This window comes from Lysinibacillus sp. GW823-FHT06C08, assembly GCF_058795135.1.
In genome coordinates, this window is sequence record NZ_JBXAHN010000005.1 from 230,686 (window position 1) to 283,814 (window position 53,129).

The window sequence follows — 53,129 nt, forward strand, 5'->3', positions numbered from 1 at the left end:
AGGGTATGGGTTTGGGTATGGACATGGTTTCATGGATGGCTTCTTTTGCTTGCATGAAGAATTATCAGTTGCCGATTCCACTCGATTACAGCCTTTTGGTGGCCCAATATAAGTAGATGGAACAATGGGTGCAATGGTTTTCTTCCATTGTTCCTCATCTAAACAATAGGTATGCGCCATAATATTGGCAGGTGTAAATTTCAATATATCGGAGCCTAAAATAACCTCTGGTGTTGGAGCGTCAAAGATAGCAAGCAAATGGGTGTTATCTTCTGTGGCAACCTCATAATGCCACCAGCCCTGTGGGATATTAGCTACTTGCCCAGGCTTAATTGGGTAGTTTTGAAGTTTTTTTGTAAAGGGATTTAATAGGGAAACCGTTGCTGCACCAGAAATACAATAGACAAGCTCAGCTGCATTTTGGTGATAGTGTGGCTCAATGACATTATCTTTGCTTAAAAAAATATCCAGTAAAGATGTATTTTCTAATGTATTTAATTGTTCTACGCCAAGGATATTAATGTAATTTCGTGCATCTTTTTTAAAAAGCGTACTTTTGTTGACATCAAAGGTAAACTCTGCAGAAGGCGATGTATAATCGACATTTGTGTTAATATTTACATCCTTTCTCACTAAAATTGTGATATTCATCATCATCACAGATTATGATTGAAATGTTTATAGACTTATACAAATGCCTAGCGTTTGTCTAGAACTCTTAGCAAGCATATGCTAGAGGAATTGTATTAAATTACCACTGCTATTAAAGAACGTATGTGCGTATAATAAAAAGAACGTATGTTTTGTTTTGAGGGCGGCGTGGAAATCTTAGCAAAGCAGTCATGACTTTCAACGTTTTAGTTTTCTCGCAAGCGTCCCCCGTAACTGAGCTGAAAGGGTGAGATAATATGATTAAAGATCGAGGAGCTATGAAATGGACATCGATGATGCTTCCAGAGCATTTACTGCTTTTGAAAAAGTGGAAGCAAGAGGTGCAGACAGAACCGCCACGGGAACGTGCAGAATGGGAACTGGAGGAATTACAGCAAACCATCACACGTGCATTAGCAGAACGTAACTATATTATGTTAACTATTTGGGAAGAGGCTAATTTTGTTCAATATGGTGGCATTATTAAAGAGATGAATGAGATGGAACTTCTGCTAGAAACGATTACAACAACGAAACATATCGCATTGAAATATATTTATGCTGGTTATATAGAGGTGGATGGCAATAGCGGTATTGAATGCACAATCGAGTGAGTGAATTTAGTGCCTAATAATGAATGGTACGAATGACAGCGGATAACAAAGTCACTCATTTGAACATCGAAAATGAGTGACTGTCTCCTTAAAGGTGCAATTGCATCACTATTTGCTCACCAATTGGTCCCATTCGTCTTTCACCATTATCTTCAAAACCTACGTTGAGATACAAATTCTGCGCAGCGATATTTTTGTGATTTACCACTAACACTACTTCGTTAAATTCTTTAAATTCATGCTTGACAAAGTCAGCCAGTAAAAGCATTGCTTTTTTTGCATAACCCTTACCTTGCTGTTTATGATCCATAGATAAAGCGGTAAGTAACATCGCCTGTGGATTGCTAGAATATTCCTGTACTCTTTCAGTTGTATGAAGTACGAAAAAACCAACAGGTATTTTATTACTTAAAATCACAATAGGGTACTGTCCCACTTTTTCGATAGTAATCTCTTTTGGTAAGGCAGTAAATTGGTGCTGTTCTACGGGCAATTCAAACTCATTTAACTGGTCTGCATAGTCTTCTGAAAAATGTACTAATTCAATGTTAATTGTGTCTTGCATAAACAAGCCTCCTTTTTTATTATTGTATACATAGAACAAATGTTCGTCAAGAAGGCTTGTTTAATAATCAGGCAAGCTGGCGTTCTTTTACTTTATAAATTACCAAAAAATAAAATAAAAGAAATACTCACAATTAAAATCAGTGTTAAAGCCATTGTCACAATGCCTCTCAGCAAGGTCGCTAAATTTCTGACATCTTTCATTCCTACAACACTTAGATAGAAGCATACGATTGACAATAGCATTGTCAGTGTCAATGGGTGAAGATGGACATAGGTGACAAAAAAGTCTTTTAAGGAACCGGACAGAAAAAATAATAGGATGCAACCTAAAGATAAAATAAAGGACCAAAAATTTAAATTAATGCCCATTTGTTTTCCTCCTCTCTACTAAAACGATAGTTCTAGAAAATCTATAATAGAGTAAAAGGATGCAAAAAGAGGCCACTTGGATGAAAGTGACCCCTAGAACCAATAAAGGAGTGTCATGTAAAGTAGAAAGAACTTTACAATACTATTATTATGTTAAGTTATCATTTGGAGATAGTTATCTATCTTCAATGGCGTAAGAAATATATTTTTATTATCTCATAACAGGTTAGAATTGGGTGAAGGGGAAATAAAAAAGGCTTTAAGCTTTTTCATCATTAGAAATAAACAGAAGCTAAAGCCTTCATATGACCATTAGCAAATGAAGCTTGCACCAACAATATTGAGAAGAATGAATAGGACAACGATGAGCACGAAAGTTGAACTGTTACCACTGCCATCATTTCCGCCACAAATAATTATTGAAATTGCCTACATTTCCACAGTATCCCACAAAGGTCTCCATATCAATTGTATGTATAAGATTCAAATGGAGGAGCGATCATCATCTAAGTAACTAATATTAAATGGTGCCATCAAAAAAACATCCTACACGGATGTTTTTAATATAACGGCTGCCGCGTTTGACAAGGCGGAAAACCATTGACATCTTGAATCATATGAAAATCATACTGCTTTAAAGCAAATTGACTTTGATACAAATATTCGAGGACAAGAAGCTTCCCACCTGAAACGCCACAAAGAACACCAGATGTTCCTTGCCCATTCGTCAATGAAACACCGACCGGTTGCCCGATTAAATAGTAAATTTTATGTTGCCAAGGCACTATGCCACTCCCTTCAATCTAATTATATGAATGTAATGGTCAAAGGTGCATAGGGGAATGCCTAAGGTGGGATCACTTTAAAGTGGACTATTAATTACACCATTCATATATTGGTTTATATTCTATAATATGGATATAAAAAGGCGTGAATGAAGGGGTGATAATTGCGTGAGGAAATATATGATGTTTGCATAGCAATGGCTATGGCAAAAAAATATTGAGCATAGCCGTTGCTTTTCCTAAAAAAATCTACACATTTAGGAGTGCAACATGAGCTATAAAAAAGCAAAGCATATTTTACCTGAAGAGTTGTTAGCGGCCATTCAGGAATATATGGATGGCGAATATATTTATATCCCGCGGAAAGAACAACATAAAATGAGCTGGGGATCTCGTACCACTATAAAAGCTGAATTGGATTTGAGAAATGCCAATATTTATAATGATTTTTTATCTGGAATGGTTAGAGAAACGCTAGCTGAAAAATATTATTTATCACTAAAGAGCATCCAGAGAATCATTTTAAATGAAAAAAGAAAAGCAGCAAATCAACAGTCATTGCGTTTTTAAATCGCGATGGCTTTTTTTCTTTTATGAAGGAATATTGAGGTTTTATCAAAATTAATAATCAGCTATATTACAGGTATAACAAGAATTACCAAAGGGGAGAGAGCGATGAATTTTACTGAATTATTGGGCATGTCATTTCAGACCATCCAAACAGAACAAATTCGATTAAGAAAATTAAAACGAGACGATGCGCCATCATTATACAATTATTATTCTAATGAAAACATCTATAGTTATTTGGATTGGAATGGTCCAGAAGCCATTGAAAGAAGTATTGAGGTCATTCATATTTGGAATGAGGGCTTTGAAAAGGGGTGGATAATTCGTTTTGCTATTGCTGATAAAATGTCAGATGAGGTGATAGGCACTATATTTTTAAGTGAATTTGAGGGTAAACGGGCTGAAATAGGTTATGAGTTATCAGAAAAATATTGGCATAAGGGTATTATGTCAGAAGCTATGAATGAAGTATTGGCAATTGGATTTAATCAGTTAGGGTTAGTGAGGATACAAGCCATTGTTGCTGAAGAAAACATAGCATCAAGGAAGTTATTAACGAAATTCAATTTTAAAGAAGAGGGCTATTTAAGACAATATGAATGTCATAGTGTGACTGGCGAATGTAGAGATATGTTGATTTATTCTTTACTACGGAAGGGATAACAACGTAGAGAAAGCCGATAGGAGAGAATTATGATCGCCAAAAACCACGATGTAAAGCTGGGATAGCGTTGTACAAAAACATCTTGGGGGCGATGTTAAAGTTGCTATCCCGCAATTAATGTATGTTGTTGTAGTTATGAACATAACCACTGTCAATAAATTGAAAAGTAAATGAAATAAAGAGGCAAAGTTGAATCGTTAACATCTTTTTTGAACCATCTATAAAAAATTGAAAAGAAAAATTAAAAAAACTCAGCATACAATTACGTGTTGCCTGAGTTTTCTTTACGTAGCTACGAATTGGTGGATTTTCCGCCATCCACATGTAAAACCTGTCCCATTACATGTCTAGAATCATCTGATGCTAAATAAACGAATGTCGGGGCCACTTCAAAGGGCTGTGCCATTCGGTTAAAAAGATTCCCTCCGTGCAATGCGTTTTCGTCAGAGGAAAAACTGGAGGGGATTAATGGTGTCCAAATTCGACCGGGGCAATTGCATTGACGCGAATCTGCTTTTTAGCCATGCTCTTTGCTAAAGAAGGAGTCCAGCCGACGACAGTTGCTTTTGTGGCAGAGTAATCGATTAATAAAGGCTCACCAGCATAAGCTACTACAGATGCGGTACCAATTATGTAGCTACCAGCCTGTAAATAAGGGAGGGCCGCTCTTGTCGTATAAAAATGTGAATAAATATTAAGCTTAAACGTTTCATCGAATTGTTCATCTGTAATGTCAGTCAGGTCATTTTGTTGAAACTGAATGCCAACATGGTTACATAATATATCTAAGCGTCCAAACGTATTAATGGTTTCATAAACAATATTTGCACAATGTTTTTTTTCACGGAGATCCCCAGGAAGGAGTAAACATTTTTCTCCTAGTTCCTCAATTCAATTTTTAGTTCGAGTAGCGTCCTATGCTCATCTAAATAAGCAATTGCTACGTCGGCCTCCTCTTTCCGCAAAGGCAATCGCAGCAGCTGCACCCATCCCACTATCACCCCCAGTAATAAGGGCTACTTTCCCTTTTAATTTTCCACTACCTTTATAATGAGGGTTTTCAATGATAGGCTTCGGCACCATTAAGCTTTCGAGCCCTGGTTGACGAAGCTGCCTTTGTTCAGGTTGGGTAAGAGGTACTTCTTTATATTGCGTAATCTTTCCATAGACAGGATATTGAGGGTATGGATCTTCTTTTTTACTGTCCTCAAACCATTTTTGATAAAAACGAATTTGTTCCATTAAATCTTGGTTATCTTGAGCTGGCCCGTCACTTGGATTGTTAATAACCAATCCCTCCTTTTCAACATATACTATGATTGATTACCTTCGTATGTTAAAGCAAGAAAAAGACCATCATCGCAGGGGATGGTTAGAATGGAGATTGAATTTTTCCCAGAAGTGACACGGTTACTAGAAAATAACGTATATTAATTAAACATTCATTATTTAAATTACAGCTGGTTTACACCGAGTATTGGTGTTAGACCCCCATATTATTGGCATCCCATTTACGAACCTTATTATCCATTAGTTTAAAGAAGTCTATGAGCTCACGTTTTGATCGAGCTCATTTTTATTTTGTTATAAATGAGGAATTTGACATAATAGCATCGATGGCACAAGAGTGTAGGGGGATCAATATAATAAGTATGCGATTGTTGAATCTTGATGTTTAGGAGTGACACTAGGAAATGTTCATGACCGCTGTATGGGTAACGTTCATTTTTGGCAGTTTTTCATATATAATGTTGAAATATCCTCATGATGTTTTAAAGGTGAGCCCCTTTTCAAGAGGATTTGCGGAAAGCCCATTATTAAAAATCTACATCCAGTTGGTAGGATGGGTATTTGTATTACTGATTATTGGTGTTTGGACCGATGTCTTCATTCAATGGCAGTTTCTATAAAGTTTTTAAAAGATGAAAAATGCAGAATATTATTCCAATTTGGTGATTTTTTGCTTATTATTAAATTGGAGGTGGTTAGTAGATGTATAGTAATACTGCAAATATGATAAAACAAACAACAAATCTTATAAATTCATTGAATAAATTAAAACAAAATCTGACCTTTGTAAAATCATACGTCACTAGTGATAAAATATTGGCTATCTATTTTTTAAGTAATGCATATAGTGACTTTAATTTATTCAAAACTATTTATCTATCTGTAACACCTGGCGATCAAAAAATTGATGAATTCTTACAAGAGTTTGAAAAATTCTTTGTAGAAGTAAATAAATACTTACAGTTTATTTCTGAAGATAGTATGGAGGATCAACTGCATAAAGAAATAATGCTTTCGATTAATGAAACAGAAATGTACTTATTAAATTTATTAGATATTTATAGATAAATGTTTAGACATTCCTATGAAGGAGTGTCTTTTTATTACTAATACAGTATAACCAAGCTGAAAAATCGTATTAAAGAAGCTAGGATAAAATTGCAAACATTGCAAATATTTTATTTTTCAGAATTCGCCACCACAGAATCTTTGTACAGGGCCAAAGAGAAAGCTTTTAGCTAGTGGTGAATTATGTCCAACTAAAAAGCCGGATCTCGATAACTTGATTTAAAACATTAAGGGTGAGTGCAATAAAATCATTTGGAATGATGATTCACAAATAGTTGAGATGAATGTACGGAAGTTTTATTCAGAGCAGTCTAGAGCAGAGGTGACGATTAAATGAAAAATACATTTTGTTTACTGGTGATGCTCATGAAACGGTTAAGTTTGATTTTACAGCAAAGCATATTGCACTTTTGAAACTAGGGCTTTTAATCAACAAGATAGCTCAAAGGTTTTTAATCAGTAACGCTAATGTAGCTTTAATTGTTATGGACCTTGTGTTGGCGGGACGGATTGGGCCAAGAGCTGGTGGGTTGTTAGGTAAGAAGAAGGTGGTAGTTAAAAGAAGATGTTCAGCAAGGAAGGAGGAATCTTGCTGAACATTATTTTAAATATGATGATAATAATTTTACTGAAGGTTGGATTATTTATTAATTAATGAAATCTTGAGGAACGCATTCACGAACACCAGAATTTCTTAATGAGTTAAATAAAGCTGCACTAATTCTTAATAAAACATTGTTATCAGTGCCATTTTCTAAATCATAGATGACAAAATAAGAATTATCGACTGTAAAAATACATTTTCGTTCTAATTTAAATCCAGGTGGTACAGGAGGAAGGTTAAAACGTGGTACAACTACAGGTGTATCTCCTTCCTCTCTGATAAAATTGAAAGTTTGCTGGTCAATCTCATAGATATTAACTGGATCAATCTCCACACCTTTTTCTGGAATTGTAATTTCATCTTCAACTAATAGGAAAAAGCGCTCGTTTCGAAAATTAAAAAGACTTCTCGCTCCAATTTCAAATGATGCCAATTTATATTCACCTCCTCTTCTATACAATATTTTATTCATATCGAATACAGTTGTTTGGACCAAAAGGAAGGTGGAGTGAAGAATAGTTTCTGGACTGAAGTCATTAAAAGATAATAGTAAAGGTGAGATTGGTTTATTAATTTCAAATATGCATGGAGATTGACTGAACAATATGAAAAAATGTGCAATAAAAAGATCAGCTAACAATAAAGTTAACTGTTCAATGGGCTCTTTAAAAGTGTTTTACTTGGTAATTTTCTTCAGAAGTATCTACAACAGCTGATTTTTTCTTATTCTCATTACCAACAACATGACCTTCTATATATACTTCATTGTCGCATATTCACCTGAAGAACTAACTTCATTTATTGTAACATTGATATTGTTTTCCTTTTTAAAATGCTCAACTGTAACTTGTATTGCTTATTCTTTTGTATCTGACCATGCTTTTTCACTAAATTCCTTATTCATACCTTGGTCGATAAGGAAAAGCCGCTAGAGCTAAAGCGATAATTGTAGTACCACCAAAAATAGATAAATATTTAATTAGTTTGTCATTCATAAAAAATTCTTCCTTAAATCATGTTTTCTAATAGTTTTTTAACAATAGTAATCCTATAACACGATTTTAGTTTTAACAATTAAATTTGGGTTACATGAAACTTATAGTAAGTATTAAGATCAATAAATGTACACGAGTGTTACTGAAAACTTTGAGGAAATGATTCATATTTAAAACACTCAGCATTACAGCTTGTGGCCGATGATGAATAAAAGATCAGTCCAAAATAGAAAAGCCGCAGCGTTTGCAGACGCTACAGCTCGAATTGGATTATGCCCTTTGATGGTGTTCACGAAGATTTACTTCAGTGGATTGAGAATTATCGTTGGATGGTGGAAACAATCGAGGAAGCAAGGCAGCGAGTAGCCTAAATCGATAACAACAGCTATATTCGAACTAAAATAGCTATGTATGGTATTGAAGCTACACTACCAAAGGTAAGTGGTGGGACGAGTGATCCAGTGTTTACAGAGGTACAACGACGTGTTTATTCGCTAAATTATCGGATTAAGGAATACGAGCAAAAGATTGCAGAGGTGCAAAAACGTATTTTGTTAGTACAAGGTGACAGAGAGGTTGAAGTGCTTCATAGATTGCTAGACGGGGATAGAATGAGGGTAATTGGTAAACATATGGGGTTATCTAGTACAACAATATTTAGGGTCAGAAAACAACATATTGAAACAAATGTTGAAGTAGCCGAAAGGCTGCTTCTTTTTAGTTTTTATAAAAGACTTGATCCTTAAACTAATAGCGCAGGTTTGTTCTATAACCAAAATAGGTTTATATCCAATTTTATATTTCTTTTTAACATATTCTAAAAATAATAGTGGGGTGAAACTCTCAGCTTATGGACTTATCACAAAGAATTACCAGTTGAATTTTTTAACGATTTTCTTTTTAGGGTTAGTAATGTTAATTTGGGGAATTAGAGAATTTCAACAAGAGCGAAAAGTTTATGGTTGGCTACTAATTGCGATATTTTTATTTTCAGTATTTGTGTCAATTCAGAGTTTCATATTGCTCTAAATATGGCTTGGTTTTTATGTGAACTTCGTCCACTTACCTTTTAGTCAAACTAACTGAGCAACAAAGTGCGCGGATACGCACTATAAATAAAAACACAATTCGCTTTACAAATATAACGTGGTGCAGCTCTACCACGAGTCGCAAATGAGCTAACTCGACAAAAACAATAGCAAAGCTTTCATCTTAGGATGGAGGCTTTTTCTTTTGCTTTGAAAACTACATCAACAGCCAAAACGCTATGAGTAGAGAGGGCGGAGTTTGGTGTGGTTTTAAGAGCAAAAAGGTATTACATATATTTCATTCTCAGGTTTAAGACTGGTTGGGAGGTGGAGATTGAAAAGAAATTATAAATTATTGTTGCAAACAAAGGGTATTGAAAAATATTTTAAACCCTATTCTAAACTTGATATTTATGATAGTGATACTATGAAGTCTCACTTACAAGTGAAATGGAAAGAATTTAGACAAAATACATAAATCTTGCTATCACTTTCAGGGTGGTAGCATTTTTTGTTGGAGGTGGTGATGTATGAGATATGAGAAAGCAGTTTATCTTTAATTAAAAAAAGCCACTATTACTGTGGCAAAATAAAAAAATACTTTTTAATATTGATCTCTATCTTTTAGTAATCACATATCCAAGCTTTCCCTACCCAGTAACACTGAGCAGCAGATGCAGTAGGGGCTGTAGAAGCAGCAGCAGCTCCGAAAAGTGCAGCAACTAATAAAATCATACCTAATTTCTTTTTCATTTTACTATCACCTCCTTATTTAATTATATTCTGCGAATTGGAAAAATATTACCTGGTTATATATTAAAATCTATTTTTTTATATTAAGTAGACTCTGAGAAAGAATGTAACTAGTTTTAGGTGGTTTAAAAACAAATGATGGAGGTGGGGTATATGAGAGATGGCTAGAGCAAGAGATACAAATCGAGCAATTGCAAAAATGTTTGGTGTTCCAGAAAAAACAAATGGTTCATGGAAATCAAAGGATAATTGGAATGAGAAACTTAATGGAGTACCCCGAATAAAGCAGGAGCTCCGAAAGGTAATGTATGGGGATGGATGACGAAGATGCGAAGAAAGTTGCTCAAACTGGCATCTTTGAATTGATGGGGTGAAGATGATGACATTAAATATCTAACAAAAGATGTTAATGATCAAATGATCGAGAAACACCTGAATCGCTTAGAAGCGAACATCATGCGTATAGCCAAAAGCGTGAACTTCAGTGATGAATCGTTTGCAGGTAATTCTACAGGTGTGGCAATAAAGTATAAGCTTATGCGGCTCGAGAACAATTGCAAAACAATGGAGCGAAAGTTCATTACTGCTCTTGATCCTAAAGAAGTTGATGAGTCATGAATAAACAGGAAATCAATCAAATCTTAGATGAACTGGGAGCTAAAGCAGAGAGGGATATTGAAGTTGTATTTGCAAGAAGTTTAAAGTCTATTCTCGCTCATATGTTAGAGGGGCATCGTAAGTTTGGTAAGAACGGCCAAGCTACCTGGATTGACGTTAACAAGTACAATCGCTTTAATCAAGAGATGAAGTTAATTGCTCAACAGTTAAATGCTGTTTATAAAGAAGTTATTAAGCTCATACAAGCGTCACTGGAGCGTCTTTACATCGAGAGATACTTATTGATAGCTTACCTCTTACAACAGTCTACTGGCGAGGAAATGGTTATATAGACATGGCAATACGAATTGAGCAAGCTATGGGATGAACGAGGAAGAAAGCTATCCTTGTTGCTCGTACAGAGGGTGGTCGAGTTAGATCACAAGTAGATTTGGCTATTGAGGAACAGGCTAGCAAGACAGCACGGCTAACCAAGGTGTGGATGTCATCACTTGATACTACAGTTCGCAAGTCTCATAGATAGCTAGACGGGCAAAGAGCTGATAAAGACGGCTATTATCATTATGGCAAGTGGAAATCAAAAGCTCCACGGCTTTGGGGCATAGCATCGATGGATATTCAGTGTCGCTGCCATACAATTTTACATGATCAATGGCAAACTCCCTGAGTACAGACGAGGCAGAGATTACATGGATGATACTTACCAAAAGAAATTAGCTACTCTAATTGAAGCTTACATGTCTGCTTAAGGATTGACCTACAAACAAGCTTTAAATAAGGCTTACAAAGAGGTGAAACCGCCTAGGGTCACAGTGCCATTCATAAGCTTTGAGGAATGGAGACAACAGTTTAGTGGTGAAGGGTGATTGAATAAACAAGTGTGCTTTAAGTTTTCTGAAAATTATGGGAGGATATAAAAAATGTGAACAATGTTTAATTTTAAATGAATTGCTTCTATAATAAAAAGAGCGCGCGCTGTATTTAATTGGAAGGAGCAACGAAATGATTGCAGATCAACAATTAGTTATAAACAATCTTGAAGAAAAAATAAGAATATTCACTCACACAGTTAATGGAAAGCTTATCAATGAAGAGGACTTCATTTTTACGAATACAGAAATACCCACGGATACATTTAATATACTTTTGCCGAAATCTTCACAGATAAAAAATGAATTTAACATTAGAAGTAGCATTGAAAGTATGACTCTTAAAGAATATCCCTTTAGTACGTGGATTGACTCTCGGTATTTGAACGCAAGCTGGCAAGACCTGATGGAAGAATATGACCTAAAAGAAGCAGAACGTAATGTAATGATGAAACTTGAAAATACTCTTAATATAGGTCAAAGAATTTCCCATCAACTTATGATTACTAGTGTGAAAAATAATGAAGATCTTTTAAAATATATAGAGGTATTTAAGAGCTTATTTGAAGGTACACCAGAAGAAGAGGCACTAAAAAGTTATTTTAACGAGTTTTCACTAAAAAAATTAGGTTCAGAAGTTCAAATGTTTATTGGTTGTATAGACGAAATGGCTGTAACTACCGGTTTATTAATAGAAAGCAAAGATAGTTATGGTATTTATGATGTGATGACAAAAGAAACATCTAGAGGTAAAGGACATGGCAGTGAAATGTTTCAATTTCTTCTAAATCAAACAAAGGATAAACAAAAACCGGTTGTATTACAGGCTTCCAATGATGGGAAAAATATTTATAAGCGATTTGGTTTTATAGAAATCGGAGAAATGGTTGTTTTTGAATAAATAGTTTTCTTGTTAAGCAAAAGGGCACTTTTATGCAACAAAGATTTTAAACTTCTTCATTTTATAATAGGGTAATTTGGACAATCTTACATTTCAAAAACATGCTTTGTAGATTTGTTATCTTATTAAGTTTATACGGTTAATCTAATCCAAGTTTTTTACAAATTTATCGTATGTGAAGTTAATGATAAATTTGTGATTAAGCCATTCATTTTGAGTGGCTTTTTTTATTTTTGTCTTTTTTCTCGTAGACGCTATAAAGAACGAGTACAAAAATATTTTCGAACAATTTAGTCAATCGAATAACTAAATTGGGCAAGAAGGAAAACATGAAACCCAATCCATTTAACCTAAAAACTTTTATACCTTAAGATATTCAGATGCTTGTAGGAGAAGGTAATCCTAATCCAGAGCCCGCTTGAACCTACATCGGAGCCAGCACCAGGAGGAAACGGTCAAGGGGCTATGTTGACACTTGAATCGGTTCAATCATTTTTAAACACAAAAACCAACAGAAAAGGATGATGGCACAATGAATTCACTAACGATACAACTAAAGCAAACAAGCAGTAGATAAAAAAATTATTGATAAGTCACACCTAGATAAATTTGACACTGGCACATTAACAGGTGGAGATTTTGAAGGTTTGAAGATCAGCATTGTACAGCATAGCGCTTAACATTACGGGCCCGTTACCTTAATTGGTAATGGGCTTTAATTATTAAAAAATATTTAATTCTAGAAAGTCATCAGTTTCCATAAAACCAAACTTCTTATACACTGGTCTACCCATTTTTGAAGCCCCAAGCCAGATTTGTGAAATACCTGAAATCTTAGCTTCATCAACTAATTTAGTTAACAGCTTTGTTGCGATTCCTTGCCCACGATAATTTTCATTAGTATACATATTTGTGATATAAGCCTTTTTTCCAGTCTTATTGGTGTAACAAGGTGGAAATTCATAAAAAATTACTGCACCACAAGCTATAATTTCTTCATTATCTTCCACTAGCCATTGAATTAAAGTACCATCACTTAGTTTATTTTTAAAGAAAACAAATAGTTCTCTATCAATATCTAAATTAGGTTCTATCCCCTCATCAACTAATTGCTTTTTTCTTAACTCGACCAATTTATCAATATCATCGACATTTGCTTTACGATATTTCAACTTCTCACAACTCCTTTATAAAATTATAACTGACCAGCTCTATAGCATAATTAATTCTAATCATTTTCGTTCTTATTAAACTAAACTGCATTAAGTTATTTACTAACCTGCACCGTTACTTTAATAAAACAACTCCCTAGTAAAGAAAACTCATAGTAAAAATACAAAAGCAAAAAGAATAAGACTTATTTATCTCACCTCCTACCCAAATTATACCATTGTCTATAGCGGAAAATAACACCTTCTTTCACTAACCTGCTCCGTCAGTTGAAGAAGAATCCGTTCCTCAACTCTTGAGGTTTGATTCTGTGCTTTTTTTACTTCTATAAATTAACACTCGTAAAAATACGAACGTTTGTTATGTAATTACACAAACGAATGTTCTTATCGAGGGGATGGAGTTGTATGTCGAATCCTGAGCAACGGCGACTATTTCATGAATTTTTAATTCTAGAAATGGCAGTTCAATCATTGCAACGTGATTTCTCAGTAATAGAAAATTTAAAAATGAGTAAAGGTTATTTACCAATCCTCGATAAGTTATTAAAAGACATAGGCCAAGATTATTACGTTTCAAAAAGGTTGTTGGCAAAAGAGAAAATAAGATTATTCAAAGTAGAAAAGATTGACGAGTATTTTAGTGATGTGTATGTAGCTACAGCAGAATTCCTCCTTCCAAATGCAATACAATAAAATTGTATCAATACTGGGTAGGTGTTGTTAGTATAGAATTCAACTGGTGCCCAAATAAATATAAAAGTAGATAAATAGAGAGAAAGATTTAGTGAGCCTGTAGGATAGGGTTCTATAGAAATGTATCAAAACTAGAAAATCTATAAACAGCTTTCTAAGCCGTTGGCAGGGTAATAAATATATAAAGAAATTAAAATATTTAGTCATTCAGGAAAACTAAGTGACTATTATTATCGTTTTCTAGTTATCTGTCCATTTATTTTTCTGTACCCCAAGTACCCCAGTAAAAAATCTTCTGTACCCCATTTGTACCCCACATAAGAATACAATTAACGGCATATAAATAAAGGTAGTTCAAAAATAAAATTTTCAGAACGTTGATTTAATGATAGTTCACTAACTTAAAATACTAGTAAATAAAACTAAATCTTAAGAAATTCTTCAGGTTCTACTAAGAAAATATTTAAGTTTATAGTATATACTTATAAAAAAAGGAAATTCACGAAACCATTTGAAGTTTTAAAACGTATTGGTAGTTGTAGAAAGAATATTGGAGTAGGTGAAGAAGTGGCACATACGATTTACATAGTATTAACTAAAACAGGGACATTATTATCGAAAGCGATAGGTATGTATACTGGTAAAGAGATGAATCATGCGTCAATCGCATTTGATGAGAGGCTATACGAAATGTTTAGCTTTGGACGTAGGCAATTAAACAATCCTTTAAGTGGTGGCTTTTTGCGAGAGGATGCGGAAAGAGGGCTATTTGAGTCAGCGGATTGTGTCATTTATCGTTGTAGAATTTCTCATTATCAATATTTAGAAATGGCTAAAATCGTGCGTTATATGTATTGGAATCGAGATCGTTATAAATACAACTTTATCGGGCTTTTTGGCGTGATGATGCAAAAGGAGGTAAGAAGAGAACGCGCTTATTTTTGTTCCCAGTTTGTAGCGACGCTATTAAAGGTGGGAGGTTTAAAGATTTATCAAAATCCAGCATTAATGACGCCTCACTGCCTAGGACAATTACCATATTTAGAGCAAGTATTTGTAGGGAAGCTGGCAGATTATTTACATGTTGTGCGTGAGCCAGCTATGATGTATGGCTAACCTATTCCGATTGATAGAACGTATAAATTTAAATGGCAGAATAGAAGGCTATTCAGGCAATCTTTTTGGAATCCAGAAGATGGCCTGATTTTTTTGCGTTAGTAATATTTTCCTCATGTAGAATGAAAATAAACCTAGTTGCACGATAAGTGAAAATGAGTCCTAATGCTGTTAATGAGCTACCATAAAATTGGTATCATAATGAATAGGTTAGTAGAGTCGATAGCGACAATTGCAAGGAGGAAACGTAAATGAGTGAAGAGGTTATGGCGGTAGGCTGGGATGCGATTGATGAAGCTGTATCACAGGTACATGGGGAGCAGGAGCCAAAGCATTACGGCACCATGATTCCTTATTCATTAGGTGGACAAGACCCTTTGGATGGTATAAGTGCCTATAAAAGTGAAACTCCAGTTCCCCATTGGCATTTTGTCACATATGGGTTCTCGGAACTATATGAAAAAGAGCTTGAAAATAAAGACTATAGTGGTTATGGATTTGAATTGACGTTTCGCTTAGTGCGCTCCGAAGAGGAGGATGAACCACCAGCGTGGGCGTTGAATCTATTACAAAATATGGGTAGATATGTTTTTAATAGTGGGAATGTTTTTAGAGCGGGTGATTATTTAGATGCAAATGGTCCGATCTGTCTGGATGCTGATACGCAATTAACAGCGCTAGCCTTTACGCATGATCCTGAGCTTGCTGAAATGGATACGCCGAATGGCAAGGTGGAGTTTATCCAAATGGTCGGCATTACAGAGGATGAACTAGAAGCAATGCAGACATGGAAAACTCTTGGTGTACTACAGGCTGGTATTAACCAAATTCCAAGCTATATAACGGACTTAACACGCCCCTCACTATTACAAAGCCCTGAGATTGTAGAGGCGGTAGAGCGAGGAATGATGGAAGATGGTTCAAGTACAGGCTTTTTATTTGTCGATCAGCTGGCTTGGCAGGTAGGGAAAAAGGGCTGGTTTAACAAACAATCCCATGTTATTCAATTAGGGGCGAAGCAGGCCGATGTCATCGGCAAATTATTACGTGGGCGAATAGTAAAGGAAAGAAATCTTAGCTTAGTCGGTCAAGATTTAACTATAGTATTTAAACCAGATCATCAAGTGGGTTATCAGGAAAATGAACAGGAAATTACCATTACATTGAACAAAGAGGCAGCTGAGGAGTTAAGTCAAAATTTAGTGCCGCAAGAAAAGCGGTTTGCCCTATCTTCATTAGAAGGTATAAGTTTCCAAATTATGAAAACACATATAAAGAATCAAGAAGGAGCGGTTGTGAAAACAATCGGATAAGGTAATCTCTCGCTAAATATTTTTTGGCGAGAGATTTTTCTCTAAGAAAGGATGGAGCAGATGCAGCAGTCTATACAATATTTTTTAGCGGATGTGTGGGATCAACTTACCAAAGTCTATCAGCAAGAAAGTAAACGTCTTGATGGTATTCAACATCAAAGCCGACTACAAGCAGGTATCTTTAACTATTTAAAAATCACATGGAAAAAAGGCAAAAGTCAATACGGGACTATTTGTATAGATGTCTATGAACCATTTAGCTGGAGTGATAGTGCTTATAAGGTGGATGCAGGGACATACATACAGGAAATTATAGAACAAAACTATGTGGAGGATCTTTTTTCGGCTTTATGTACGAAGATGGAGCAAATGTTTCAGGCACAGTCATATGGTCCTCGATTTTTTGATTATCATTTTCAGGTGTTGCTTGAATTTGAGTATGGTGAGACGATGTGGGCATTTCAAAAGGAGCTGCTTAATGTTCAGAAGCTAGCGTTCATGAAACAGGAATTAGCGTCTTTTATGGAAACGAAAGTTATGGCAGAGCTTCCTGTGCTTCCAAGCGACAATGATGAGTTTTTCTTAGCACAGCATTTAGTCAATCCACATTTTTTCCAACAAACAGCAGAGGAGATCGAACCGATTATTCGTCAGCTACAGGAAAAACATCTGGCGAATAAAGAGCGTTTAAATCAGTGGAGCTATTATTTTACAAATGCTTTTAAACATTGGGCAGAAGACCACTTTTTAAAGAGCTATTTTGAGCAAACAGATGATTACACCAATGAGTGGTTACTTAAAAACGAAGACATAGAACCTTCTATGGAGCAGGAAAAGTTAGATTTCTTTCTCTATGTGGCGGTCAAAATCGGTTATAAAGAACCAGCTACTCGTTTACAATACCTTACTCTAGCTAAAGAGCTTGGCTCACAGCAGGCAACAGAGTATTTACGAAATGGGAGTGGTCGTTTTGAAAGTAAGTGCAAAAGTGCTTTTATTGAGGGGAGAGCAAATGATATTTTGCAAACGATTGATATACAAATAAAAAAGGAAGAGGAAGCGGCTTATCGTGAAGCGCTTCATTATATCATTCATCTTTTACAGGAAGGCTTTCCGAAGGGCTATAAAATGACTTTAAAGACGAAAGTGAAAAATTTCCTTCCGCTTAAAAAGCTAGCCAAATCGAAGCTTCATCAGTTTTTTGCTAATTGCCTAGCTTATCCTAGCCTTTTTCCTTTATTAGCAGACTATGCTCAGGTGGCAATGAAGGAATATGCATGGTACCAGGATGTAGAGCCAAGTGAAAAATCAGCCATGCCTGGAACCTATGCGGTTTTGGGCTTAGGGCTATATAGTAAGGATTATTTTCCGCTTGTGCAAAGCTACATGACCCTGGTCGATTCTGAGCATCAGTCTGTACAGGATTCCTATGGGGAGGCTTTTATTGAAGCTCACGGCTTATCGGTAGAGCTTATTCCTGTGTTTGTAGGCATTCTTCTTGGTGCTAATGAATCAGCAAAGCCGCTAAAAGGGATTGAAAATATGGAAGTAGAACTACTAAAGGCACTTGTTCAGGAGTTAGAAACGAAAGAAAGCTATGAGCGTGAATTTGTTTTGTACCGAATATTTGGCGGTGCTAAGAAGCTTGCACAGCGTATAAAACAAGAAACCTCAGAAAGGAAGGAAGTGCTAGAAAAATTACAACAATGGGTCAATTAGGAGGGGAAGCCAAATGGAATGGGCAGAGGTTAGCAAATCTAAAAATCTGGAGACGGTGCGAAAAGCTGTGAGCAAGCTGGATGTAAATGAACGCGATGCGCGAGGAAGAACACCGTTAATGCTTTTCATCACAAATCGAATTTCAATGGAAGGGATTGAGCTTCTGCTTCCGCAAAATATAGACTTGGAGGTGCGAGATAAGCTGGGTGATACAGCACTTAAAAAAGCCGTGAAATTTAAGCGAAAAGAAGTTATTTCATTACTCCTTGCTAGAGGCATTTCTTTACAGGCTACAGAAGGAATGACAGCCACTGCCTGGTATGCCGCAAGAGCGCAAAGCGAAATAGCCGATTTATTGTTGGATACACCAGGCGCCATCAGATTGACCTTGAATTCGGAAGAACAGCGACAAGTGGATACCATCCTTTATGAAGAAAATCTCGAGAAGATGTGTCAACAAATTAGCAAGGTTTCCTCGTCTATTATTTTGCATGCCATTGTCAATCATTACAACTGGGATGATGGGCCAGAGCCGATGATAGAGGCATTAAACAATCCAGTATGTGCGGTGATAACCTTTATGGACATGTTTGAGTTAATGGAGGGTGATTATTGGCTCGCGCAAACAGAAGAGGAACTGGATGGCTTGCCTTGGAAGCAGCAGTGGAGAGAGATGGCGGAGAAACTACAGGTCAAGTTAGAACTTTAGTAGGAGGAAATTTTTAATGGATCAAAAGGCAAAGAAAATTTTAATGCAAACATTTTGGCAATCTGGTAGATGGAGAGATGGGGAGTATACGTATACAGAGGAGGATTTTCAGTATGCGAAAAGGATGGGCTTGATGTTTGATCGTTTAACGATTTCCCATGATGAATGTATACAAAGACTGCGACAGCTTCATGATGACAGGCTAACTAAGGATCTTGTGGTGAAGGCTTTTTTGCACAGCCTCTCGACCCGTAAAGTATATTTACGGAGTGCGTTATCAAGCTGGGCTCTTACTGCACAACTACCGATCCATACGTATCATGAGCGACCTGAAGAGTTAGTATCCTACAGTGCCTGTGGCTATTGTAATGAACATAAAATAATGTCGAATGAAAACTATATAAACGAAGATCTAAATGTCCTTAATTTTGAACGAGTGAAGTGGGGAGGTGTTCGCTTAAACTGGCTAGTGTATTGTTTGCTCGATCTTGAATGTTTAATACAAGAACAAGAGTCATTAATCGTTTGTGAGGCAGATATAGAGATTTTCAAACAGATGCTAGAGGCTATAAAGTCCTGTAAAGATATGGATGCTGCTAGACAATTAGAAAAGCGTTGGAAGGATGTTTTCAAGTCCAATCAATATGAGCGAGATGCCGTTATGGAAATATGGGGGTATGCTCGCCTACTAGAATCGACAAACGATTATCGCAAGGAACGCGGGCGGGGAACTGATTTTATGTCTATGGCAACTTGGAGAGGTCAGGACGGCTATTCAGAAGAAAAAGTGAATTTCTACTTTGGCTCTTATTTATAAAAAGAAGCTTTTTTGCAATGAATATAGAATGGTTCGTGCAATGGCGTCAGCAGAGCTGTAATACCTTTTACATATGACTCAAAAGTTCACGTCATTACAATTAAAGAGGGGCTATATGAAAAAAATCAAAATTATTTTGTCTTTACTTATAATCGTCATCGCTATTGGCTTTTTGATTGCAAAGTAAGACGAAGGATACTCTGCAACAGACGTATTTAGAGAACGCTAATTTTACTGTTGAAAATCCATCTATAACCATTCATACCGTAGATACAGACAAAGAAGATATATATACCCGAATTAAAATTCCAGAAGAAACGCAAAAAAGGCTTTTACAAGCTTTTCAGAATGCAAAATTTGATAAAGCAACTATAAATCCAGTTGATTACGATTACCGAATCACCATTTCATTAAATACAGGTTATACTATGTACCTTGTTTCAGAAAAAAGGTCATTGACCGTTAATAGGACGGAAGAAAATTATACCATGGTAAACGATAACGATTTTTTTAGCATATTAGAAAAGGTAACTAAATAAAGAGTCCACCATTTACTATTGTAAAGTGAGATTCTAAAAGCTTTGTGATTCTGTTTTTATACAAGTCCTAAAACAGCGCCACTACAGGAAGCGTATGTGTTTCTTACGTTATTATTGTCTGCAATTGGTGTCACTAGTTTATTTTGTGCAGCAAAACACTGCATTGTTTTTTAATACTCATTACGCAGTCTTTTTATTAAACGTATTATTTTAGCCATCTACTGTTGTTATTACGAATTCAATATTGCATCTCTCTATAAAGGGAGATTTAAAAGCAAAACAACAACCTAAATTTTAAAAAAAGGTGAGAACATGAGAAGAAGTTTAATTTCTAATCTATTACTTTTGTTTGGCACGTTTATTTTACTAGGGGCTTTCGCTTATCGGTTATTGATTACTTCTGATATACCCGTTTCATATGCAATAGATGAAGCCGTTACTCTACATGTACTCATATTTATTTCTACAATGTTATATATTTGTGGCTCAATGATTATCTCTCGAAATACCATTCGATACACTGTAATAGCTGTATTAACGGTATTTATGGTGCTGAATATTTATCTTTTCAATACGGATAGCTGTATTAACGGTATTTATGGTGCTGAATATTTATCTTTTCAATACGGATGCTGAATATTTTGATGCCTCATATGCTCAAATAGCCATAGTCTTTATTCTGCATCCATTATTAGTTATTTTAATAAATGTTTTAGTGCAATTAAGAACAAGCCAACGCATTAAGACCGTTTTTGAGGATAAAACAGCTACAAGGTCGTATAAGGCTGCTGAATAAGCCCAAAATTAAATAGTGAATGACCGATAACAAACGCCATTTACTTGAGATAAAAAAATCTAGAAGTCCTGGCTATAAACACAATGAAAGGATTCAAATACGTAAATGTATTGAATCCTTTCAACAGTTTAGACAAAGAAAAAGCTGAATAGAGCTAATAAGATGGTCATAATAATGATGGGGGCAATCAGTTTCATATGTCGTTTCCGTTCTAAAACAACAATCGCTACATATTCACGAATCATGGCATTAGGCCAATAGTAAAAGGCCGTTTTCGAACCAATGCCCTGACTGTTTAAGCCAGCAAGTCTGGCATAAATTCCTGCACGAAATAAGTGGAAATTATTAGTTGTAAAGATACTGTTATATGCCTCGCCTTGTTTAATATCGTCCATTATTTGTTTCGAAAATAACATGTTTTGATACGTATTGACAGAACGATTTTCTTGTAGCGTATGCTCAATGGGAATCCCCTTTTCAATCGCATACCTTTGCATGGCTTCTGCTTCAGGTAGATTCTCATCAGATCCTTGACCACCAGACAAGATGATCGTTGGAGGGGTACTTACTGCAGCTTGTCTATGATAGAAATCGATCGCTTTTTGAATGCGGCTAGCTAACAGGGGCGGTACCTTATCATTAATTAAGCCACTTCCCAGTACAATGATAAAATCTTGATTATACTTGGGACGATTAAATTGATAGAGAAAATAAGCTGATAAGAAATTAGATAAATGGATAAAGAAATAAAATGTAATAAGGGATACCCCTGCAAATATCGGTTGGAGATGGCTTGAAAACAAGCTAGCTGGATTGATTATCGGTAACAGCATAAATAATAAAATGCCAATGGCTACTAGCAAGGTTAATGAATTAGCCAAGCGTCTACCTTCCCGTTTCATTAAAACTCTAGCATTTAAAAATAGGCCAAACATTAAAGCAATAATTGCAAAGGGAATAAGGAGAAAAAGGGCAATTAGTGGAATAACGACAGCCATTCTTAAAAAGTAAAGATCCGATGAAAAGGAAACAATGAAGCAGAATAACAGAAATGAACAGACAAACATATTAAATAGTAGTCCGTTAATCATCTTTCTTGGGTCTTTCCAATAAGAAAAGAGAAAAATGAACAATAAAATTAGTGGAATAATGCCAAAATACATAAAAAATACACCTCTAGTGATGTTGTGGATGGTATCTTTCTATTATAAGGAATTATTAGCTGAAATCAACTAACTTCCAGCATGAGGAATGCCTTAGACCTTCAATGAAGGAATGGCATAGCATTGATTTCTAGTAAAGTATATCCACAACAAACGATTCTTGCTCTCGCTCTGTTTGTTCAAGTATCACGAAGGTAAAGTATTTCTGTTATACTATCAAACAGATAGAGGTGATGAACATGTATATTGTGACGATAGAAGGTCTACCCTATGATTGGCTCGGCTCATTGCAAGAACTACATGCCCATGTCTTTGATGGTGCTAAGCTAACGGTTGAAAAGCTAGCCAAGAAAGAGGGCCTCCTTTGCCTCTTGGCGGTGGAGGATGCAAATGTCATTGGCTTTAAACTAGGATATCCACATCCAGATGGTGTATTTTATAGTTGGTTGGGTGGTGTTCATGTCACGAAGCGAGGTCAGGGGATTGCTAGCCAATTAATGAAAAAACAGCATGAACATATTAAAACACTAGGCTTTGACAAAGTTCGTACATATGGCAGAAATACATTCAAAACCATGCTCATCACCAATCTCAAGCATGGTTTTGATATTGCTTCCACATTTGTGGATGAAATGGGAAGACATAAAATCATTTTTGAAAAATCGATAGATTGAGGAGTTCAACATGAAAGCATATTTAGCAAATGGATTATTTTCTTTAGGGGATCGTTTAGTAAATGAACAACTAGCCGCAGCAATTCGTGAAGCAGTACCAGGCATTGCCTTATATGTTCCGCAGGAGAATGATGCTATCAATGATAAATCAGCTTATGCGGATAGTTTAGCGATTGCTCAGGCAGACTTAGAAATGCTACAAAATAGTGATGTATTAATTGCCGTATTAGATGGGGTTGAGATTGATTCTGGTGTAGCCGCTGAAATTGGGGCGTTTTCTATGCTGAATCGTCCTATTATTGGTGTACTGACAGATGTTCGTCAACAAGGGCGAGACAATATGCAAAAAATAGAGGCATTGGTACGAGATGGGCTGGAGAATCAATTTGTCTACCGTAATTTATTTGTAATTGGCTTAATTAAACGTAATGGGGTTATTACAGCTTCTATTGAAGAGGCTGTGGAAGCTATTCAAAAATTGTAATACGAGGAGGAAAAACGATGCTATTAGCAACATCCGATGTGGTGGCAGGAAAAGAAGTGGTTGAAACATTAGGTTTAGTGAAGGGGAATTCTGTACAGTCAAGAAACATTGGGCGTGATATGATGGCTGGACTTCGAAATATTGTGGGCGGAGAGATGAAAGAGTATGCTGAAATGCTAGTGCGCTCCCGTGAAATTGCCACACAGGCAATGGAGGAAGAGGCCAAACAACTAGGCGCAGATGCAGTGGTTGGCGTACGCTATGCAACGTCTTCCGTGATGGATGGCACATCAGAAGTATTAGTATATGGCACTGCTGTCAGATTAAAATAAATAGTAAGAGGACTTTAATCGAATGGATTAAAGTCCTTTTTTATTCCGCATTTCTGTCATTTAATGTGAAATTTTGTTATTTATGTCAAAAATTCAACCTATTTCGTTTATGGAATGAAGTTTTCGGATAGAAGGCGTATAGTACCAATTATACCAATTAACTAGAAATTTTATGGTGAAATAGGCTAAATATGTAAAGATTATTTAAAGTTTGGTCGTGAAAGAAAGAGTGGGATATATGGTGGATTCACTTGCTTAGTCAAGGAGCTCATATAGAAGTAATGGAGCCTCTTAAGCTTAGAGTAGAACTGATTGAGATCATTCTGTCTATGCAGCAAAATTATCGTTGTATGGAATATAAGTAGATAAAACAAAAAAGAGGAATCGGACCGCGATTTCTCTTTTTCTTGTTTTGTGCCTACCTGTTAAAGGTATCGATTCTGTTGTCATAAGTAACCTCAAATTGTACGTACCCGTTTTCATTTTCATCTGAAAAAGTCAAAGCCTTTGGTTTACAACCTGATAAGAACAACATACAAGGTGAAATAGTAAAAAGTTTACACCTTATCTTATACATCCTTCAAATGGTATTTGAACGTATATCATGGACATGAAACATCATTAGCATGGAGTGGTGTCTATGTTTATTTTATTGAAAAAGCTGTTCAATGAATGACGTATCGAAATCACTAGTAAGCTTGTAATCCTTCATGTAATTTTCTTCATATAAATAAACGAATAAATGCTCGGCATCATCTAAACGTAAGCCAACTTCTCGTTCGCCATTAATCGCTAAAGTGATCCAATAAGCCTCTTTAAAATTAGATTTAGTAAACCATACCTTTTTTAATGGTTGCTCGTTTAATTGCTGCATGATTTGATTCATTTCAGCTTCATCTGTTATCGTTATTGTTTTTTCATCTGAGGCACGAATAATTTCAATCGACTTAATTGCCTCTACATCAAGACGTTCCGTAACCTCCTTTGAAAAATCCGTGTCACGCGTTAACAGCATTGTAGAGATATACAGAATAAGTAGAGGTAGTAAAATGCCTAGAAGTATTTTATATCTTTTTTTCATGCTCTTCTCCTTAAATTCTAAAAATTCGCACATATGTATTCTTATCCACGCTATAATTGAGCATATACTGAAATGATAAAGGAAGGCAATAAAATGACACATAATCATGCAGAAAAAGAACTTTTTTACCCAGACGGAACGATCATGTATCAAGGTGGTGTCAAAAAAAATGATTTCGGCCACGATATTTATGACGGCAAGGGCATATTATTTGACCAAGATGGTGAACGATTATTCGAGGGTGAATTCGTCAATCATATGAAACAAGGAAATGGCATTATGTATTTAAAAGGGCAGCTTATTTATCAGGGCGAATTTATTCAAAATAAAAAACAAGGTCATGGCATTTTATATAAGGACGGTGCCATTCATTATGAAGGTTATTTCCGGAATGATTTAATGGATGGTTACGGCATTTTATATTATGAAGAGGATCTTATTGCCCCTTATCAAGCTTTGCGCGAACAATATCCCCATTTAAATCAGCCTCAATACGAGGGTGATTTTGTTCATGGCATGAAAAAGGGCAAAGGCAAACAATACTATCCAAATGGTTTTTTACAATACGAGGGTGATTTTATTTGGCATCATATGCAGGGGGCAGGGAAGCTCTATTATCCTACTGAATCACCGACAGCCGAGGAGCTTTCCATTGGTGTGACAGCGCTCCGATATGATGGCTACTTTTTTGAAGATACGAAGCATGGTAAAGGGAAAATCTATTCTCGGCAAGGGGTTCTAGAAGCGGAGGGGCAATTTAAAGAGGATGCGATGACCGGACAAGGGGTACTTTATTATGCAAATGGACAAGCCTCTTATATAGGAGAGCTCGTGCATGGCAAAAAGCATGGACGTGGGGACTTTTATAATGAAAAAGGAAAGATCATTTACAGTGGCGAATTTATCGATGATAAACGGCTGCGGATTACACCTGAAATCGAGCAGGAGATAGAGAAACTACAAATGCAGCTAAATAGCCTTGTAGGTCTACCAAATGCCAAAAAGGAACTACATAATTTAATCAATTTTATTAAAATTCAAAGTTTGCGGGTGGATCATGGCTTAACAAGTTTTCCTATTACCTATCATCTTGTTTTCTCTGGTAATCCGGGCACAGGTAAAACAACAGTTGCACGTATTATTGGTCAAATTTATAAGCATCTGGGTGTCCTATCAAGCGGTCATTTTGTGGAAACAGATCGTGCAGGGCTTGTGGCAGGATATGTGGGACAAACAGCGTTAAAGGTTCAAGAAGTGGTCCATAAAGCAAAAGGAGGTGTTCTTTTTATTGATGAAGCCTATTCCTTGATCAATGATAAACAAGATGCGTTTGGCAAGGAAGCCATTGATAGTTTATTAAAAGCTATGGAAGATTTACGAGATGACTTAGTAATCATCGTTGCCGGTTATACAGAGCTTATGGAGGAATTTTTACAATCCAACCCAGGCTTTAAATCACGTTTTAATCATTTTGTACAATTTGATAATTTTAGTACACAGGAACTCTATGAGATTTTTGCTATGCTTTGTCATAATAATGACTATCAATATGGTGAATCCTTTGCACATCATATGAAAAGGCAGCTAGATCAAATACCAATTGAAAGCATCACTAACTTCTCGAACGGTCGTTATATTCGAAACTTGTTTGAAAAACTGGTAACCATTCAATCAAACCGACTAATTCAACAGGCATCGATAACAAAAGAACAGCTGATGACATTTGAGGAGCATGATATCTTATTGGGCATGGCAGAAAATTTATTTGATAATACTTTTTAAAGATAGTATGGTTGTACGTCTGCTCTAGAGCAAGTCGGCTAGCGGATAATCAAATTAAAAGCCTTAGCTAGTGTAAAGTGTGATGAGCAAAAGCAAACAAATATTCATAGTCACTTATACTAAACACCAAATGGGAGGGAAAAGAAAATGGATGTGAAGACACTTTTATTGCAACAATGGACAAGCTGCTTAGATCAAGAAGACTGGTTTCCACCGCTTGAAAAAGTGCTAGAGGATATTACGCTTGAACAGGCGACTTGGAAACCAACTAAGGGGACAACGAATTCCATTTGGGAAATAGTTTGTCATTTACTTTTCTATAAAAAGCGACTTCTCGTGCGATATCTTGATGAAACAGAGAATGAACCGCAGGCAGAAAATAATGATGCTACTTTCCGTTTACCAACTTTGACGTTGCAAAATTGGAAGGAAACGAAAGAGGAATATTTATATGTACACCGCGAACTTGAAAAAATACTAGCAAAATCAGCACAAGAGGATTTAGATAGAGAGGTTCGTGGAGAACGAACATTAGTGCTTGAGCTGAAAAGTATAGCCATGCATGACGCCTATCATATTGGGCAAATCGTCTTTCTAAGTAAAATGCAGGATGTTTGGCCAGGGCAACACGACTGTTAAAAAGGATTCTGTAGAGAATAGGAATGTCCAAATCGGATGTTCCTATATTTTATACCAGAGCAATAACAATGCCGAAAAAAAGGGGGAAATGAATGAAAAAGCTCATAGCTATTATGCTAGTATGTGCTATCTTACCACGTGTAATCACCATCAACTTTACAGTGAATAATCATATCAATGTTCATCATAAAGGAGAGAAAAGTTGAAGAATTAAAAATAAGGTGGTAATATAAGACAAAACATACGCCATCGTATTTTTAAGGAGAATGATCATGCAAGTAACGAGAGATGATTGGATAAAAGCAGGCCTACAACAATTAGGGGAAGACGGCATACATAAAGTACGTATCGAGGCACTAGCTCGATCCTTAAACATTAGTAAAGGTAGCTTTTATCATTATTTTCGTGATCATCAAGAACTATTAGATGCCATCCTTGATTATTGGGAAACACATGCGACAAAAGCCATTATTGAAAGTATAGAGCAGGAAGGGGCTACTTTAGAGCAGCTCTTACGCATAAGCTTTCATAAAGATAAAAAAATAGAAATGGGTATCTATGCTTGGTCTAAGTATGATGCGCATGTCGCTACTCGAATTGTTCAAATTGAAGAACAACGAATTGACTGTGTCGCCAAGCTTTATCAAAAAAAAGGGATGGATGGAGAACAATCAATCGATCGAGCAAGGCTAGCTTATTTAACCTATGTTGGCTGGATGACTCGATATGAAGCCAACCCCCATTTTGATTTAGAGAAAATGGTGAAGCTGCTGTTATAGAAATTTATATGTCTCTAAGAGGGTGAAACAAATCTCTAGGGACCCTATTTATCCCCTAAACATACGGTGGCGTATGTTATTGATGGAAAAGGAGGAACTGATTATGTTTATTTTATCATTAGTTTCAGTGTGTCTATTATGGTTGATTAGTATCATTCATGTGTATTGGGCATTCGGTGGGCAATGGGGGACTGGAGCAGTTATACCCATTAAAGATGGCAGTCAACAAAAAGTTTTCAGTCCTAGGAAATGGGGGACATTCTGTGTGGCTTTGCTACTTCTATCAGCGAGTGTTATCATTCTTGTCCAAGGGGGTTATATGACAGCTTTACCTGCCTCTACCTATTCTAAAGTAGGATGTATCGCCTGTGCCATTGTTTTTAGTATACGAGCAATGGGCGATTTTAAATATGTTGGGTTTTTTAAAACAATCAAGCATTCTCAATTTGCTAGAAATGATACGAAGCTATACAGCCCCTTATGTTTGTTTTTGGGCTTAGTCTATATCATGTTATTGCTTTAAAAGAATGAATCCTCTAACATGATGAGAGTAAGCTAATGAATAGGGGGAACCAATTAATGCAGCAAATGATTTACTTACTTCGTCATGGCGAGACTGAATATAATACGCAGGGAAGATATCAAGGACAACTAGATTCGCCACTAACGGAGCTTGGTCGTGAGCAAGTGCAACAAAATGCTCGAATGCTGAAAACCTTCATTGATCATGCTCATGATTGGAAAATTATATCAAGCCCACTCGGAAGAGCCGTGGAGAGCACAGAAATACTTTGTGAAACGATCGGCTACAATTACAATAAGGTGGAGTTTGATCGACGATTAACAGAAGTGGCAGTTGGGCAATGGGCTGGTTTAAAAATGTCAGACATTCAGCAAACGTGGCCAGATTTATTGACGAACACAGATGCTTTTAATTGGTATTTCCATGCGCCAGATGGGGAAAGTTATGAAGCAGTAGTGAGCAGACTGTCCTCTTGGCTTAAAGAAATCCAACATCATCCAAAGGTGATCGTTGTCTCACACGGTCTAACGGGTCGTATTTTACGGGGGATTTATGCAGGGCTTCATAAAGAAGATGCACTTAAATTAGAGGTTTCTCAAGATGTGTTTTTTAAATTAGCTAATCAAGAAGTGACAAGAATTTGTTCTAATTTCGAAGATATCTATTAACGGGTTAAAGCGTATGGAGCCTTACCTTCTTTGCTTTTATTCAAACTTAAGGAATATTCAAAATTGCCGCCTATTATAATTGTGTAGGAGGCGTTTTTTTATGAAAAAATGGGTCTTATTTTGCTGTTTGGTTATCGTGATTTTCGTTTTATATGATACAAACAAAACACAAGAGTTTGCACATCTTGAGCTGCCGTCCTTACATAGTCAAAATGCTTTGCTACTTAATGAACAGGGCGACGTATTATATGAAAAAAATGCGGATGCCATCATATATCCTGCTTCATTAACAAAAATTATGACCGCTATTGTGGCAATTGAAATGACGGATGATTTACAAATGCAAACGATCGTCAAACCTCAAACAATCGCCAAATATACTGCTCAAAATGCCTCTATGGCAGGCTTTCATGCAGGAGATTTTGTCACGATTGAAGATTTGTTATACGGCACATTGCTAGCATCAGGTGCAGATGCAACGGCTACACTGGCTGAAGCCATTGCTGGCAGCGAGGATGAATTCGTCACTTACATGAACAATAAGGCACAGGAACTTGGCATGGACGCTACGCATTTTATCAATACAAGCGGCCTACATGATGAGGCACATGTATCAAGCTTACAGGATATGAGTAAGCTTCTCCGTTATGCATTAGAAAACCCGACCTTTTATCAAATTTTTACTTCGAAAGCTTACACGACACATGTTCCAACAGAATTGCTAATAGCAAATTCATTATTTACGAGAATGCCTAGCATGGATGGAACTATTTTGGGTGGAAAAACGGGATATACGCCAGAAGCAGGGTTATGTCTAGCATCATTAATGGAAAAAGATGGACGTAAATTTCTATTCATTACGACAAATGCTCCAGGTTATGCTTGGACACCACCCCCACATATCGAAGATGCTTTGACAGCCTACGATGCTCTTTAATAGGGCTTAACTCACGAATGATTGGCTATTTATGTTAAGCTATACTTGTTTGCAAGGAATGGAAGAAATTATCTAGCAGTGACCAAATGCCATGGAGGTAGAGTCGTAGTGAACCAACACCCATTTAAAATCATCCCATATGATCCCACATATGCGGAACAAACAGTGGTGATGTGGCGAGACAGCAAGAAACAGGCTATTGGGCAGGAAGAGCGGCATAGCATGGAAAGCCACATTTATTTTTTAAACCATATATTACTTGAAGAATTTCAAATCGATTTAGCGTTCATGGATAATCAAGTAATCGGAATGATTGCTTATAATGAGAAGGAGATTAGTCAGCTATATATTCATATTGATTATCAAGGATTAGGAGTAGGCCAAACATTATTAGACAATGTAAAAAAACAATCAAGTGGAAGATTAACGCTATTTACGTTCGAAGTAAATAAAAACGCACAGCGGTTTTATGAAAAGAATGGATTTACCATCATTGGAAAAGGACATGAAAATGAAGAGAATTTACCAGATATTCAATATGAATGGATAGATAAATGAATATTTAGCAGTTCAAAACTTTGTTGAAAAGGAGATTATCCATTTGTCACAAGGACTTATTCACCATATAGAAATAAATGTTTCTAATCTGAAAAACACCATACATTTTTGGGGATGGTTTTTAGAGGAATTAGGTTATCAACCTTATCAGGAATGGGAAAGTGGTCGGAGCTGGAAAATAGACGACACCTATATTGTTTTTGTCCAAACGAACGAAAAGTTTATGGATATCACCTATCATCGAAGTCGTGTAGGTTTAAATCATTTGGCATTCCACGCAAATTCGAGGCAACAGGTTGATGGTATAACAAAGCAATTAGAAGAAAAGGGCGTTCCTATTCTTTATGCTAATAAGCATCCATTTGGAGGGGGAGAAGAGCATTACGCTGTTTATTTTGAGGACCCTGATAGAATAAAGGTTGAATTAGTAGCACCGTAATTGTTGTGCGCAAGACAGGCGATCGTTTGTTCGAATTGTTAAAGCGCAACTATAATAGGCAATCACTATCCTTTATCGAAGCAACACACATGGTACTGAAATCAACTTGATTGATGACTAGTTTTATAGAAAATAGGGTAGTAGTACTGTATCCATGCCTTTCTAAAAAACATGAATTTGGAATCTGGTTGATTATAACTATTTTCTGGTATAGACGATTCCTCTATAATTAAAGTTAAATCTTAGCAATTTACAGACATGGAAAGACATCAAGGGCGGTGTAGAATAATGAAAAAATTTTTACCTTATGTTTATGCTTTTTGCTTGACGTTTTTACTAGGCTTAATGGTGGGGCAGCTGTCAGCAAGTGCTGAAGGATCAGTGAAGATTCAAAAGATCAATAAAGATGCGGTTATTTACGAGGAGCCATCCACAAATAGCGCGGAAATCGGTGAAGTTGCGAAAGGGAGCTTCCTCAAAGTGACACAAGCAAGTAAAGGGTGGACACATATTCAAACGCCAGAGCTGGCAGGCTATGTAACATCTGACGTTTTAGTGAAGGTAAAGTCGGAGGGCTACTTAGTTATTCAGAAGGGTGGCACAACTTTATTTACGGCACCAAGTCAAAATGCTCAGCATATTGGTCAACTATATGAAGGACGCATGGTCTATGTCTATGGCACAGCACCTGGTGGTTGGTCTTTCGTCCAATATGGAGAGGATATAGGCTATGTAGCAACAATTGCACTAAAGAAACCTGTACCAATAAAGAAACAAATTAATGCTCCAAACGGTGCTGAGTTACGCTTGACGGCTAGTCCAAATGGAGAAGTTCTAGGAACAATTGCTAATAAGATGACTGTGCAGCATTACATAACGCTGGCTGGCTGGGCTTATGTAGAAGCGGGCGAACAAAAAGGGTATGTCAAAGCTTCTGAATTAGCCAATATCCAGCTTACTAATAATAAAGTTTATAATAAAGGGGTGTCAGCACCAAAGGGTTCAAAAAAACGAGTAGCTTTAACCTTTGATGATGGACCAGATGCCAAAGTAACACCACAAATTTTAGCTACATTACAAAAATACGATGCAAAGGCAACATTTTTTATGGTAGGGAAAAATGTTTCAAAAAATGCTACAATCGTCAAGCAAATCTATGACGCTGGGCATGAAATTGGCAATCATACATCCAACCATAAAAAATTAACTGCATTATCCATCGCTGGTGTCAAACAAGAAGTAAATGGCACAAGCAATGCCATCTATGCAGCAATTGGTCAGTATCCGACTGTTTTCCGTCCACCATATGGGGCGACAAATGATCAAGTTCGTTCGGTAATGACAATTCCATCGATCTTATGGTCAATTGATACGCTTGATTGGAAGCATCATAATCCAGATAAAATTTTAGCGTATGTGAAAGCATCTGTAAAAGACGGCAGTATTATTTTAATGCATGATATCCATCAAACGACTGCCAATGGTTTAGATAATGTCCTTCTCTACTTACAAAAGCAAGGCTATGAATTTGTTACGGTTAGTGAGATTTTACAATAATATACGACCTAAAATCTAAGTCTGATATTTTGCTGACTTAGATTTTTTTCGATGAAATCCTTTCTGTGAACCTTGTATACAATAGGGGCGACGCGCAGCTAGTTATTTCAGCTGTAATAACTTTTAGAGTCGAGTTTACGTGAAGTGGAATAATCATAGAAAAAGCCGTACTAGTCTTTTAGAGACCAAAGTACGGCTTGTTTTTATTTAAATAAATTAATAGTTGTAATAATAATAGGAATACCAAACACGTCAATTAAAAAGGCGCCTACAATTGGTACAACGAGAAAGGCTTTTTTAGAAGGACCAAAGCGTTGGACAACGGCTGACATATTGGCCATGGCATTCGGTGTTGCTCCTAGACCATGTCCTGCGAAACCAGCAACCATCACGGCCGCATCATAGTTTTTGCCGAGTAATTTAAACAAGACGAAAGTGCTAAATACAACAATAAAGAATACTTGCGCAAAGACGATGATAAATAATGGAAGCGCTAAATCTGCAATTTCCCATAATTTAATACTCATTAGAGCCATTGAAAGGAAAACACCTAATGTTACATCTCCAATTAATGAGATACTCTTCATATTGATTGCTTCTGGTTTAAATTTATCCATAATATTTCGGACTAGGACAGCTACAAACATAGCTCCTACATAGCCTGGCAGAACGAAGCCTGTCGCTTCTGAGAATAATGTTCCAACATAGGTACCCACAGCCATACAGAAAGTAATTAATAAGACTTGTGTAAAGAATGAATCAGATGTAATTTGTTCATGTTTATTTTCATATTCGATTTCTTCAGCTTCTTGTTCATTGGGTGTTAAATTGTATTTACCAACTAAATATTTAACGATTGGCCCACCAATTAAACCACCAGCTACTAAACCACAAGTTGCAGCCGCAGCACCGATTGTCATTGCTGAGGAAATACCCAAATCTTCTAATGTTTGTCCAAATGCTGCTGCAGCACCATGGCCGCCTTCCATGGACACGGCACCGGCCATCATACCGATCAGAGGATGAATCCCCATCAGTGACGCAAGAGAAACTCCAATAACATTTTGCATGAGGGCAAGGAAGCCACATGCTAGCCAATAAATAATAAGTAATTTTCCGCCCAGCTTAACTAGCTTAAAGCTTGCTCCTAAGCCGATAGTTGTGAAAAACGTAATCATAAATAAACTTTGTAATGATGTATCCAGTGATATTTCTAAAGTTCCTGTAGTCTTTAAAATGGTCGCAAGTGCAGCAAACAGCAAGCCACCGACCACTGGTGCTGGAATACAAAAACGTTTTAAGAATCCAATTTTATTAATGAGAAAGCCACCTAATGCAAAGAGTGCAACGGCTAGAAACACCGTTGTAATTTGATTAATTTCGATCATGAACCTTGCCCCCCAAGTAAGTTGTTTAGTGCTTCATAGACAAAATAAGCACCTAATTTCACCGTACGTCCGTTTTCGTCTAATGACGGATTAACCTCGCAAATATCAAAAGAGTGTGTATGTGGATGCGAAGTTACCTTTTGAAGAATCGTACGCACAGTTGTCGGTTCAAGTCCAAACGGTGAAGGTGCACTTACGCCTGGTGCCGATGCTGCGTTTAATACATCCATACATAATGTTAAAAGCACATAATCGTGTTGATCCATATAATTTTGTAAATCATCCAATAATGGTTGAAGATTGACCGATGATGTCATGTCATCTTCTACTACATACTTCACTTGTAGCTCATCCGCTTTTTCGAACAGCTCTTTTGTATTGCCATAGCGTTGTATGCCAACAACAAAATAATCGACATATGGGTCTTGCTCTAAAATTTGACGGAACATTGTACCCGAAGAAGGCTGCTCGTCATATGGTCGTAAATCAAAATGAGCATCGATATTGATAATGCCGATTTTCGCTTCCTTTGGTAATGCCGCACGAACACCTAAATAATGACCATACAGTGTTTCGTGACCACCACCGAGCACGACACATTGTAATTTCTTTTGTAGGAGGGTGCTAACAACATCACCAAGCTCTCGCTGTGCCTCCTCTAGGGCGTGATTGAGACAAATAATGTTCCCTACATCAATGATTTGTTGCTCCTTCTCAAACGTCCACGGTAAACTAGATAATCCTTCACGTAGTGCGTTTGGTCCACTTGCTGCTCCTACTCGACCTTGATTTCGACGTACACCCTCATCGCAAATAAAGCCAATCATTGCAGCACTTTTCTTATCTGAAGCGCTTACATCATTAATCGCGATTCGTTTTACTTGTTGATGTAAACGGAAACTGCTTTTATTGGTTGTTGAGTCTATACGGCCTTTCCATTGTTTTTGATCTGTCATTGTGTACATAATCTTATCATCCCCATTGCAAATATTATTGTAGAAAAAATATTGTTGTAATTCATTATATATTCACATAATTATATTTACTAATATATAATTAATATTAATCTATAGCTTTAAACTATAAATGAGGGAGGATTACCGTATTGGATATTAAACAATTACAATATTTTATTGCTGTTTCAGAGCATATGAATTTCTCAAAAGCCGCAGAAAGACTGCATATTTCGCAGCCTTCCTTAAGCAATGCCATCAAAAAATTAGAACATGAGATTGGCACTCCCTTGTTAGACAGAAATACTAGAAATCTGCAGTTAACGGAAGCTGGTGAGGTGCTATTTGAACGTGCAAAAGTTATTGTAAAAAATATGGAAGTGTTAAAAATAGAAATGGATGAAGTCGTTGTACATGGCACGAGTGAAATCACCATTGGTGTGATGGAATCAATCAAGCATTGGCTTCCTAAAGTAATTGCTAACTATAAAAAAGACTATCCGCAAATGATGATCCATTTAGTAGATATTTTAGGCAGTAAACGTGTAAAAAAATCCTTGAAAAGCTATAAAACCCATTTAATTATTACCAATCAGCTAATGGATGATCCTGAGCTTGAAGTTAAGACCTTATATGAGGAACGTTTAGTAGCTGTTTTACCCCTCCATCATCCGTTAGCGAAGAAAGAGGCTTTATCGATTTCAGACATTAGTGCAGAGCCTTTTATTATAAGTACAGAGGGGTTTCAAACAAGACGTGATATTTTGAATACTTTTGAACAAGCAGGGAAGAGCATTGATATTCAATTTGAAATTGAACGTTTTGAAACGGCTGTATCTCTTGTAAGAGAAAATTTAGGGATAACCATCTTACCAGAAAACTATTTACAAGGTCCGACAGCTAAAACCATTGTTAAAAAGGAAATTGAAGGAGCGAATCTATGTCGGAATGTTTATTTGGTGTACTTAAAAAATCGCCATTTACCATTTGCTATCCGTCAATTACTGAAAGATGTGCTGCAATTTTTCGAAACGAAACCAATGTAAACTAATCCAATTGCTATATACATGAAATTTTCCTTTTAATTAGAAAATTCATGAAATGGAATTGATTTACTAGAAAAATAGCGGTAACATTTAATGTAAGAATAAAAATGAACAATCATTCATTTTTTTCGGAGTTCAAGCAAAGGGGGTTTCTTCCAATGAATTTTTCCTATAGTGAAAAAGTTGTGAAGTTACAGGACAAGCTGACGAATTTTATGGAGCAATACATCTACCCGAATGAGGCCGTTTATGCTGCACAAATCGAGGCGATGGAGGATCGTTGGGGAGCGATTCCGCCCATTATGGATGAGCTAAAGCAGAAAGCGCAGGAAGCAGGCTTATGGAATTTATTTCTACCAGATAGTGAATACGGAGCGGGTTTAACAAATCTAGAATACGCTCCATTATGTGAAATTATGGGACGTTCACTTTTGGCACCAGAAGTGTTTAATTGTAATGCACCTGATACAGGTAATATGGAGGTACTAGTTCGCTATGGTTCCACACAGCAAAAGAAGCAATGGCTTGAACCGTTATTAGGAGGGGAAATACGATCTTGCTTTGCGATGACTGAACCTGCAGTCGCGTCGAGTGATGCTACGAATATTGAGGCAAGTATTGAACGAGATGGCGATGAATATATTTTAAATGGTCATAAATGGTGGACAACTGGTGCTGGCGACCCGCGCTGTAAAGTAGCTATTTTCATGGGCAAACATAAAGATTCAACGGCGCCTATTCATGAGCAACAATCTATGATTCTTGTACCAATGGATACGCCAGGAGTAAAAGTGGAGCGCATGTTAACGGCTTTTGGCTATGATCATGCACCAGAGGGACATGGAGAGGTTATCTTTACGAATGTACGCGTACCTGTAGACAATATTTTATGGGGAGAGGGAAAAGGCTTTGCCATTGCCCAAGGTCGCTTAGGCCCAGGAAGAATTCATCATTGTATGCGTCTTATTGGCGCAGCTGAACGAGCATTAGAGGAAATGTGTGTACGGGTACAGGAGCGTCATGCGTTTCATCGACCTCTAGCAGATCAAGGTGTGATGCGTGAACGTATTGCCGAGTCACGTATTGATATTGAGCAAGCAAGACTTTTAACATTAAAGGCTGCTTATATGATGGACACGGTTGGCAATAAAGAGGCAAAAGCAGAAATTGCAATGATTAAGGTAGTTGCGCCAAATATGGCACTGAGAGTTATAGACAGAGCGATTCAAGCATTTGGAGCTGCTGGTGTAGGGCCTGATACAACACTTGCTGCACAGTGGGCAAATTCTCGAACATTGCGTTTAGCAGATGGGCCAGATGAAGTACATCGTAATACAGTTGCCAAGCTGGAATTAAAAAAGCACGCGAAAAAACATAAGGAGCTGGTGAAATGACTGTAATGGAGTTATTTAGCTTACAGGGGAAAACAGCCATTGTGACAGGTGGGGGACGTGGACTCGGAGCACAAATTGCCCAAGGCTTTGCCGAGGCTGGAGCCAATGTTGTCTTATGCTCGCGAAAAGTGGAGGCATGTGAGGAGGTTGCTACAGCTCTTGAAAAATTAGGGGTTCAAACATTAGCGTTAGCCTGTGATGTGACAAAACCAGAGAATATTGCCAATGTTGTGGCGCAAACGATGACTACGTTCGGTAAAATTGATATTTTAGTCAATAACAGTGGGGCCTCATGGGGAACACCTGCTATCGATATGCCGTATGAAGCATGGCAAAAAGTATTTGATGTCAATGTGAATGGAACATTCCTAATGAGCCAAGCCGTCGGCAAAATCATGTTAGAGCAGAAAAGCGGGAAAATTATTAATATTGCTTCTATCGCAGGGCTTGGTGGTACACTACCTGCATTTATGGATACCATTGCCTATAATGCCAGCAAAGGGGCTGTTATAACATTAACGAAGGATTTAGCCGTCAAATGGGGACCTCATGGTGTCCATGTCAATGCCATTGCCCCTGGGTTTTTTCCAACCAAAATGTCCAATGTATTAATTGAACGTGGTCAAGATTATTTGATGGGCGCTACACCATTAAAACGACTTGGCTCCGAAAATGATTTAAAGGGTGTGGCGTTATTTCTAGCATCGGCAGCATCAGATTATGTGACAGGTGATGTCATTGTTGTTGATGGGGGCATGAGCTCCATTATTTAAAGGAGGGATAAGATGGATACAATGCAAGTAAGGGCAAGTGAACGACTAGATGTAGTCAAATTGCGCGCATTTTTAGAAAGCCATTTTTCTGAACTACCGCAGGGGCAATTGGAAATTTCACAATTTAGTGCTGGTCATTCCAATTTAACATATTGCTTGAAAATAGCTGAGTTTGAAGTGGTCCTTCGTAGACCGCCACTTGGCCCAGTTGCTAAGAAGGCCCATGATATGAAGAGAGAGTTTACCATTTTATCGGCCTTGCATCCATTTTTACCTGTGGTTCCAAAACCTTATGTTTATGTGGAGGACCTAGACATTATTGGCAGTGATTTCTTTTTAATGGAGCGAAAAAAAGGCATCGTCCTCGATACCTATTTTCCAAAAGGAATAAAACCGACGGAGGAACTGGCCCGTCAGCTGTCTGAAAAGATGGTTGACTCATTAGTAGCACTCCATGCAATTCCTTATGAGGACACGCCGTTACAGGACATGGTGAAGCCTGACGGATTTATGGAACGACAGGTACATGGTTGGATCGAGCGCTATGATAAGGCTAAAACAGCCGAGTATGCTGAAGTAAAAGCTCTAACAGATTGGTTAAAAAAACATATTCCTCATAATGAGGAGGCAACCATTATTCACTATGACTATAAATTGAATAATGCTATGTTTTCTGAGGACTACTCCGAAATGATTGGTTTATTTGATTGGGAAATGACCACAGTAGGGGATCCACTTGCTGATGTAGGTGTCGCAATGAGTTACTGGCTGCAAGCGGATGATCCAAAAATGCTATTACATGCACTAGGCGACCCACCTGTTACGGTATTGCCAGGATTTTATACCCGTCAGCAATTTATGGAACGCTATGCTGAAAAAAGTGGGCGAGATATTTCAGACATTCAATATTACTGTACATTTGCCTATTTCAAATTAGCAGTCATTTGTCAGCAAATCTATTATCGTTATGCCAAAGGGCAAACCCAGGATGATCGCTTTGCTCAAATGGATAAAATGGTCGCTGCCTTAATAAAACAAGCTTCAGCTTCTATTTAACCGTTTAAAAAACAGTTACTTTTCATTGAAGTAGCTGTTTTTTTATAATCCTATAACAGATTATCCGACATTATATAATAGTATTATTTAATGCCACTCGCACAAAGATTATTCAAATGACTCAACTACCACACGTAAAAGAATTAAGAGAGATGGAATGTATGTTCTTTTTTATCATAGATTCTATCTTTTTGCTAAAACTGAAAACAATAACGATTTATTGTTTTTCGATAAAAAAATATTGACTTAAGATGTGATGGGTATTATTATAGCTATAGGAAATCAGACGATATGCTTGGAAATGGATCACATACAATAGACAAATTATATGGAGGAAACGATGATGAAGAAATATTTATTAGCAACAATACCTATGATGATAGGTGTTTTATGTTTATTTATAAAAGGAATTATTGGTGATGAGGTACTAGCAAACGGAGTAATTGTGGAGAAGAACTTCTTTTTAATCCCATTGAGCTATTTATTTTTCTTTAGTGGCATACTAACATTGATCTTTTTTTCTATGCTAAAAAAACAAAATATCGCAAAATAACGCAAAAAACAGGCTTTTCATAGAAGCCTGTTTTTTTGTTAAGACCATGTTTGATCGAGCTTGTCACTGTAATAATGAATAGCTTTTTTGTAATCTTTAATGCCCTGATGGTTGGTTGTGATGACTAAAGTATTCAATAATGTTTCCATAGATTTTGCATGTTCACCAAGATTATAAAGTGTCATGGCATAAAAAACCTTTACATGCTCGGCTTCAGGAAATTCGTGTATAGCTTGTTCCAATGTCCGTTTTGCTTGTTCGTACAGCCCCAATGTCCGATACGTGCTCCCTAAACCTAGATAGGCATCCACTAGAATAGCTGGCTCCAATCCTAATTGAATGGCTTTTTCATAGTGGGGAACAGCTTCTTTTTCTTGTCCTAAAGAATCGTAGGTCCAGGCACATTGAAATTGATAGTAAGCATTTCCAGGTTCTTCTTTGACCAATGCCACCATTAATTGGTTGGCTTCCTTAAGCTGGCCACTTTCTCTTAATATTAGAACTTGCTCTAATTGTTTATCCATTGATTAAACCCCTTGTTTGTAATGTTTCGCATCATATGGTAACCATTCAAAAAAATTTCTTACAGCTGCTAGAAAGATTCTTATTGAGTTGAAATACCTTCAAACGTTCTAATAAACTTTCTTTCATTTCCTCCCACCCTTTTTTAGATGCTTCCCTTATTATATAATCAATAATTTGCTAGAAACCAGTAGTAATGGTATTGTTTGTGTAAAAGTAAATCCATGAGGTGAATAGAATGCTAGAGCGTTCGATGGAAAAGACACGGGAATGCAAAGAGGAAAGGGAGTGATAGATTAATAAGAAAAGAGGATAAAAAATGACAAGAGACCAAAAGATTATTTGTGACGGATTTGAATTGCACTATTGTATAAAGGGACAAGGTGAGCCTATTTTAGTCGTAGGAAGCAGTGTGTATTACCCGCGATTGTTCTCAGAAAACCTTTCCCAGCATTTTAAGCTTATTTTTTTAGATCATCGTGGATTTGTGAAGCCTCCTCGTCCTTTAAAACAAGAGGATTATACTTTAGAGAAAATTGTCGACGATATTGAACAAGCTCGACGATTGTTAAAGGTGGAACATTTCATTATTTTAGGGCACTCAGGGCATGCATTTATGGCGATGGCGTATGCTAACACATACCCTCAGCATGTTCGGAAGGTGATTCTATTAAATACAGCTACAACAAATAGCCAAGAAAGACAACAGCAAAGTCTGTCCTTTTTTGATGCGAATGCCAGTGTCGCGCGAAAAAAACAATTTGAACAAGAGATTGCTTTCTTAGCGCAAGATTTAAAGAAGGAACCTGAACGACGTTTTGTTCATATGTGTATTCGTATGGGTGCACATAGTTTCTATGATTATTCGTTTAATGCTACAGCTATGTGGGAAGGCGTTTATACGAATATGGAAGTCATAGATTATCTGTGGGGGAGAGCTTTCGCTGAGCAGGATCTTTTACCACTAACTCGATCTTTCCCTAAACCAGTTTTTGTTGGACTAGGTAGGTATGATTTTTTAGTTGCCCCTGTTTCATTATGGGCGGCAGCAGAGGATGCTTCTCAGGTTAAGAAAGTTATATTTGAAAAAAGTGGTCATAACCCTATGTTTGAAGAGCCAGAGTCATTTGATGAACAGCTCATTAATTGGATAAACGAAGGATAATTTTATAAAAATTAGAGCAGTAGTTGGTAACATGTATATGTTATCATACTGCTCTTTTTTTCATAAAGAAATAGGAAGGGGGTAGCCGTTAACGGTGAAAAACTTTCGCCCTATGGTTAGATAGGGGAGTCCGATCATTCGTTGTACACATGCTGATCACCAGAAATCTAAGTAGGTGGAAGATCATTATTAAACACCTACACCAGGCTACTTTCAAAAGAGAAGAGCCCATGCACTAGCTTGCCGTATTCGTTTTGCTTATAGCATTCACTTGCTGGCAGTCAATAATAACGGGTCTAGCCATGTCATCGATTTGAAGGAAATAGGCACAGCAGCTATGTGGATCGAGATAGATAAAGTAAATACCGCAAAAACAATGGCCATCAGAAAGATAGACATCTACTAATGTCCCTGGGTCAAAACATTCTAACTGACTACAAATACAGCCTTCACATTGTTTTTTATCTTTATTTCTTACGTGGCTCTCCGACTGTTTATTCCCATCCTGAGAACTATTATAATACTTGATGCGATATGAATCTTCTTCTGCCATATCATCCGTGCCATAATAGTAACCTGTGCAATAGTTCTTCGAGTCACAATAGCATTTAGAAAATTTATGATAATTATTTAAATTTCTATCCAATCGTGTTAAATATCGATTTTCATCCATTTTTGAAACGCTCCTTTATGGTTTGAATGTTAATTTTAGCGCTAGTCTTCTATTTCTAATCTATGTAAAGGAGCTTTCTTGAGTTGGTATTCTGTCCATCTACTTGTCATATAAAAGAAAAAGCTAGACTCCTAAATAGAGTCTAGTCTTTTGAATGAGTTACATAATCTTCTTTCAGTAATCCATATATTTCTAAATCAACAACGCCTTTGCCGGACCATGATGTTGCTTGTCGTAATAAACCTTCTTTTATAAAGCCATTCTTTAGTAGTACTTTTTTCGAGGGCTCATTTAATGGCATGACTTCAGCTTGAATTCGATTCACCTGAACCTCCTCTAATAAATAGTTCACGACCATTTCAACGGCCTTCGTAGCAATGCCCTTTCCCCAAAAATCTTCCGCTAAGTAATATCCAATTGTCACCATATTTACTTTTTGATTAAAGTCCATAGCCTCAATAATACCCACTAATTTCTCGCTTTGGGACGCTTCAAAAATACCCCATTTTATTCTACTTTTCTTCTTAAAGTCTCTTTCAAAATGCTCAATCATTTTTTGTACGGTTTGATAGTTGTGTTTTGGGATAATACCACAAAACTCGAAAACCTTTGTATTATCATAAATGGCAAACAACTCTTCTACATGAGATACTTCTATTTTCCTTAATAGTAGACTAGTCGTATGTAGCAGAGGAAATTGAGTAAAAACCTTTTCAATCATCATTTTTTGGCTTCCTTTCTTAACCTTTAATGGGAACGTAAATTTTCATTTTCATATTATGTGGATAGATAGATTGCATAACATCTGTTATTTCAAAATCAGGACCCCTATCTCTTTCGTAATTAGAGTTAGGCAACCATACCACCCGTAAATGTAACGTCTTGTATTCTGTATACCTTCTGCACTACTATTCAAGATAAATTCAGCATATTGACCAGCAGGTAATTCTACATGGATAAACCCTTGCTCAACACGCTCCTCAAATACTTGGACTTCCTCTCCCACAACAAAAGAAAACTCACCATCCTCCTGAAAGTTTGTAGAGATTCCATAGGCCATATTAGGTGCTACTTTTTGTGTAATACGTTCATAATAGTGCTCGCGACCAAAATCATGATAAAAGCCTGAAATTTCAGCATAATACCTCTCATCTTGTAATGATGTTTGATAGGGATAGCCGGTGATTAACTTTTTTCCTACATGTACGATTGTTGGCTTTGGCATAGGGAGTTCACCATTCATTTTATAATCCAAAAAGTTTATTTTGTTTTGTAATGGTATAGAATTTGCACTCTTTCGGTACTTAGCCGGTGATAGCCCAAAGTATTGAACAAATGCCCTTGTAAAAGCTTCTTGAGAACCGTATTGAAAGTTAATCGCCACTTCAAGTATAGCTTGAGAGGTTGTTATTAATAGAACGGCCGCTTCAGAAAGCCTTCTATTACGAATATACTGCTGTACGGAAAATCCAGTTATCGCCTGAAACAGTCGCTGAAAATGGAAGGCTGAACAGTAAGATTGCGAAGAAATATCTGTGATCGACATTTTTTCTTGTAAGTTATCCTCTATATATTCTATAGCGTTTTGTATTCTTTCAAAATAATTCATACGATCATCCTTTCTTATTCTCATCGTACCGTTTACATGGAAATATTTTTTGATAATTTATGCTAATTTGTACATTATAGTGGACTGAAAACGAAATCAATAGAAATATTGAAATGAATGACAAATATAGGTATAATTTATTTAAATTTACAAGAAAGCGAGTGATCCATTATGATAGTCAGCTCTAATTTTCCATTAAATAATATGAAGGTGTGGAAGAATTAAAAGGGATTTTTCTTCCGCAAATAATCGGAGGAGACAATATGTATAGTAATTATGGACCGTTATGTACGGAACTTTATGATTTAACAAAACCAGTAGGATATTCTATTGGTGGGGATATTGAATATTATAAGGAACGTTTACAGGGACTTACAGGTAAGGTGCTTGAGGCGGGTGTCGGCTCAGGGCGTTTCTATATTCCTTTCATGGAGAGTGGTTTTGATGTAGAAGGGATTGACAATTCTTCAGAAATGCTGGCGTCTTGTCGTAAACGATGTCACGATAGAGGACTTACACCAGTTCTTTATGAAGGCGATGTTTGTCATTTTACAGTAGATCAACAATATGACGCTATCATCATGCCGGCGGGATCTTTCTGTTTAATAGAAAATTATCAAGATGCCGTGTCAACTTTAACAAATATGTATCATCACCTTGCTCCAGGCGGACGCATTCTATTAGATTTAATCATACCGACAGACTGGAAAACTGGTGAAATTACTACAAGTTATCATGCAACCTCCGAAGATGAAGGAATCTCGATTGAGAGGAAATCGATTGCGATCAACTGGATGGAGCAGTATACTTTATCGGTTTTAAAATATGAAAAATGGCAGCGTGGTACATTGATGGATACAGAGCTACAAAGATTTTTATTACGCTGGTACGGTCTAGAGGAATTTAAACTGCTTTTACAAAGTATAGGCTTTTCGGATATCACATGCTCTGCTAATTACACATTTCAGCAACAGCCTGATGAAGATTCATCATTTATTACATTCGAAGCTTCACGTTAATTAGCAATGACCAGCACACTCAAGGAGTGTCTGGTCATTTTTGATTGTTTAATCTACTTTTAATTTTCTAGCTGTACCAATACCTTTTGTTTTCACATTCACCTCAATTTGCACCGGTAGATTAGGGTAAAGCGTGGCCCAATCTTTTTTGATACGTTTCCATGCTTGGTGGTCTTCACGATGAAGTACCTCACTAAACTTTAAAATATCAGCTTGATAGGTTTTTTGAATCGTGTGCAGTGTTTGTTCTAAATTTTCTTGAACTAATTTACTTGTTTCTTTATTAATAATATCAATCGTTTCTGGCTTTGTTATATCCACTGGACAACTTATTTCCGCTATATTTTGTTCAAGATCAACCTGAATATGGATGGAGGGTTTGTCATTTTTTATGCTGCCAGTAACTTTTGTAGAGGAATTTAAAACTTCTGCTGATATTTTCCCCTTTTCCGAACAAGGCACTTTTTGAACGGTCCCTTTTATATGGTTGTGTAAGAAATTGTAGTATTTGCTTTCTTCCTCTGTTAAGAAGCCTATAAGCTTATAGTTTTTAAAAACAGCAAGTCCACTGTATTTTAAATTGGCGGGGCTATCCATTTTTTCTATATTGGAGCTATTTTTCCCGGCATCTGCATCTCCAAGTATTTGAATGGAGGGCAGAACAGCACTATGATCAATACTCCCTAAAGACTCGATTAAATCGTCTAAAATCACTGATTCAGTTGTTCCCAATACATCCTCAGAGTCCTTTAAGGATTTTAACATTTTACTGGCAGGAATATCTTCTAATGGTGTTAAAATACTTAAAATATCTTGCGCTGTTGATTCATGAGCAACAATAATATTAAAATCGCTTCTTCCCTCAGGATCTCTTTGAAATAAATCTAATATACTATTCATACCATATTCAGCCATCTCTTCACCAATAATAATAACTTGAGCATGTGCATAATAAGGTTTCCTTGGCGTCAGTGTTGTTAATTTTCGGATAGCTTCAAATAAGGTTCTCCCTTTTGCGTGATAGGTAAAAACAGGGACTTGAAAGCTTGTTGAATTTTTCGGCGCAATTTGACTCGGGTTAACAATTTGAACAGAAATTTCTATGAATTCGTCCGTTTTATCGACTCCAACAGCTGTGACAATGGCTAATTCATTTAACTCCCGCTTATTCCAACACCCAGTTAACAACAAAACGACTAAAAGTAGGAGAAAAAATGACACCGCGTGTTTAATGATTGGCACCTCCTCTAGGAAAAGGGCAAAGACATTTCCGATACTAATTAGGATAAGCAAATAATAGGGAAACTAAACAAGAAGAGATGCAAGGGTGAAATTTTTTAGAGGACATTCAAGTTCATATATAGAAAAAGTATAGCAATCATTTTAAAAAGGAGGAAAAAGAGATGCAATCATTATTACATGGAGTAGAGGCCATTTTTATCCCAATAAAAGACCCTCAATTATCAGCCAAATGGTATGAGGAAAAGCTTGGATTTAAGCTTTTATATATAGAAGAAGACGCAGCGGTCATGAAAATAGCGGAACGTTCGGCTACGGTTGTATGCTTAGTAAAAACGGAAAATCATCAACCATTGTATTTTCCAGATAATCATTTTGGGGTAGGGAAATACTACAATTTTCTTTCTTCATCAATTGAAGAGACCTACCAATCACTAGTAGAGCAGCAAGTGAACGTAAATCCTATGGGAGGGGAAGGGCAAACAAGATTTTTCACCTTTTATGATCTAGATGGAAATCCTTTAGGGGTTTGCCAATCATAAGTGGGTCACTGTTATAAACAGTGACCCTAGTAACAAATCTAGGAGGTGTAAGGCTAATTAGCTTTACACTACTATTATATACATAATTCTTATATTGAAATAGTTAATTGCCTGGGAAATAGATAGAAAATTAAGAATTGTTTTAAAAGGAATGGATTATATCTTATTTTTTAACCATGTGCATATAATGGATCGTTTCAAAAGCTGATAGATAATCTGTTCGATGCTGGAAATAAAGCTGTTGAATTGTAGATGGAGATAGATGTTCATAAATAAGTAGATCTGATTGAGCTAACATCTTCTCCATTTCTTCATAACGATAGCACGATTTCATGGGTTCACCACCAGCGGCCGCCATATTCACCATATGATCTACTCTGTTAGAGATGCCCTTTTCACTAAATAACGATTCATCAGCATAGTCCAAGACAAGGGAACTACCTGCTGGAACTAGCGCAAACAGATGGTCTAATAAGCTAGCCAGTTCTTCTTTCGTTAAATAATAGGAGACACCTAAGAGACTAAAAAATGTTTTCTTATACTGAAAGCCTTGATCCAAAAGAGGTTGACTATGAAATTGCTTCGTAAAATCCATCGCTACAAAATGTAAATTATTGATGCGGCTGAGTGACGCTTCTTGTAATTTTTGTTTTTTGAATGCTTGTGTGGTTGGGAAATCAACCTCAAATATTTCTAATACACGTTCTAAATGGGGGTGTCGATAAGCGAATGTATCCAAACCAGCACCCAAAATAACATATTGCTCAACGCCGAGCTGTATTTCGTTTTGTAAGACTCTTTCACAGTATGCGGCACGTGCCAAGGGAGTCGGCGCTAGTTGAACTTGCGTAATCCATTTTAATAATTTTCTCGAATTGCCTTTATATTTTTCGGCAATTTCCTTATTGAAAAATTCAATACCTTGCACCATATTGTCTTCAATGCTCTGAAATTCATCCTTAGAGATTAATTCCTGTGCTAGATAATTATCAAATATTTTCGGCGCATCAAATTGACTATGGTGGGCTCTGCTAAAGGCGGCTATTAATGAAGTTATACTAGATTCCTGCTTCTTCATCCGAACACTCCTTACAATAAAAAATAGGATTCCCCTGGCCAGGAGAATCCTATTATATAAGAAAATATTTTAATTGTAAATTATATCATAAATAACTTTTTTTGTCAAGTTTTTATCTATAGTTAGCAATTTGAATGGTGATTTTTTAAATGGTAGAATAATATCTAATTAGGTATTACTTGTAAGTGGAGGTGGGCGCTATGAAAATATGGAAATTACTCATTTTACTTGTACTGATGTTTGAATTTGCCCTAATTGGTAGCGACAATATCTCTACAAAGTCATCGGATGAATTTGATTCAAGTAAACGAAAAGATTCCCAGCTACAGGAAAGAGTATTGGCAAGGACAAGCACTCAGGAAATGGACATGCTTCATAGACTTCCACTGAATTATCTAAATGCTACAACTGCAAATGGTGAATTTCATAAATCTTTTTACAGCAATCATTCTCCACAAGAATTTGATATTCACTATGATATAAAGAATAAGGGGACACAACCATTTAGCTTAAAAATTTATAATGCAGATGCCAAACTATGGGCTCAAAAAACCGTAAATGCAGGAGCAAAATATTCAACGATACTAGAAAAGGGTAGCTATACAATGTCAGAAGGGGTGTATAGCATTTCCATCATTACAGTTGATGGGGCAGAGGGTGTATTTGATTTTGCCATTCAAGTAATCGATTAAAATATTTTTAAATTTTATGTAACTTATTGCAACATCAACCGTCTACCTCATTAGTAGAATACAAAAAACTAAAGCAAGCTAGTAACATTCACTTTTCACAAAAAGACCAGGATTCACTTATTTCGTGACTTCCTGGTCTTTTTGTGCGGGTAATCCTATTTTTTACGAAAAAATAGGCCAAATAATGAAACCTTTTAGCTGTTTATTCGTATTCATAAATGAATCTAAAGCTAAGCAATATTAATTAGTAAGATTCACTTTCACTTAAAAGGCTAGAACTTACATAATTTATGTAGGTATCTAGTCTTTTTTGTTAGTTTCCTACTTGCAAAATAAATAGGACATGAGTAACTCCTATGCTCGAAAAAACATAAATTCCTACCAAAAATTGAATGGAAAATATTTTAACTTGTTCCACGCCTCAACTTAGCGTAGTATTAATACGAATCAAAACTAAGTAAATTAGTAAGATTCACTTTCACAATAAAACCAGGCGCTCTTCTATGAGGAGCATCTGGTTTTTTGTTTTATCTGAGATTTTCAGAGAATTAATTTATGGGACAATCTAGCCCTCTATTACCACTACTCAGTATTTGGCAGGCATCATGCAGCTGTAGCGATGCTGCCCCATTAAATATGAAGCAACGAAATGTGCTAATGTAATAGATATAATCACACGTATAAACGCTTATTTTTTCTCTGCCACTATCATTAAAAACATAGGTCTTCGTAGTTCATCTTGCATACCTGGAATAGTTTGTATCATTTCCTCAGAGGGCATAGGTTCCTTCACAGCACGTATTGTAAATCCCACCTGTATTAAATCATTCATATAAGTGGATAATGTACGGTGATATTTAATGACATTTTCGGTAAGGAAGGTTGTTTCGCGCATGCCTTCTGTTTGATAATGGTCCACTGGCCAATGCAGTCGGTTTCCTTGTTCATCATTGTACCAATCCTGTTCATGGCGGGATGTGAAAATAGGGTGCTCCACTGAAAATACGAACGATCCGCCAGGTTTTAAATAGGTATAAACCTTTTTGCATAGTGCTTCAAAGTTTTGTAAATAGTGAATAGCTAAGGAACTTAATACAACATCAAATTGAGAAGCGGAAAATTGAATGTCCTCAATCGGTATTTGCAAATAGGAAATAAAAGGATCATCCGTTTTTTCCTGAGCTTTTTCCAGCATTTTTTCAGATATATCCACACCAATCACTGATTTTGCCTGTTGTGCGCGCGCATATCGACAATGCCACCCGAAACCACATCCTAAATCAAGCACATGTTTATTTTTCAAATCAGGTAAAAGTGTTTTTAATACATGCCACTCTCCTGCGGCGTCCAGCCCTTGAACAGAACGTGGCATTTTTTCGTAAGCAGAAAAGAATTGCATATCATCATATTTATTTTGCTTCATCGTTTAAACATCTCCTATAATTAAGCTAGCCTCCTACATATCCTTGGTGATCTAGGAGGCTAGCTATCTTCTTCTAACCATGGTTTTCACCCCTATAATAGCTTTTCAAAACCATTCAAGAATACATAAAAAGTAAAGTACAAAAAGAGTAATCCTGAAATAAACGAAACTATTTGCATAAGCCTTTTCCCATTATTTTACCACCGATGCTACTTAAATATGAAAGGATTAGCCCCCAAAGGATTGAAACGGTGATAAATCCGAAGAAGAAGGGAGGTAAGCTTTTAGTTGCTGAATGTCCAATAGTTGTACCACCTACTATACTTCCACCAACCGTTGGGAATCAACGATTGCAGTCGTTGCTGAAACTACTAGCCAAACACCAGTAAAAAATAAGCCCATAATGATTTCTTTTCAATCGCTGCTCCATGACTCTAATTTTTTGCATGCAAACGTATCTCGGAAAGCTTGGAAGGTTAAAGGGCCAAGCATGATAGTACCGCCAATCCATAAAATGAATTGGAATATTGTACTAGATTGTACTAGAAAGGCTATTCCCAAAACCTATAGTACAGCGTACACCATGTCACCAACAGCACAACCTAAAGAAAAGATAAATGCAGGGTAAAAGCCTTTTGTCAGCCCTGTTCGAATTAAACTTAAATTTCCTGTTTCTAGTTCAAAAGCCAATTAAAAAAACAAAAATAAAAAGTTGTTGGGCTTTCATTTGTCATCTCACCCATCATAGAATTTTTTTATTCAAAAAAGGTTAGATAACTGTTAGTATTCGTTCAAGCAAATAGGGGGAATCGTTTTGTTAAAAACAGTACAAATTATTTTATCAATAATAGGCATCACGCTTTCCATTTACGGATTTATGACACATGATTATCGGCTAAACTTTTTAATGATCCTTTTTCTAGGTTTATTTATGTTAACATTAGGAATTAATGAATTTCGGAGAGAGAGAAAATTATATGGTTGGTTTTTAGTCGGGGTATTTATATTTTCGATCTATGTGTCCATTCAAAGCTTCGTATTCGTATAAAAAGTTGAATTTCGCACTTGATAATAGTCGTGGGATTTTTTTACAATTAAAAACATGTTGCAATTATGGATGTTTTATTTTAGTATTTTAATATTGTGTCAAAAATATAATATTTTTTCTTCTTATCAAGAGAGATGGAGGGACTGGCCCGATGAAATCTCGGCAGCGGAACTATTAAGTTACTGTGCCAAATCCAGCAAGCAATGTTCTTGATAGATAAGAGGAGCGTTTTAACTATAAGGGCTCTTCTTGTTATTTCAAGATGAGGCCTTTTTTATGGTGAAAAAATAAAAAATAGGGCTGATTTTTAATTTTTGGAGGTAGACAATGAAGAAAGAGAATCCATGGGCGCTAATCCCATTTGTTATTTTTATGATTTTATTTATTGGTTCAGGGATTATAATGGGTGATTTTTATGCCTTTCCTGTCATTGTAGCCATCAGCATTTCAGGTGCTGTAGCTCTAGCGATGAATCGAAAAGAATCGTTTTCCCGAAAGGTTGATATTTTTTGCCAAGGTGCCGGAAATTTAAATGTCATGCTGATGGTTATTATTTTTCTATTAGCAGGGGCATTTTCAGAGGTAGCGAAGGGAATGGGGGCTGTAGATTCCACTGTTAACTTTGCTTTATCGGTTATACCGCAAAACCTGGTTGTCGTAGGCTTATTCATCATTGCCTGTTTCATCTCTCTATCCATGGGCACATCAGTGGGGACGATTGTTGCGCTGGCGCCAATTGGAGTTGGAATAAGCGATCTTACGGAGCTACCTATTGCTTTAGTGATGGCAGCGGTTGTAGGCGGTTCGATGTTTGGTGATAATTTATCTTTTATTTCAGATACTACTATTACTGCAGTTCGTTCACAAGGCGCGCAAATGAAGGACAAATTTAAGGTCAATTTTTGGATTGTATTGCCGGCAGCTATTATCACAAGTATTATTTTAGGGTTTATGACATCCGGGGGGACAGCCCAAGTAGAGCATCTAAGCTATAATTGGATAAAAATTATTCCCTATGTTTTAGTTATTATTTTAGCGTTATCTGGAATGAATGTTTTCCTCGTTCTTGCATTAGGGATTGTTCTCGCCGGTGCTGTTGGCTTAGCAGATGGCAGCTATCACATAATGAGCCTTATACAAAAGATTGGTGAAGGAATGGAAGGGATGTATGAAATCGCCTTTCTGGCTATATTAATAGCTGGAATGGTGGAAGTTATTAAATTTAATGGGGGAATTGACTTTTTACTCCGTCTTGTAACGCGCAGGATTAAATCGCAGAAGGGTGCTGAATTTGGTATAGCTGGTCTTGTGGGTCTAACTAATTTATCTACGGCCAATAATACAATTGCTATTCTAATTGCCGGGCCACTTGCCAAAAATATTGCTGACCAGTATGAGATTGAGCCGAGAAAGTCTGCAAGTATTTTAGATATTTTCTCTTGTACAGTCCAAGGTCTTCTCCCATACGGAGCCCAATTTCTTGTAGCCGCAAGCGTAGCCAAAATTTCGCCAGTGAGTATCTTGCCGTACTCTTTCTACCCAATTCTTATTGGTATTTGTGGTATGATAGCGATATTCATTGGGTACCCGAAAAAAAAGAAAGCCTAAACTTTTACTACTGAAAATTAAACATGAACGACGAAAGTAGCTCAATCTAAATAAAGATCAGCAAGCTGGTTATTTCAGACTGTAGACAAAAGCCATCGAGTAGTTTGATATGCTCCCTATTAGGTAGACAGATTAAAAAATAAAATCTGTTTATCTAAAGGGAGCATTTTTTTGTGGTGAAGTTAATATCCACTCCAGATTGGAACGAAGGGCGAGGGTGCAGTTCGACCCCGCCCATGGAAAGCTGGAAATCAATCAACGGCTTTACTTTATTTTAAAGTTAATAAATTTCAATAAGAATCAGACAATAAACACTAATGGTATTAGGTAAAAAAATAATAGTAGAAAAATAGGGGAGTAGTCTACTTTTAGGAGATAGGGGGATAGTTCATTGCCCCTTACAGTCGAAAATAAAAGAGCCCAGTTGCTCTATTATGAACTGAACCCCGAATAGTGGACACTTTAAAAAGTGACCCTATTCGGGGTTTTTTGTTCATTTCACAAAAAAATCT

Annotated in this window: 61 protein-coding genes, 4 pseudogenes and 1 riboswitch (1 of these 66 running past the window's edge); of the genes and pseudogenes, 45 read left to right on the forward strand and 20 right to left on the reverse strand. The window is 36.6% G+C overall.

Annotation, left to right across the window (positions count from 1 at the left end):
* Window positions 1-615, reverse strand: partial view of a cupin domain-containing protein gene (locus AC1Q6O_RS14100; protein WP_237068898.1) — the 5' portion only. Its footprint begins 60 nt before the window's first position; 615 of the gene's 675 nt are visible here — the first part of the coding sequence; its start codon is at window positions 613-615; its stop codon lies off the left edge, out of view.
* Window positions 616-908: 293 nt separating this feature from the next.
* Here AC1Q6O_RS14100 and AC1Q6O_RS14105 point away from each other — a divergent pair, with 293 nt between their 5' ends.
* Window positions 909-1,265 (forward strand): YolD-like family protein, encoded by a 357-nt coding sequence (locus AC1Q6O_RS14105; protein ID WP_089987373.1) that lies wholly within the window; start codon window positions 909-911, stop codon window positions 1,263-1,265.
* A gap of 88 nt (window positions 1,266-1,353) precedes the next feature.
* Here the strand turns inward: AC1Q6O_RS14105 and AC1Q6O_RS14110 are convergent, their stop codons facing one another.
* The 4 genes and pseudogenes from AC1Q6O_RS14110 to AC1Q6O_RS14125 all read right to left on the reverse strand — a co-directional run bounded on the left by AC1Q6O_RS14110 (window position 1,354) and on the right by AC1Q6O_RS14125 (window position 2,986).
* Window positions 1,354-1,830, reverse strand: coding sequence for a GNAT family N-acetyltransferase (locus AC1Q6O_RS14110; RefSeq protein ID WP_036126585.1), 477 nt, complete (start codon window positions 1,828-1,830; stop codon window positions 1,354-1,356).
* Window positions 1,831-1,922: 92 nt separating this feature from the next.
* Window positions 1,923-2,201, reverse strand: coding sequence for a hypothetical protein (locus AC1Q6O_RS14115; RefSeq protein WP_008181928.1), 279 nt, complete (start codon window positions 2,199-2,201; stop codon window positions 1,923-1,925).
* A gap of 312 nt (window positions 2,202-2,513) precedes the next feature.
* Window positions 2,514-2,664: pseudogene (locus tag AC1Q6O_RS14120) on the reverse strand (YjcZ family sporulation protein).
* Between the two features lie 97 nt (window positions 2,665-2,761).
* On the reverse strand, window positions 2,762-2,986 hold the full coding sequence (locus AC1Q6O_RS14125) for a hypothetical protein (RefSeq protein ID WP_025117363.1): 225 nt from the start codon (window positions 2,984-2,986) through the stop codon (window positions 2,762-2,764).
* A 270-nt stretch (window positions 2,987-3,256) separates the two neighbouring features.
* Between AC1Q6O_RS14125 and AC1Q6O_RS14130 the strand changes: the two genes are divergently transcribed.
* Together AC1Q6O_RS14130 and AC1Q6O_RS14135 are read left to right on the forward strand one after the other, a co-directional pair.
* Window positions 3,257-3,556, forward strand: coding sequence for a CD3324 family protein (locus tag AC1Q6O_RS14130; protein ID WP_089987372.1), 300 nt, complete (start codon window positions 3,257-3,259; stop codon window positions 3,554-3,556).
* A gap of 105 nt (window positions 3,557-3,661) precedes the next feature.
* On the forward strand, window positions 3,662-4,219 hold the full coding sequence (locus tag AC1Q6O_RS14135; RefSeq protein ID WP_492401545.1) for a GNAT family N-acetyltransferase: 558 nt from the start codon (window positions 3,662-3,664) through the stop codon (window positions 4,217-4,219).
* A 293-nt stretch (window positions 4,220-4,512) separates the two neighbouring features.
* Here AC1Q6O_RS14135 and AC1Q6O_RS14140 read toward each other — a convergent pair.
* Window positions 4,513-5,462: pseudogene (locus tag AC1Q6O_RS14140) on the reverse strand (SDR family oxidoreductase).
* Window positions 5,463-6,212: 750 nt separating this feature from the next.
* Between AC1Q6O_RS14140 and AC1Q6O_RS14145 the strand changes: the two are divergent.
* The 3 genes from AC1Q6O_RS14145 (at window position 6,213) to AC1Q6O_RS14155 (ending at window position 7,174) form a co-directional block, all read left to right on the forward strand.
* Window positions 6,213-6,578, forward strand: a complete 366-nt coding sequence (locus tag AC1Q6O_RS14145; RefSeq protein ID WP_008181425.1) for a hypothetical protein — start codon at window positions 6,213-6,215, stop codon at window positions 6,576-6,578.
* 250 nt (window positions 6,579-6,828) lie between these two features.
* Window positions 6,829-6,915, forward strand: a complete 87-nt coding sequence (locus tag AC1Q6O_RS14150; RefSeq protein WP_255250384.1) for a RusA family crossover junction endodeoxyribonuclease — start codon at window positions 6,829-6,831, stop codon at window positions 6,913-6,915.
* Window positions 6,916-6,925: 10 nt separating this feature from the next.
* Window positions 6,926-7,174, forward strand: coding sequence for a hypothetical protein (locus AC1Q6O_RS14155; protein WP_107922733.1), 249 nt, complete (start codon window positions 6,926-6,928; stop codon window positions 7,172-7,174).
* A gap of 51 nt (window positions 7,175-7,225) precedes the next feature.
* Here AC1Q6O_RS14155 and AC1Q6O_RS14160 read toward each other — a convergent pair whose 3' ends face one another.
* Complete coding sequence (locus AC1Q6O_RS14160) at window positions 7,226-7,615, reverse strand: spore coat protein (protein WP_090003313.1); 390 nt, start codon at window positions 7,613-7,615, stop codon at window positions 7,226-7,228.
* A 969-nt stretch (window positions 7,616-8,584) separates the two neighbouring features.
* On the opposite strand from AC1Q6O_RS14160, the gene AC1Q6O_RS14165 reads away from it, so the two are divergent.
* From AC1Q6O_RS14165 to AC1Q6O_RS14175, 3 genes are all read left to right on the forward strand, one after another.
* Window positions 8,585-8,923, forward strand: coding sequence for a hypothetical protein (locus AC1Q6O_RS14165; RefSeq protein WP_239355436.1), 339 nt, complete (start codon window positions 8,585-8,587; stop codon window positions 8,921-8,923).
* Between the two features lie 88 nt (window positions 8,924-9,011).
* Window positions 9,012-9,206: a DUF3953 domain-containing protein gene (locus tag AC1Q6O_RS14170; protein WP_255319036.1), complete on the forward strand. Its 195-nt coding sequence runs from the start codon at window positions 9,012-9,014 to the stop codon at window positions 9,204-9,206.
* A 333-nt stretch (window positions 9,207-9,539) separates the two neighbouring features.
* A complete protein-coding gene (locus tag AC1Q6O_RS14175; RefSeq protein ID WP_342529668.1) occupies window positions 9,540-9,683 on the forward strand; it encodes a hypothetical protein in 144 nt (47 codons plus the stop codon).
* A gap of 146 nt (window positions 9,684-9,829) precedes the next feature.
* On the opposite strand, the gene AC1Q6O_RS14180 is transcribed toward AC1Q6O_RS14175, so the two are convergent.
* The gene (locus tag AC1Q6O_RS14180) at window positions 9,830-9,958 is read right to left on the reverse strand and encodes a hypothetical protein (RefSeq protein ID WP_255319037.1); all 129 of its coding nucleotides are present in this window, start codon (window positions 9,956-9,958) and stop codon (window positions 9,830-9,832) included.
* Between the two features lie 199 nt (window positions 9,959-10,157).
* On the opposite strand from AC1Q6O_RS14180, the gene AC1Q6O_RS14185 reads away from it, so the two are divergent.
* From AC1Q6O_RS14185 to AC1Q6O_RS14200, 4 genes and pseudogenes are all read left to right on the forward strand, one after another.
* Complete coding sequence (locus tag AC1Q6O_RS14185; protein WP_492401580.1) at window positions 10,158-10,280, forward strand: hypothetical protein; 123 nt, start codon at window positions 10,158-10,160, stop codon at window positions 10,278-10,280.
* Window positions 10,267-10,549: pseudogene (locus AC1Q6O_RS14190) on the forward strand (phage portal protein); the annotation flags it as partial. The gene AC1Q6O_RS14185 and the pseudogene AC1Q6O_RS14190, both read left to right, overlap by 14 nt.
* A gap of 23 nt (window positions 10,550-10,572) precedes the next feature.
* Complete coding sequence (locus tag AC1Q6O_RS14195; RefSeq protein ID WP_492401549.1) at window positions 10,573-10,908, forward strand: hypothetical protein; 336 nt, start codon at window positions 10,573-10,575, stop codon at window positions 10,906-10,908.
* 670 nt (window positions 10,909-11,578) lie between these two features.
* Window positions 11,579-12,346, forward strand: a complete 768-nt coding sequence (locus AC1Q6O_RS14200; protein ID WP_008181432.1) for a GNAT family N-acetyltransferase — start codon at window positions 11,579-11,581, stop codon at window positions 12,344-12,346.
* A 722-nt stretch (window positions 12,347-13,068) separates the two neighbouring features.
* Here AC1Q6O_RS14200 and AC1Q6O_RS14205 read toward each other — a convergent pair.
* A complete protein-coding gene (locus tag AC1Q6O_RS14205; RefSeq protein ID WP_107922735.1) occupies window positions 13,069-13,518 on the reverse strand; it encodes a GNAT family N-acetyltransferase in 450 nt (149 codons plus the stop codon).
* A gap of 405 nt (window positions 13,519-13,923) precedes the next feature.
* Between AC1Q6O_RS14205 and AC1Q6O_RS14210 the strand changes: the two genes are divergently transcribed.
* From AC1Q6O_RS14210 to AC1Q6O_RS14245, 8 genes are all read left to right on the forward strand, one after another.
* Entirely contained in the window at window positions 13,924-14,211 is a 288-nt protein-coding gene (locus AC1Q6O_RS14210; protein ID WP_008181437.1) for a YhjD family protein, read from the forward strand.
* 567 nt (window positions 14,212-14,778) lie between these two features.
* Complete coding sequence (locus AC1Q6O_RS14215; RefSeq protein ID WP_008181440.1) at window positions 14,779-15,327, forward strand: hypothetical protein; 549 nt, start codon at window positions 14,779-14,781, stop codon at window positions 15,325-15,327.
* A 251-nt stretch (window positions 15,328-15,578) separates the two neighbouring features.
* Entirely contained in the window at window positions 15,579-16,640 is a 1,062-nt protein-coding gene (locus AC1Q6O_RS14220; protein ID WP_008181442.1) for a suppressor of fused domain protein, read from the forward strand.
* 51 nt (window positions 16,641-16,691) lie between these two features.
* A complete protein-coding gene (locus tag AC1Q6O_RS14225) occupies window positions 16,692-18,359 on the forward strand; it encodes a DUF6138 family protein (RefSeq protein WP_008181444.1) in 1,668 nt (555 codons plus the stop codon).
* Between the two features lie 13 nt (window positions 18,360-18,372).
* Window positions 18,373-19,068, forward strand: coding sequence for a DUF4274 domain-containing protein (locus AC1Q6O_RS14230; RefSeq protein WP_492401551.1), 696 nt, complete (start codon window positions 18,373-18,375; stop codon window positions 19,066-19,068).
* 16 nt (window positions 19,069-19,084) lie between these two features.
* Window positions 19,085-19,885 carry a hypothetical protein gene (locus AC1Q6O_RS14235; protein WP_089987363.1) on the forward strand — a complete coding sequence of 267 codons (801 nt, stop codon included), beginning with the start codon at window positions 19,085-19,087 and terminating at the stop codon, window positions 19,883-19,885.
* A gap of 176 nt (window positions 19,886-20,061) precedes the next feature.
* A complete protein-coding gene (locus tag AC1Q6O_RS14240) occupies window positions 20,062-20,424 on the forward strand; it encodes a hypothetical protein (protein WP_253734823.1) in 363 nt (120 codons plus the stop codon).
* A 312-nt stretch (window positions 20,425-20,736) separates the two neighbouring features.
* Window positions 20,737-21,060, forward strand: a complete 324-nt coding sequence (locus AC1Q6O_RS14245; protein WP_492401554.1) for a hypothetical protein — start codon at window positions 20,737-20,739, stop codon at window positions 21,058-21,060.
* A 288-nt stretch (window positions 21,061-21,348) separates the two neighbouring features.
* Here the strand turns inward: AC1Q6O_RS14245 and AC1Q6O_RS14250 are convergent, their stop codons facing one another.
* Window positions 21,349-22,383: a YdcF family protein gene (locus AC1Q6O_RS14250; protein ID WP_089987361.1), complete on the reverse strand. Its 1,035-nt coding sequence runs from the start codon at window positions 22,381-22,383 to the stop codon at window positions 21,349-21,351.
* A gap of 233 nt (window positions 22,384-22,616) precedes the next feature.
* Here AC1Q6O_RS14250 and AC1Q6O_RS14255 point away from each other — a divergent pair, with 233 nt between their 5' ends.
* The 3 genes from AC1Q6O_RS14255 to AC1Q6O_RS14265 are packed head-to-tail and all read left to right on the forward strand — an operon-like array spanning window position 22,617 to window position 23,873.
* On the forward strand, window positions 22,617-23,057 hold the full coding sequence (locus AC1Q6O_RS14255) for a GNAT family N-acetyltransferase (protein ID WP_492401582.1): 441 nt from the start codon (window positions 22,617-22,619) through the stop codon (window positions 23,055-23,057).
* Window positions 23,058-23,067: 10 nt separating this feature from the next.
* Entirely contained in the window at window positions 23,068-23,541 is a 474-nt protein-coding gene (locus AC1Q6O_RS14260) for a nucleoside 2-deoxyribosyltransferase (RefSeq protein ID WP_008177169.1), read from the forward strand.
* A 17-nt stretch (window positions 23,542-23,558) separates the two neighbouring features.
* A complete protein-coding gene (locus tag AC1Q6O_RS14265; RefSeq protein ID WP_008177171.1) occupies window positions 23,559-23,873 on the forward strand; it encodes a YbjQ family protein in 315 nt (104 codons plus the stop codon).
* 649 nt (window positions 23,874-24,522) lie between these two features.
* On the opposite strand, the gene AC1Q6O_RS14270 is transcribed toward AC1Q6O_RS14265, so the two are convergent.
* The gene (locus tag AC1Q6O_RS14270) at window positions 24,523-24,954 is read right to left on the reverse strand and encodes a hypothetical protein (protein ID WP_171365038.1); all 432 of its coding nucleotides are present in this window, start codon (window positions 24,952-24,954) and stop codon (window positions 24,523-24,525) included.
* 93 nt (window positions 24,955-25,047) lie between these two features.
* Between AC1Q6O_RS14270 and AC1Q6O_RS14275 the strand changes: the two genes are divergently transcribed.
* The 9 genes from AC1Q6O_RS14275 (at window position 25,048) to AC1Q6O_RS14315 (ending at window position 32,836) form a co-directional block, all read left to right on the forward strand.
* Window positions 25,048-26,736, forward strand: coding sequence for an AAA family ATPase (locus tag AC1Q6O_RS14275; RefSeq protein WP_492401557.1), 1,689 nt, complete (start codon window positions 25,048-25,050; stop codon window positions 26,734-26,736).
* Window positions 26,737-26,883: 147 nt separating this feature from the next.
* Window positions 26,884-27,375: a DinB family protein gene (locus AC1Q6O_RS14280; RefSeq protein ID WP_008177176.1), complete on the forward strand. Its 492-nt coding sequence runs from the start codon at window positions 26,884-26,886 to the stop codon at window positions 27,373-27,375.
* A gap of 272 nt (window positions 27,376-27,647) precedes the next feature.
* Window positions 27,648-28,154 (forward strand): TetR/AcrR family transcriptional regulator, encoded by a 507-nt coding sequence (locus AC1Q6O_RS14285; RefSeq protein WP_043990266.1) that lies wholly within the window; start codon window positions 27,648-27,650, stop codon window positions 28,152-28,154.
* A 100-nt stretch (window positions 28,155-28,254) separates the two neighbouring features.
* Complete coding sequence (locus tag AC1Q6O_RS14290; RefSeq protein ID WP_174804748.1) at window positions 28,255-28,677, forward strand: DUF3995 domain-containing protein; 423 nt, start codon at window positions 28,255-28,257, stop codon at window positions 28,675-28,677.
* A gap of 56 nt (window positions 28,678-28,733) precedes the next feature.
* Complete coding sequence (locus AC1Q6O_RS14295) at window positions 28,734-29,345, forward strand: histidine phosphatase family protein (RefSeq protein ID WP_008177182.1); 612 nt, start codon at window positions 28,734-28,736, stop codon at window positions 29,343-29,345.
* Between the two features lie 100 nt (window positions 29,346-29,445).
* Window positions 29,446-30,282: a D-alanyl-D-alanine carboxypeptidase family protein gene (locus AC1Q6O_RS14300; RefSeq protein WP_096365451.1), complete on the forward strand. Its 837-nt coding sequence runs from the start codon at window positions 29,446-29,448 to the stop codon at window positions 30,280-30,282.
* A 108-nt stretch (window positions 30,283-30,390) separates the two neighbouring features.
* A complete protein-coding gene (locus AC1Q6O_RS14305; RefSeq protein WP_492401561.1) occupies window positions 30,391-30,840 on the forward strand; it encodes a GNAT family N-acetyltransferase in 450 nt (149 codons plus the stop codon).
* A 43-nt stretch (window positions 30,841-30,883) separates the two neighbouring features.
* Entirely contained in the window at window positions 30,884-31,279 is a 396-nt protein-coding gene (locus AC1Q6O_RS14310; RefSeq protein WP_107922744.1) for a VOC family protein, read from the forward strand.
* Between the two features lie 288 nt (window positions 31,280-31,567).
* A complete protein-coding gene (locus tag AC1Q6O_RS14315) occupies window positions 31,568-32,836 on the forward strand; it encodes a polysaccharide deacetylase family protein (RefSeq protein ID WP_090003299.1) in 1,269 nt (422 codons plus the stop codon).
* A 203-nt stretch (window positions 32,837-33,039) separates the two neighbouring features.
* Here AC1Q6O_RS14315 and gltS read toward each other — a convergent pair whose 3' ends face one another.
* Together gltS and hutG are read right to left on the reverse strand one after the other, a co-directional pair.
* Complete coding sequence (gltS, locus tag AC1Q6O_RS14320) at window positions 33,040-34,224, reverse strand: sodium/glutamate symporter (protein ID WP_008177195.1); 1,185 nt, start codon at window positions 34,222-34,224, stop codon at window positions 33,040-33,042.
* Entirely contained in the window at window positions 34,221-35,189 is a 969-nt protein-coding gene (gene hutG, locus AC1Q6O_RS14325; protein WP_089987411.1) for a formimidoylglutamase, read from the reverse strand. The genes gltS and hutG overlap by 4 nt, the downstream gene beginning before the upstream one ends.
* A gap of 140 nt (window positions 35,190-35,329) precedes the next feature.
* On the opposite strand from hutG, the gene AC1Q6O_RS14330 reads away from it, so the two are divergent.
* From AC1Q6O_RS14330 to AC1Q6O_RS14350, 5 genes are all read left to right on the forward strand, one after another.
* On the forward strand, window positions 35,330-36,223 hold the full coding sequence (locus AC1Q6O_RS14330) for a LysR family transcriptional regulator (protein WP_492401564.1): 894 nt from the start codon (window positions 35,330-35,332) through the stop codon (window positions 36,221-36,223).
* A 158-nt stretch (window positions 36,224-36,381) separates the two neighbouring features.
* Entirely contained in the window at window positions 36,382-37,617 is a 1,236-nt protein-coding gene (locus tag AC1Q6O_RS14335) for an acyl-CoA dehydrogenase family protein (RefSeq protein ID WP_492401565.1), read from the forward strand.
* Window positions 37,614-38,390 (forward strand): SDR family oxidoreductase, encoded by a 777-nt coding sequence (locus AC1Q6O_RS14340; protein WP_008177207.1) that lies wholly within the window; start codon window positions 37,614-37,616, stop codon window positions 38,388-38,390. The genes AC1Q6O_RS14335 and AC1Q6O_RS14340 overlap by 4 nt, the downstream gene beginning before the upstream one ends.
* Window positions 38,391-38,402: 12 nt before the next feature.
* Window positions 38,403-39,446: a phosphotransferase family protein gene (locus tag AC1Q6O_RS14345; protein ID WP_008177211.1), complete on the forward strand. Its 1,044-nt coding sequence runs from the start codon at window positions 38,403-38,405 to the stop codon at window positions 39,444-39,446.
* A gap of 340 nt (window positions 39,447-39,786) precedes the next feature.
* Window positions 39,787-39,999 carry a DUF3955 domain-containing protein gene (locus AC1Q6O_RS14350; RefSeq protein ID WP_164908723.1) on the forward strand — a complete coding sequence of 71 codons (213 nt, stop codon included), beginning with the start codon at window positions 39,787-39,789 and terminating at the stop codon, window positions 39,997-39,999.
* A gap of 38 nt (window positions 40,000-40,037) precedes the next feature.
* Here AC1Q6O_RS14350 and AC1Q6O_RS14355 read toward each other — a convergent pair whose 3' ends face one another.
* Entirely contained in the window at window positions 40,038-40,523 is a 486-nt protein-coding gene (locus AC1Q6O_RS14355) for a tetratricopeptide repeat protein (protein WP_008177214.1), read from the reverse strand.
* A 317-nt stretch (window positions 40,524-40,840) separates the two neighbouring features.
* Between AC1Q6O_RS14355 and AC1Q6O_RS14360 the strand changes: the two genes are divergently transcribed.
* Window positions 40,841-41,686 carry an alpha/beta fold hydrolase gene (locus AC1Q6O_RS14360; RefSeq protein ID WP_342529639.1) on the forward strand — a complete coding sequence of 282 codons (846 nt, stop codon included), beginning with the start codon at window positions 40,841-40,843 and terminating at the stop codon, window positions 41,684-41,686.
* 235 nt (window positions 41,687-41,921) lie between these two features.
* Here the strand turns inward: AC1Q6O_RS14360 and AC1Q6O_RS14365 are convergent, their stop codons facing one another.
* The 3 genes and pseudogenes from AC1Q6O_RS14365 to AC1Q6O_RS14375 form a co-directional block, all read right to left on the reverse strand.
* Entirely contained in the window at window positions 41,922-42,359 is a 438-nt protein-coding gene (locus AC1Q6O_RS14365) for a hypothetical protein (protein ID WP_043990272.1), read from the reverse strand.
* A gap of 142 nt (window positions 42,360-42,501) precedes the next feature.
* Entirely contained in the window at window positions 42,502-43,083 is a 582-nt protein-coding gene (locus AC1Q6O_RS14370; protein WP_089986971.1) for a GNAT family N-acetyltransferase, read from the reverse strand.
* Window positions 43,084-43,099: 16 nt separating this feature from the next.
* A pseudogene (locus AC1Q6O_RS14375) lies at window positions 43,100-43,968 on the reverse strand (AraC family transcriptional regulator).
* A gap of 263 nt (window positions 43,969-44,231) precedes the next feature.
* On the opposite strand from AC1Q6O_RS14375, the gene AC1Q6O_RS14380 reads away from it, so the two are divergent.
* On the forward strand, window positions 44,232-44,987 hold the full coding sequence (locus tag AC1Q6O_RS14380) for a class I SAM-dependent methyltransferase (protein ID WP_089986972.1): 756 nt from the start codon (window positions 44,232-44,234) through the stop codon (window positions 44,985-44,987).
* A gap of 48 nt (window positions 44,988-45,035) precedes the next feature.
* On the opposite strand, the gene AC1Q6O_RS14385 is transcribed toward AC1Q6O_RS14380, so the two are convergent.
* Window positions 45,036-46,229 carry a Ger(x)C family spore germination protein gene (locus tag AC1Q6O_RS14385; protein ID WP_089986973.1) on the reverse strand — a complete coding sequence of 398 codons (1,194 nt, stop codon included), beginning with the start codon at window positions 46,227-46,229 and terminating at the stop codon, window positions 45,036-45,038.
* Between the two features lie 161 nt (window positions 46,230-46,390).
* Here AC1Q6O_RS14385 and AC1Q6O_RS14390 point away from each other — a divergent pair, with 161 nt between their 5' ends.
* Window positions 46,391-46,768 carry a VOC family protein gene (locus tag AC1Q6O_RS14390; protein WP_090003349.1) on the forward strand — a complete coding sequence of 126 codons (378 nt, stop codon included), beginning with the start codon at window positions 46,391-46,393 and terminating at the stop codon, window positions 46,766-46,768.
* 163 nt (window positions 46,769-46,931) lie between these two features.
* On the opposite strand, the gene AC1Q6O_RS14395 is transcribed toward AC1Q6O_RS14390, so the two are convergent.
* A complete protein-coding gene (locus AC1Q6O_RS14395; RefSeq protein ID WP_492401569.1) occupies window positions 46,932-47,846 on the reverse strand; it encodes a class I SAM-dependent methyltransferase in 915 nt (304 codons plus the stop codon).
* 200 nt (window positions 47,847-48,046) lie between these two features.
* On the opposite strand from AC1Q6O_RS14395, the gene AC1Q6O_RS14400 reads away from it, so the two are divergent.
* Window positions 48,047-48,538, forward strand: coding sequence for a hypothetical protein (locus AC1Q6O_RS14400; protein ID WP_342529630.1), 492 nt, complete (start codon window positions 48,047-48,049; stop codon window positions 48,536-48,538).
* Between the two features lie 688 nt (window positions 48,539-49,226).
* On the opposite strand, the gene AC1Q6O_RS14405 is transcribed toward AC1Q6O_RS14400, so the two are convergent.
* Window positions 49,227-49,961, reverse strand: coding sequence for a class I SAM-dependent methyltransferase (locus tag AC1Q6O_RS14405; protein ID WP_089986974.1), 735 nt, complete (start codon window positions 49,959-49,961; stop codon window positions 49,227-49,229).
* A gap of 295 nt (window positions 49,962-50,256) precedes the next feature.
* Between AC1Q6O_RS14405 and AC1Q6O_RS14410 the strand changes: the two genes are divergently transcribed.
* The 3 genes from AC1Q6O_RS14410 to AC1Q6O_RS14420 all read left to right on the forward strand — a co-directional run bounded on the left by AC1Q6O_RS14410 (window position 50,257) and on the right by AC1Q6O_RS14420 (window position 52,617).
* The gene (locus AC1Q6O_RS14410; RefSeq protein ID WP_089986975.1) at window positions 50,257-50,589 is read left to right on the forward strand and encodes a hypothetical protein; all 333 of its coding nucleotides are present in this window, start codon (window positions 50,257-50,259) and stop codon (window positions 50,587-50,589) included.
* A gap of 186 nt (window positions 50,590-50,775) precedes the next feature.
* Window positions 50,776-51,009: a DUF3953 domain-containing protein gene (locus AC1Q6O_RS14415; protein WP_089986976.1), complete on the forward strand. Its 234-nt coding sequence runs from the start codon at window positions 50,776-50,778 to the stop codon at window positions 51,007-51,009.
* 119 nt (window positions 51,010-51,128) lie between these two features.
* A riboswitch (SAM riboswitch) is annotated at window positions 51,129-51,232 on the forward strand.
* Between the two features lie 104 nt (window positions 51,233-51,336).
* Window positions 51,337-52,617, forward strand: a complete 1,281-nt coding sequence (locus AC1Q6O_RS14420) for a Na+/H+ antiporter NhaC family protein (RefSeq protein WP_089986977.1) — start codon at window positions 51,337-51,339, stop codon at window positions 52,615-52,617.
* Window positions 52,618-53,129: the final 512 nt, after the last annotated feature.

Coding starts and splice junctions, on each gene's coding strand:
- AC1Q6O_RS14105 (WP_089987373.1), top strand. CDS start 909: ATGATTAAAGATCGAGGAGCTATGAAATGGACATCGATGATGCTTCCA.
- AC1Q6O_RS14110 (WP_036126585.1), bottom strand. CDS start 1,830: ATGCAAGACACAATTAACATTGAATTAGTACATTTTTCAGAAGACTAT.
- AC1Q6O_RS14115 (WP_008181928.1), bottom strand. CDS start 2,201: ATGGGCATTAATTTAAATTTTTGGTCCTTTATTTTATCTTTAGGTTGC.
- AC1Q6O_RS14130 (WP_089987372.1), top strand. CDS start 3,257: ATGAGCTATAAAAAAGCAAAGCATATTTTACCTGAAGAGTTGTTAGCG.
- AC1Q6O_RS14135 (WP_492401545.1), top strand. CDS start 3,662: ATGAATTTTACTGAATTATTGGGCATGTCATTTCAGACCATCCAAACA.
- AC1Q6O_RS14145 (WP_008181425.1), top strand. CDS start 6,213: ATGTATAGTAATACTGCAAATATGATAAAACAAACAACAAATCTTATA.
- AC1Q6O_RS14165 (WP_239355436.1), top strand. CDS start 8,585: ATGTATGGTATTGAAGCTACACTACCAAAGGTAAGTGGTGGGACGAGT.
- AC1Q6O_RS14180 (WP_255319037.1), bottom strand. CDS start 9,958: ATGAAAAAGAAATTAGGTATGATTTTATTAGTTGCTGCACTTTTCGGA.
- AC1Q6O_RS14185 (WP_492401580.1), top strand. CDS start 10,158: ATGTTTGGTGTTCCAGAAAAAACAAATGGTTCATGGAAATCAAAGGAT.
- AC1Q6O_RS14195 (WP_492401549.1), top strand. CDS start 10,573: ATGAATAAACAGGAAATCAATCAAATCTTAGATGAACTGGGAGCTAAA.
- AC1Q6O_RS14200 (WP_008181432.1), top strand. CDS start 11,579: ATGATTGCAGATCAACAATTAGTTATAAACAATCTTGAAGAAAAAATA.
- AC1Q6O_RS14210 (WP_008181437.1), top strand. CDS start 13,924: ATGTCGAATCCTGAGCAACGGCGACTATTTCATGAATTTTTAATTCTA.
- AC1Q6O_RS14220 (WP_008181442.1), top strand. CDS start 15,579: ATGAGTGAAGAGGTTATGGCGGTAGGCTGGGATGCGATTGATGAAGCT.
- AC1Q6O_RS14225 (WP_008181444.1), top strand. CDS start 16,692: ATGGAGCAGATGCAGCAGTCTATACAATATTTTTTAGCGGATGTGTGG.
- AC1Q6O_RS14230 (WP_492401551.1), top strand. CDS start 18,373: ATGGAATGGGCAGAGGTTAGCAAATCTAAAAATCTGGAGACGGTGCGA.
- AC1Q6O_RS14235 (WP_089987363.1), top strand. CDS start 19,085: ATGGATCAAAAGGCAAAGAAAATTTTAATGCAAACATTTTGGCAATCT.
- AC1Q6O_RS14245 (WP_492401554.1), top strand. CDS start 20,737: ATGAGAAGAAGTTTAATTTCTAATCTATTACTTTTGTTTGGCACGTTT.
- AC1Q6O_RS14250 (WP_089987361.1), bottom strand. CDS start 22,383: ATGTATTTTGGCATTATTCCACTAATTTTATTGTTCATTTTTCTCTTT.
- AC1Q6O_RS14255 (WP_492401582.1), top strand. CDS start 22,617: ATGAACATGTATATTGTGACGATAGAAGGTCTACCCTATGATTGGCTC.
- AC1Q6O_RS14260 (WP_008177169.1), top strand. CDS start 23,068: ATGAAAGCATATTTAGCAAATGGATTATTTTCTTTAGGGGATCGTTTA.
- AC1Q6O_RS14265 (WP_008177171.1), top strand. CDS start 23,559: ATGCTATTAGCAACATCCGATGTGGTGGCAGGAAAAGAAGTGGTTGAA.
- AC1Q6O_RS14270 (WP_171365038.1), bottom strand. CDS start 24,954: ATGAAAAAAAGATATAAAATACTTCTAGGCATTTTACTACCTCTACTT.
- AC1Q6O_RS14275 (WP_492401557.1), top strand. CDS start 25,048: ATGACACATAATCATGCAGAAAAAGAACTTTTTTACCCAGACGGAACG.
- AC1Q6O_RS14280 (WP_008177176.1), top strand. CDS start 26,884: ATGGATGTGAAGACACTTTTATTGCAACAATGGACAAGCTGCTTAGAT.
- AC1Q6O_RS14285 (WP_043990266.1), top strand. CDS start 27,648: ATGCAAGTAACGAGAGATGATTGGATAAAAGCAGGCCTACAACAATTA.
- AC1Q6O_RS14295 (WP_008177182.1), top strand. CDS start 28,734: ATGCAGCAAATGATTTACTTACTTCGTCATGGCGAGACTGAATATAAT.
- AC1Q6O_RS14300 (WP_096365451.1), top strand. CDS start 29,446: ATGAAAAAATGGGTCTTATTTTGCTGTTTGGTTATCGTGATTTTCGTT.
- AC1Q6O_RS14315 (WP_090003299.1), top strand. CDS start 31,568: ATGAAAAAATTTTTACCTTATGTTTATGCTTTTTGCTTGACGTTTTTA.
- gltS (WP_008177195.1), bottom strand. CDS start 34,224: ATGATCGAAATTAATCAAATTACAACGGTGTTTCTAGCCGTTGCACTC.
- hutG (WP_089987411.1), bottom strand. CDS start 35,189: ATGTACACAATGACAGATCAAAAACAATGGAAAGGCCGTATAGACTCA.
- AC1Q6O_RS14335 (WP_492401565.1), top strand. CDS start 36,382: ATGAATTTTTCCTATAGTGAAAAAGTTGTGAAGTTACAGGACAAGCTG.
- AC1Q6O_RS14340 (WP_008177207.1), top strand. CDS start 37,614: ATGACTGTAATGGAGTTATTTAGCTTACAGGGGAAAACAGCCATTGTG.
- AC1Q6O_RS14345 (WP_008177211.1), top strand. CDS start 38,403: ATGGATACAATGCAAGTAAGGGCAAGTGAACGACTAGATGTAGTCAAA.
- AC1Q6O_RS14350 (WP_164908723.1), top strand. CDS start 39,787: ATGATGAAGAAATATTTATTAGCAACAATACCTATGATGATAGGTGTT.
- AC1Q6O_RS14355 (WP_008177214.1), bottom strand. CDS start 40,523: ATGGATAAACAATTAGAGCAAGTTCTAATATTAAGAGAAAGTGGCCAG.
- AC1Q6O_RS14360 (WP_342529639.1), top strand. CDS start 40,841: ATGACAAGAGACCAAAAGATTATTTGTGACGGATTTGAATTGCACTAT.
- AC1Q6O_RS14365 (WP_043990272.1), bottom strand. CDS start 42,359: ATGGATGAAAATCGATATTTAACACGATTGGATAGAAATTTAAATAAT.
- AC1Q6O_RS14370 (WP_089986971.1), bottom strand. CDS start 43,083: ATGATGATTGAAAAGGTTTTTACTCAATTTCCTCTGCTACATACGACT.
- AC1Q6O_RS14380 (WP_089986972.1), top strand. CDS start 44,232: ATGTATAGTAATTATGGACCGTTATGTACGGAACTTTATGATTTAACA.
- AC1Q6O_RS14390 (WP_090003349.1), top strand. CDS start 46,391: ATGCAATCATTATTACATGGAGTAGAGGCCATTTTTATCCCAATAAAA.
- AC1Q6O_RS14395 (WP_492401569.1), bottom strand. CDS start 47,846: ATGAAGAAGCAGGAATCTAGTATAACTTCATTAATAGCCGCCTTTAGC.
- AC1Q6O_RS14400 (WP_342529630.1), top strand. CDS start 48,047: ATGAAAATATGGAAATTACTCATTTTACTTGTACTGATGTTTGAATTT.
- AC1Q6O_RS14405 (WP_089986974.1), bottom strand. CDS start 49,961: ATGAAGCAAAATAAATATGATGATATGCAATTCTTTTCTGCTTACGAA.
- AC1Q6O_RS14410 (WP_089986975.1), top strand. CDS start 50,257: ATGTCCAATAGTTGTACCACCTACTATACTTCCACCAACCGTTGGGAA.
- AC1Q6O_RS14420 (WP_089986977.1), top strand. CDS start 51,337: ATGAAGAAAGAGAATCCATGGGCGCTAATCCCATTTGTTATTTTTATG.